General features: G+C 67.7%; 57 protein-coding genes, 6 pseudogenes and 2 riboswitches (1 of these 65 only partly in view). Of the genes and pseudogenes, 22 read left to right on the plus strand and 41 right to left on the minus strand.

The features are described 5' to 3' along the window. Window positions 1-207: 207 nt before the first annotated feature. Entirely contained in the window at window positions 208-423 is a 216-nt protein-coding gene (locus tag ACZ6R6_RS41420) for a hypothetical protein (RefSeq protein ID WP_470102410.1), read from the minus strand. Window positions 424-529: 106 nt separating this feature from the next. Then, window positions 530-2,857: a 5-methyltetrahydropteroyltriglutamate--homocysteine S-methyltransferase gene (gene metE, locus ACZ6R6_RS41425; RefSeq protein WP_470102411.1), complete on the minus strand. Its 2,328-nt coding sequence runs from the start codon at window positions 2,855-2,857 to the stop codon at window positions 530-532. Between the two features lie 145 nt (window positions 2,858-3,002). Beyond that, window positions 3,003-3,225: riboswitch (cobalamin riboswitch) on the minus strand. Window positions 3,226-3,357: 132 nt separating this feature from the next. Continuing rightward, window positions 3,358-3,530: riboswitch (cobalamin riboswitch) on the plus strand. A 389-nt stretch (window positions 3,531-3,919) separates the two neighbouring features. Between metE and ACZ6R6_RS41430 the strand changes: the two genes are divergently transcribed. Both ACZ6R6_RS41430 and ACZ6R6_RS41435 read left to right on the plus strand, forming a co-directional pair. Further along, a complete protein-coding gene (locus tag ACZ6R6_RS41430) occupies window positions 3,920-4,411 on the plus strand; it encodes a DUF2975 domain-containing protein (protein WP_470102412.1) in 492 nt (163 codons plus the stop codon). Then, window positions 4,411-4,632, plus strand: coding sequence for a helix-turn-helix domain-containing protein (locus ACZ6R6_RS41435; RefSeq protein ID WP_046086987.1), 222 nt, complete (start codon window positions 4,411-4,413; stop codon window positions 4,630-4,632). Before ACZ6R6_RS41430 ends, ACZ6R6_RS41435 begins: the two co-directional genes overlap by 1 nt. 135 nt (window positions 4,633-4,767) lie before the next feature. On the opposite strand, the gene ACZ6R6_RS41440 is transcribed toward ACZ6R6_RS41435, so the two are convergent. Further along, the gene (locus tag ACZ6R6_RS41440) at window positions 4,768-5,025 is read right to left on the minus strand and encodes a Tn3 family transposase (protein ID WP_470102413.1); all 258 of its coding nucleotides are present in this window, start codon (window positions 5,023-5,025) and stop codon (window positions 4,768-4,770) included. Between the two features lie 158 nt (window positions 5,026-5,183). Here ACZ6R6_RS41440 and ACZ6R6_RS41445 point away from each other — a divergent pair, with 158 nt between their 5' ends. Then, entirely contained in the window at window positions 5,184-5,582 is a 399-nt protein-coding gene (locus ACZ6R6_RS41445) for a hypothetical protein (protein WP_470102414.1), read from the plus strand. Window positions 5,583-5,628: 46 nt separating this feature from the next. Here the strand turns inward: ACZ6R6_RS41445 and ACZ6R6_RS41450 are convergent. After that, window positions 5,629-5,987, minus strand: a pseudogene (locus ACZ6R6_RS41450) (Tn3 family transposase); the annotation flags it as partial. 415 nt (window positions 5,988-6,402) lie between these two features. Between ACZ6R6_RS41450 and ACZ6R6_RS41455 the strand changes: the two are divergent. Both ACZ6R6_RS41455 and ACZ6R6_RS41460 read left to right on the plus strand, forming a co-directional pair. After that, a complete protein-coding gene (locus ACZ6R6_RS41455; RefSeq protein WP_470102415.1) occupies window positions 6,403-6,663 on the plus strand; it encodes a hypothetical protein in 261 nt (86 codons plus the stop codon). Beyond that, window positions 6,660-6,971 carry a hypothetical protein gene (locus ACZ6R6_RS41460; RefSeq protein ID WP_470102416.1) on the plus strand — a complete coding sequence of 104 codons (312 nt, stop codon included), beginning with the start codon at window positions 6,660-6,662 and terminating at the stop codon, window positions 6,969-6,971. Before ACZ6R6_RS41455 ends, ACZ6R6_RS41460 begins: the two co-directional genes overlap by 4 nt. A 196-nt stretch (window positions 6,972-7,167) precedes the next feature. On the opposite strand, the gene ACZ6R6_RS41465 is transcribed toward ACZ6R6_RS41460, so the two are convergent. Both ACZ6R6_RS41465 and ACZ6R6_RS41470 read right to left on the minus strand, forming a co-directional pair. Next, entirely contained in the window at window positions 7,168-7,521 is a 354-nt protein-coding gene (locus tag ACZ6R6_RS41465; protein ID WP_470102417.1) for a hypothetical protein, read from the minus strand. A gap of 11 nt (window positions 7,522-7,532) precedes the next feature. Beyond that, a complete protein-coding gene (locus tag ACZ6R6_RS41470; protein WP_306870888.1) occupies window positions 7,533-8,003 on the minus strand; it encodes a TetR/AcrR family transcriptional regulator in 471 nt (156 codons plus the stop codon). 62 nt (window positions 8,004-8,065) lie between these two features. On the opposite strand from ACZ6R6_RS41470, the gene ACZ6R6_RS41475 reads away from it, so the two are divergent. Further along, window positions 8,066-8,740 carry a DegT/DnrJ/EryC1/StrS family aminotransferase gene (locus ACZ6R6_RS41475; RefSeq protein ID WP_470102472.1) on the plus strand — a complete coding sequence of 225 codons (675 nt, stop codon included), beginning with the start codon at window positions 8,066-8,068 and terminating at the stop codon, window positions 8,738-8,740. A gap of 259 nt (window positions 8,741-8,999) precedes the next feature. Here ACZ6R6_RS41475 and ACZ6R6_RS41480 read toward each other — a convergent pair whose 3' ends face one another. Beyond that, a complete protein-coding gene (locus ACZ6R6_RS41480; RefSeq protein WP_470102418.1) occupies window positions 9,000-9,227 on the minus strand; it encodes a hypothetical protein in 228 nt (75 codons plus the stop codon). A gap of 55 nt (window positions 9,228-9,282) precedes the next feature. Between ACZ6R6_RS41480 and ACZ6R6_RS41485 the strand changes: the two genes are divergently transcribed. After that, on the plus strand, window positions 9,283-9,540 hold the full coding sequence (locus ACZ6R6_RS41485) for a hypothetical protein (RefSeq protein WP_470102419.1): 258 nt from the start codon (window positions 9,283-9,285) through the stop codon (window positions 9,538-9,540). Between the two features lie 90 nt (window positions 9,541-9,630). Here ACZ6R6_RS41485 and ACZ6R6_RS41490 read toward each other — a convergent pair whose 3' ends face one another. Further along, complete coding sequence (locus ACZ6R6_RS41490) at window positions 9,631-10,296, minus strand: maleylpyruvate isomerase family mycothiol-dependent enzyme (protein WP_470102420.1); 666 nt, start codon at window positions 10,294-10,296, stop codon at window positions 9,631-9,633. A 488-nt stretch (window positions 10,297-10,784) separates the two neighbouring features. On the opposite strand from ACZ6R6_RS41490, the gene ACZ6R6_RS41495 reads away from it, so the two are divergent. Further along, window positions 10,785-10,967, plus strand: a complete 183-nt coding sequence (locus ACZ6R6_RS41495) for a lamin tail domain-containing protein (RefSeq protein WP_470102473.1) — start codon at window positions 10,785-10,787, stop codon at window positions 10,965-10,967. 237 nt (window positions 10,968-11,204) lie between these two features. On the opposite strand, the gene ACZ6R6_RS41500 is transcribed toward ACZ6R6_RS41495, so the two are convergent. The 10 genes from ACZ6R6_RS41500 to ACZ6R6_RS41545 form a co-directional block, all read right to left on the minus strand. Further along, on the minus strand, window positions 11,205-12,011 hold the full coding sequence (locus tag ACZ6R6_RS41500) for a hypothetical protein (RefSeq protein ID WP_470102421.1): 807 nt from the start codon (window positions 12,009-12,011) through the stop codon (window positions 11,205-11,207). Between the two features lie 487 nt (window positions 12,012-12,498). Then, the gene (locus tag ACZ6R6_RS41505) at window positions 12,499-12,705 is read right to left on the minus strand and encodes a cold-shock protein (RefSeq protein WP_470102422.1); all 207 of its coding nucleotides are present in this window, start codon (window positions 12,703-12,705) and stop codon (window positions 12,499-12,501) included. Window positions 12,706-13,263: 558 nt separating this feature from the next. Then, window positions 13,264-14,466 carry a serine hydrolase domain-containing protein gene (locus ACZ6R6_RS41510; protein WP_470102423.1) on the minus strand — a complete coding sequence of 401 codons (1,203 nt, stop codon included), beginning with the start codon at window positions 14,464-14,466 and terminating at the stop codon, window positions 13,264-13,266. Window positions 14,467-15,376: 910 nt separating this feature from the next. Then, a complete protein-coding gene (locus ACZ6R6_RS41515) occupies window positions 15,377-15,694 on the minus strand; it encodes a hypothetical protein (RefSeq protein ID WP_470102424.1) in 318 nt (105 codons plus the stop codon). 206 nt (window positions 15,695-15,900) lie between these two features. Beyond that, on the minus strand, window positions 15,901-16,563 hold the full coding sequence (locus ACZ6R6_RS41520; protein WP_470102425.1) for a hypothetical protein: 663 nt from the start codon (window positions 16,561-16,563) through the stop codon (window positions 15,901-15,903). 343 nt (window positions 16,564-16,906) lie between these two features. Continuing rightward, entirely contained in the window at window positions 16,907-17,530 is a 624-nt protein-coding gene (locus tag ACZ6R6_RS41525; protein ID WP_470102426.1) for a hypothetical protein, read from the minus strand. 265 nt (window positions 17,531-17,795) lie between these two features. Further along, the gene (locus ACZ6R6_RS41530) at window positions 17,796-18,053 is read right to left on the minus strand and encodes a hypothetical protein (protein WP_470102427.1); all 258 of its coding nucleotides are present in this window, start codon (window positions 18,051-18,053) and stop codon (window positions 17,796-17,798) included. Between the two features lie 40 nt (window positions 18,054-18,093). After that, complete coding sequence (locus ACZ6R6_RS41535; RefSeq protein WP_470102428.1) at window positions 18,094-19,191, minus strand: hypothetical protein; 1,098 nt, start codon at window positions 19,189-19,191, stop codon at window positions 18,094-18,096. Window positions 19,192-19,776: 585 nt separating this feature from the next. Beyond that, window positions 19,777-20,670: an IS5 family transposase gene (locus ACZ6R6_RS41540; RefSeq protein WP_470102429.1), complete on the minus strand. Its 894-nt coding sequence runs from the start codon at window positions 20,668-20,670 to the stop codon at window positions 19,777-19,779. Window positions 20,671-20,869: 199 nt separating this feature from the next. After that, window positions 20,870-21,301 carry a GNAT family N-acetyltransferase gene (locus ACZ6R6_RS41545; RefSeq protein WP_470102430.1) on the minus strand — a complete coding sequence of 144 codons (432 nt, stop codon included), beginning with the start codon at window positions 21,299-21,301 and terminating at the stop codon, window positions 20,870-20,872. Window positions 21,302-21,669: 368 nt separating this feature from the next. Between ACZ6R6_RS41545 and ACZ6R6_RS41550 the strand changes: the two genes are divergently transcribed. Then, window positions 21,670-23,160 (plus strand): alpha/beta fold hydrolase, encoded by a 1,491-nt coding sequence (locus ACZ6R6_RS41550; RefSeq protein WP_470102431.1) that lies wholly within the window; start codon window positions 21,670-21,672, stop codon window positions 23,158-23,160. Between the two features lie 33 nt (window positions 23,161-23,193). On the opposite strand, the gene ACZ6R6_RS41555 is transcribed toward ACZ6R6_RS41550, so the two are convergent. From ACZ6R6_RS41555 to ACZ6R6_RS41610, 12 genes and pseudogenes are all read right to left on the minus strand, one after another. Then, a complete protein-coding gene (locus tag ACZ6R6_RS41555) occupies window positions 23,194-23,853 on the minus strand; it encodes an IS5 family transposase (RefSeq protein ID WP_470102432.1) in 660 nt (219 codons plus the stop codon). Next, window positions 23,763-23,966 (minus strand): annotated as a pseudogene (locus ACZ6R6_RS41560) (transposase); the annotation flags it as partial. The pseudogene ACZ6R6_RS41560 and the gene ACZ6R6_RS41555, both read right to left, overlap by 91 nt. Beyond that, on the minus strand, window positions 23,963-24,220 hold the full coding sequence (locus tag ACZ6R6_RS41565) for an integrase core domain-containing protein (RefSeq protein ID WP_470102433.1): 258 nt from the start codon (window positions 24,218-24,220) through the stop codon (window positions 23,963-23,965). The pseudogene ACZ6R6_RS41560 and the gene ACZ6R6_RS41565, both read right to left, overlap by 4 nt. A 37-nt stretch (window positions 24,221-24,257) precedes the next feature. Continuing rightward, window positions 24,258-24,407, minus strand: a pseudogene (locus ACZ6R6_RS41570) (IS30 family transposase); the annotation flags it as partial. After that, a complete protein-coding gene (locus tag ACZ6R6_RS41575; RefSeq protein WP_470102434.1) occupies window positions 24,356-24,616 on the minus strand; it encodes a DDE-type integrase/transposase/recombinase in 261 nt (86 codons plus the stop codon). The gene ACZ6R6_RS41575 and the pseudogene ACZ6R6_RS41570, both read right to left, overlap by 52 nt. A 151-nt stretch (window positions 24,617-24,767) precedes the next feature. Continuing rightward, window positions 24,768-25,028 (minus strand): hypothetical protein, encoded by a 261-nt coding sequence (locus ACZ6R6_RS41580; protein ID WP_470102475.1) that lies wholly within the window; start codon window positions 25,026-25,028, stop codon window positions 24,768-24,770. 14 nt (window positions 25,029-25,042) lie between these two features. Further along, a pseudogene (locus ACZ6R6_RS41585) lies at window positions 25,043-25,712 on the minus strand (transposase family protein); the annotation flags it as partial. Between the two features lie 39 nt (window positions 25,713-25,751). Next, window positions 25,752-29,603 carry a S8 family peptidase gene (locus tag ACZ6R6_RS41590; protein WP_470102435.1) on the minus strand — a complete coding sequence of 1,284 codons (3,852 nt, stop codon included), beginning with the start codon at window positions 29,601-29,603 and terminating at the stop codon, window positions 25,752-25,754. A 20-nt stretch (window positions 29,604-29,623) separates the two neighbouring features. Continuing rightward, window positions 29,624-30,538, minus strand: a complete 915-nt coding sequence (locus ACZ6R6_RS41595) for a hypothetical protein (RefSeq protein ID WP_470102436.1) — start codon at window positions 30,536-30,538, stop codon at window positions 29,624-29,626. Further along, complete coding sequence (locus ACZ6R6_RS41600; protein WP_470102437.1) at window positions 30,516-31,028, minus strand: hypothetical protein; 513 nt, start codon at window positions 31,026-31,028, stop codon at window positions 30,516-30,518. Before ACZ6R6_RS41600 ends, ACZ6R6_RS41595 begins: the two co-directional genes overlap by 23 nt. Beyond that, a complete protein-coding gene (locus ACZ6R6_RS41605) occupies window positions 31,025-31,816 on the minus strand; it encodes a hypothetical protein (RefSeq protein WP_470102438.1) in 792 nt (263 codons plus the stop codon). Before ACZ6R6_RS41605 ends, ACZ6R6_RS41600 begins: the two co-directional genes overlap by 4 nt. A gap of 303 nt (window positions 31,817-32,119) precedes the next feature. Further along, window positions 32,120-32,894, minus strand: a pseudogene (locus ACZ6R6_RS41610) (IS701 family transposase). Between the two features lie 116 nt (window positions 32,895-33,010). Between ACZ6R6_RS41610 and ACZ6R6_RS41615 the strand changes: the two are divergent. Further along, a complete protein-coding gene (locus tag ACZ6R6_RS41615; RefSeq protein WP_470102439.1) occupies window positions 33,011-33,550 on the plus strand; it encodes a class I SAM-dependent methyltransferase in 540 nt (179 codons plus the stop codon). Between the two features lie 135 nt (window positions 33,551-33,685). Here the strand turns inward: ACZ6R6_RS41615 and ACZ6R6_RS41620 are convergent, their stop codons facing one another. Next, on the minus strand, window positions 33,686-34,627 hold the full coding sequence (locus ACZ6R6_RS41620; RefSeq protein WP_470102440.1) for a tyrosine-type recombinase/integrase: 942 nt from the start codon (window positions 34,625-34,627) through the stop codon (window positions 33,686-33,688). A gap of 400 nt (window positions 34,628-35,027) precedes the next feature. Beyond that, window positions 35,028-35,750 (minus strand): SDR family NAD(P)-dependent oxidoreductase, encoded by a 723-nt coding sequence (locus tag ACZ6R6_RS41625; protein WP_470102441.1) that lies wholly within the window; start codon window positions 35,748-35,750, stop codon window positions 35,028-35,030. 112 nt (window positions 35,751-35,862) lie between these two features. Between ACZ6R6_RS41625 and ACZ6R6_RS41630 the strand changes: the two genes are divergently transcribed. Beyond that, the gene (locus ACZ6R6_RS41630; RefSeq protein WP_470102442.1) at window positions 35,863-36,531 is read left to right on the plus strand and encodes a TetR/AcrR family transcriptional regulator; all 669 of its coding nucleotides are present in this window, start codon (window positions 35,863-35,865) and stop codon (window positions 36,529-36,531) included. 749 nt (window positions 36,532-37,280) lie between these two features. Here ACZ6R6_RS41630 and ACZ6R6_RS41635 read toward each other — a convergent pair. Next, window positions 37,281-37,544, minus strand: a complete 264-nt coding sequence (locus ACZ6R6_RS41635) for a DUF1883 domain-containing protein (RefSeq protein WP_470102443.1) — start codon at window positions 37,542-37,544, stop codon at window positions 37,281-37,283. Window positions 37,545-37,745: 201 nt separating this feature from the next. Between ACZ6R6_RS41635 and ACZ6R6_RS41640 the strand changes: the two genes are divergently transcribed. The 5 genes from ACZ6R6_RS41640 (at window position 37,746) to ACZ6R6_RS41660 (ending at window position 41,620) form a co-directional block, all read left to right on the plus strand. After that, on the plus strand, window positions 37,746-38,294 hold the full coding sequence (locus tag ACZ6R6_RS41640) for a hypothetical protein (RefSeq protein ID WP_470102444.1): 549 nt from the start codon (window positions 37,746-37,748) through the stop codon (window positions 38,292-38,294). A 287-nt stretch (window positions 38,295-38,581) separates the two neighbouring features. Continuing rightward, the gene (sigJ, locus tag ACZ6R6_RS41645; protein WP_470102445.1) at window positions 38,582-39,454 is read left to right on the plus strand and encodes an RNA polymerase sigma factor SigJ; all 873 of its coding nucleotides are present in this window, start codon (window positions 38,582-38,584) and stop codon (window positions 39,452-39,454) included. A 65-nt stretch (window positions 39,455-39,519) separates the two neighbouring features. After that, window positions 39,520-40,686 carry an NAD(P)/FAD-dependent oxidoreductase gene (locus ACZ6R6_RS41650; protein WP_470102446.1) on the plus strand — a complete coding sequence of 389 codons (1,167 nt, stop codon included), beginning with the start codon at window positions 39,520-39,522 and terminating at the stop codon, window positions 40,684-40,686. Window positions 40,687-41,027: 341 nt separating this feature from the next. Next, window positions 41,028-41,354 carry a DUF6247 family protein gene (locus ACZ6R6_RS41655; protein ID WP_470102447.1) on the plus strand — a complete coding sequence of 109 codons (327 nt, stop codon included), beginning with the start codon at window positions 41,028-41,030 and terminating at the stop codon, window positions 41,352-41,354. An 8-nt stretch (window positions 41,355-41,362) separates the two neighbouring features. After that, window positions 41,363-41,620: a hypothetical protein gene (locus ACZ6R6_RS41660; protein WP_470102448.1), complete on the plus strand. Its 258-nt coding sequence runs from the start codon at window positions 41,363-41,365 to the stop codon at window positions 41,618-41,620. 316 nt (window positions 41,621-41,936) lie between these two features. Here ACZ6R6_RS41660 and ACZ6R6_RS41665 read toward each other — a convergent pair. Continuing rightward, window positions 41,937-42,794, minus strand: a pseudogene (locus ACZ6R6_RS41665) (ParA family protein); the annotation flags it as partial. A 599-nt stretch (window positions 42,795-43,393) separates the two neighbouring features. On the opposite strand from ACZ6R6_RS41665, the gene ACZ6R6_RS41670 reads away from it, so the two are divergent. Beyond that, a complete protein-coding gene (locus tag ACZ6R6_RS41670) occupies window positions 43,394-43,843 on the plus strand; it encodes a BP74-related protein (RefSeq protein ID WP_470102449.1) in 450 nt (149 codons plus the stop codon). A gap of 433 nt (window positions 43,844-44,276) precedes the next feature. Here ACZ6R6_RS41670 and ACZ6R6_RS41675 read toward each other — a convergent pair whose 3' ends face one another. The 4 genes from ACZ6R6_RS41675 to ACZ6R6_RS41690 all read right to left on the minus strand — a co-directional run bounded on the left by ACZ6R6_RS41675 (window position 44,277) and on the right by ACZ6R6_RS41690 (window position 46,934). Next, window positions 44,277-45,257, minus strand: coding sequence for a hypothetical protein (locus ACZ6R6_RS41675; protein ID WP_470102450.1), 981 nt, complete (start codon window positions 45,255-45,257; stop codon window positions 44,277-44,279). Window positions 45,258-45,457: 200 nt separating this feature from the next. Continuing rightward, on the minus strand, window positions 45,458-45,775 hold the full coding sequence (locus ACZ6R6_RS41680; RefSeq protein WP_470102451.1) for a hypothetical protein: 318 nt from the start codon (window positions 45,773-45,775) through the stop codon (window positions 45,458-45,460). Window positions 45,776-45,894: 119 nt separating this feature from the next. Further along, window positions 45,895-46,209 carry a hypothetical protein gene (locus ACZ6R6_RS41685; RefSeq protein WP_470102452.1) on the minus strand — a complete coding sequence of 105 codons (315 nt, stop codon included), beginning with the start codon at window positions 46,207-46,209 and terminating at the stop codon, window positions 45,895-45,897. Beyond that, the gene (locus tag ACZ6R6_RS41690; RefSeq protein WP_470102453.1) at window positions 46,206-46,934 is read right to left on the minus strand and encodes a hypothetical protein; all 729 of its coding nucleotides are present in this window, start codon (window positions 46,932-46,934) and stop codon (window positions 46,206-46,208) included. The genes ACZ6R6_RS41685 and ACZ6R6_RS41690 overlap by 4 nt, the downstream gene beginning before the upstream one ends. 432 nt (window positions 46,935-47,366) lie before the next feature. On the opposite strand from ACZ6R6_RS41690, the gene ACZ6R6_RS41695 reads away from it, so the two are divergent. Then, window positions 47,367-51,146, plus strand: coding sequence for a protein kinase domain-containing protein (locus ACZ6R6_RS41695; protein WP_470102454.1), 3,780 nt, complete (start codon window positions 47,367-47,369; stop codon window positions 51,144-51,146). A 26-nt stretch (window positions 51,147-51,172) separates the two neighbouring features. Here ACZ6R6_RS41695 and ACZ6R6_RS41700 read toward each other — a convergent pair whose 3' ends face one another. Beyond that, the gene (locus tag ACZ6R6_RS41700; RefSeq protein WP_470102455.1) at window positions 51,173-51,403 is read right to left on the minus strand and encodes a peptidase inhibitor family I36 protein; all 231 of its coding nucleotides are present in this window, start codon (window positions 51,401-51,403) and stop codon (window positions 51,173-51,175) included. Continuing rightward, window positions 51,400-51,669 carry a hypothetical protein gene (locus ACZ6R6_RS41705; RefSeq protein WP_470102456.1) on the minus strand — a complete coding sequence of 90 codons (270 nt, stop codon included), beginning with the start codon at window positions 51,667-51,669 and terminating at the stop codon, window positions 51,400-51,402. Before ACZ6R6_RS41705 ends, ACZ6R6_RS41700 begins: the two co-directional genes overlap by 4 nt. 111 nt (window positions 51,670-51,780) lie before the next feature. Between ACZ6R6_RS41705 and ACZ6R6_RS41710 the strand changes: the two genes are divergently transcribed. From ACZ6R6_RS41710 to ACZ6R6_RS41720, 3 genes are read left to right on the plus strand one after another with little or no spacing between them, the layout of a single operon-like run. Then, window positions 51,781-53,010, plus strand: a complete 1,230-nt coding sequence (locus ACZ6R6_RS41710) for a sensor histidine kinase (protein ID WP_470102457.1) — start codon at window positions 51,781-51,783, stop codon at window positions 53,008-53,010. Then, the gene (locus ACZ6R6_RS41715) at window positions 52,998-53,636 is read left to right on the plus strand and encodes a response regulator (protein ID WP_470102458.1); all 639 of its coding nucleotides are present in this window, start codon (window positions 52,998-53,000) and stop codon (window positions 53,634-53,636) included. The genes ACZ6R6_RS41710 and ACZ6R6_RS41715 overlap by 13 nt, the downstream gene beginning before the upstream one ends. Window positions 53,637-53,679: 43 nt before the next feature. Beyond that, window positions 53,680-53,982, plus strand: a complete 303-nt coding sequence (locus ACZ6R6_RS41720) for a hypothetical protein (RefSeq protein WP_470102459.1) — start codon at window positions 53,680-53,682, stop codon at window positions 53,980-53,982. A gap of 162 nt (window positions 53,983-54,144) precedes the next feature. On the opposite strand, the gene ACZ6R6_RS41725 is transcribed toward ACZ6R6_RS41720, so the two are convergent. Continuing rightward, window positions 54,145-54,309: a hypothetical protein gene (locus tag ACZ6R6_RS41725; protein WP_470102460.1), complete on the minus strand. Its 165-nt coding sequence runs from the start codon at window positions 54,307-54,309 to the stop codon at window positions 54,145-54,147. Between ACZ6R6_RS41725 and ACZ6R6_RS41730 the strand changes: the two genes are divergently transcribed. Beyond that, on the plus strand, window positions 54,308-54,435 hold the 5' portion of the coding sequence (locus ACZ6R6_RS41730) for an MFS transporter (RefSeq protein ID WP_470102461.1). It continues 394 nt past the right edge of the window; the window shows 128 of its 522 coding nt (coding positions 1-128); its start codon is at window positions 54,308-54,310; its stop codon lies beyond the right edge, outside the window. The two genes, ACZ6R6_RS41725 and ACZ6R6_RS41730, sit on opposite strands and share 2 nt — an antisense overlap.

A 54,435-nucleotide genomic window follows, 5' to 3' on the forward strand; every position in this document is an offset into this window, starting at 1 on the left:
ACCCGGTGTCCCCGCGCCACCAGTTCCCTGATCACCTCGATGCCGGGGTTCACATGGCCCGGGGCGGGGATGCTGACCATGGCGATGTGCGCGCGCCGAGGCATGTGGCCTTCCTTTGGTCGCGTCCTTTCGTGACGATACGTCTCGTCTCGGAACGCTTCCATCGTGCCCTCCCATCCCATGTCAAAGGCATTAGTGCTTCGTTCCTCAAAGCAGGCAGGTAAAACGGCGGCGGCGTTGACGAGGCTCCGGGGCCGGACGACCCCAGACCCAGTTCAACTCGGACTTCAGGACCCGCATGCGCGCGGACTGCGCACCCATCTGACGACGAACCGCGTGCAACCGGTCGTAATCGTCAGGGCTCAATGCCACCATGTCGTGCTCGCCGATTCGAACGTGCTGCGCTTTGGGAATCTTGCCCATATGGCTGTCCTTTCGCCGCACACGATGATCAGGCTAGCCATCGGCCGGCCAACGCGCGAAAGACGACCGGGCCTGGCGTGGACTGTCACACCAGGCCCGGTACTCGTCAGCGGGCCTCTTGGCCGGCCACCTCGGTTCTGATCTCGCGGGCCGCGGCGACCAGGTTGTCCAGGGAGTCTCGGACCTCGGGCCAGCCGCGGGTCTTCAGCCCGCAGTCGGGGTTGACCCACAACCGCTCAGCCGGGATGCCGTCGAGCCCCTTACGCAGCAGGGACGCGACCTCCCCGGCATCGGGGACGCGCGGGGAGTGGATGTCGTAGACACCCGGGCCGACCTCCCTGGGATATCCCGCCCCGGCCAGTTCGTGGGCGACCTGCATGTGGGAGCGGGCGGCCTCCAGGCTGATCACGTCGGCGTCCAGGTCGTCGATGGCGGCCAGGATCTCGCCGAACTCGGCGTAGCACATGTGGGTGTGGATCTGGGTGTCGGCCCGCACCCCGCCGGTGGTGAGCCGGAAGGCCTCCCCCGCCCAGGCCAGGTAGCCGACCCTGTCTGCGGCACGCAGCGGCAGGGTCTCGCGCAGGGCGGGCTCGTCGACCTGGATGACGGCGGTGCCCGCGGCCTCCAGGTCGGCGACCTCGTCACGCAGGGCCAGCGCCACCTGGCGGGCAGTCTCGGCCAGGGGCTGGTCGTCGCGGACGAAGGACCAGGCCAGCATGGTGACCGGCCCGGTGAGCATGCCCTTGACCGGGCGCGTCGTCTGGGACTGGGCATAGCGGGTCCAGCGCAGGGTCATGGGCGCGGGGCGGGAGACGTCCCCGGCCAGGATCGGCGGCCGCACGTAGCGAGTGCCGTAGGACTGGACCCAGCCGTGCTGGGTGGCCAGGTATCCGTTGAGCTGCTCGGCGAAGTACTGGACCATGTCGTTGCGTTCGGGCTCGCCGTGCACCAGGACGTCGATGCCCGCCTCCTCCTGGAAGAGGAGGACCGAGCGGATCTCGGCAGCGATCCGCTCGTCGTAGGCGGCGGCGTCGATGCGTCCCGCGCGCAGGTCGGCGCGGGCCACCCGCAGCTCGGCGGTCTGCGGGAAGGAGCCGATGGTGGTCGTCGGCAGCAGCGGCAGGCCGAGGCGGGCGCGCTGCGCGACGGCCCGCTCGGGATAGGGCTGGGAGCGGCGTGCGTCGGCCGGGGTGACCGCCGCGCTCCGGGCCCGTACGGCGGCGTCGCGGGTGAGCGCCGAGGCCGCCCGTGAGGCGAGATCGGCCCGGTTGGCAGCCAGTTGCCCAGCGATGGCGCCGGTGCCCTCGCTCAGCGCCCTGGCCAGAGTGACGATCTCGGCCGTCTTCTGCCGGGCGAAGGCGAGCCAGCGGCCGACCTGCGGATCCACCCCGCGCTCAAGGGCGGTGTCCAGCGGGACGTGCAGCAGCGAGCAGGAGGCCGCTACATCCACCCGGTCGGTCAGGCCGAGCAGGGTGGCCAGGGTGGTCAGCGACTTTTCCAGGTCGTTGATCCACACATTGCGGCCGTCCACGACGCCCGCGATCAGACGCTTGCCGACCGCCCAGCCCACATTGGCCAGGTCGTTCAGGTTCGCCGCGGCCGGGCCGGTGAAGTCCAGGCCCAGCCCCTCGATCGGCGCCTCGGCCAGGATCGGCAGCGCCTCTCCCAGCCGGTCGAAGTAACTGGCGACCAGGATCTTCGGCCGGTGGGCCAGGGAGCCGAGCTCCCGGTAGGCGCGGGCCGCGGCGTTCAGCACGGCCCGGTCGCGGTCCTGCACCAGGGCGGGCTCGTCCAGCTGTACCCACTCGGCGCCCGCCGCGCGCAGGGCGGCGAGCAGCTGCACGTAGACCGGCAGCAGCCGGTCCAGCAGGGTGATCGGGTCGAAGCCGGGGTCCACGCCGGGCGCGGGCTTGGCCAGCAGCAGGTACGTCACCGGGCCGACCAGCACGGAACGCGGGTTGTGCCCCTGTGCGAGAGCCTCGCGCAGCTCGCCGACCTGCTTGGCCGGATCGGCGGTGAAGACGGTGTCCGGCCCCAGTTCCGGCACCAGGTAGTGGTAGTTGGTGTCGAACCACTTGGTCATCTCCAGCGGAGCGACGTCCTGTGTGCCGCGTGCCATGGCGAAGTAGCCGTCCAGGGCGTCGGCCTCCACGGCGGCCCGGTGACGCTCGGGGATGGCGCCGACCATGACGGTGGTGTCCAGGACGTGGTCATACAGTGAGAAGTCGCCGGTGGGGACCTCGTGCACGCCGGAGGCGGTCAGGTGGCGCCAGTTGTCGCGGCGCAGCTGGGCCGCGGTGTCGTGCAGCTCGTCGGCGGTGACGCGGCCCGCCCAGTAGCCCTCGACCGCCTTCTTCAGCTCGCGGTCCGGTCCCTGGCGTGGATAGCCGTGGACGGTGGCCAGTGATGCGGGGGTGGCGGAAGTCTCAGCCACGAAACTCTCCTTCGCGAGTCATGGAGGACCCCGGTGCTCTCACGGGCGCGAAGGAACAGCTGACCGGCGGGCATCTTGATCCAGTGCCCGCTCGTGCCGCCGACCCGCCCTCGAGGTCACCGAAGTCACCGCGCGCGCGGGCAGTGGCAGGTCTTCGGACTCGCGGGCACGCCCGGGTTCTCACCCGGGCATCTACTGGCCGTCGCTTCCCCGGTCCGGCTGTTCGGACCCAGTGCGTTTGACGGCGGTCGTTCCCACTCACCGCTGCGGGGCAGTCCCGGAATTGGCGGGCTCGCGAGCCAAGCAGGCGAGCATTGCCGCACCGGGTTCCCTCTTACGACGCGCCTGCCTGGAGGACAGGGCGAACCGACTGCGGCTCCAGCCTAAGCGCTGTTCGGTCCCTCTCGGGCGACAGGGACTCCGCGCCGTACGGGCCGGGTGATCGTTCTGGGCCCGATGGCGGGTGCCGCTCTGGACTTACTAGGACGTCCAACTATATGTTCGTGGGCAAGGCCCGCGGTGCAGGGAAGCTGGTGTGAATCCAGCGCGGTCCCGCCACTGTGACCGGGAAGTGCGTCATCGCGACATCGACAGCCACTGGCGAAAGCCGGGAAGGCCGGATGGCGCGCGCTGATCCGGGAGTCAGGATACCGGCCGCGGGTTGATCCGTGTTGTCCACGAGGATGGAGCGAACGCGCATGGCATCGGTACGCGCTCGCGAGCCCGGAAACGTCCCCGCGTCGGAAGATCCTCCGCGCTGACGGCCCTGCTGCGTCTTGGGGTGCTGGTAAGAACCGAGTCACGCGCCCCAAACGCGCGGCATCGTCGCCGGTCAGGGGTCTGAGGAACATCGGTAGCAACGGTGCAGGAAACAACGGATATCCAGGTCGGCGGCCCGTCTTCCAGGCTCTCAATGCTCTCAATTGGGGCTCTGAGCTGGATACCCGTTGGAAATTCCCCATTGCTACCGGGGCCCCGGAGGGCTAGGCGGTCTGGCTCAGCCCTTGTTTCACCTATCGAGATTCGATAGATTTTCATCGTAACTCGATGGAAGGATGGGTCATGGGAAAGCTGGCAGTGCGTGCGCTTCGCGCCGTGCTCGTGGTGGTGCTCGCCGGCACCGTGTCCGTACAGGCATTGATGGTGTGGGTGTTGGCCAGCGGGAGCGACCCGGAGGACGGGTCGCTCCCGCTGACCCCGCTGCGCGTGATCACGATCCTGGGCATGGTGTCGGTCCAGGTCGCCCTGGTCAGCGTATGGCGGCTGGTGACGATGGTGCGGCGCGGAACCGTGTTCTCCCACGCCGCCTTCCGGTACGTGGACGCCGTGATCGGCGCGATCGTGGCGGCTGCCCTCCTGTGGTTCGCAGTCACGGCCCTCAACGCGCCGGACCAGCGGGCCGACCCGGGCGTCACCGTCATCATGGGCGGGGTCGGCCTGGCCATCCTGGGGGTCGCGCTCATCGTGCTCGTGCTGCGGATGCTGCTCGCCCAGGCCGTCGCGCGCGACATCGAAGCGGCGCAGATGCAGGCCGAGTTGGACGAGGTGATCTGATGCCGATCGTCGTCGACATCGACGTGATGCTGGCCAGACGGAAGATGTCCGTGGGCGACCTCGCGGACCGCGTAGGGATCACGCCCGCCAACCTGGCGGTACTCAAGAATGGCCGGGCTAAGGCGGTGCGCTTCGCGACGCTCGCCGCGCTCTGCGAGGTACTCAAGTGCCAGCCGGGCGACCTGCTGCGCTGGGAGGCGGAGGACGCCGCGGGCGGATGACGTGCCCCAGAGCGGGCGTGAAAACGCCTGGCACCACCGGCCTGTGGATCTCGGTCGGGATCCCGGTCACGTGCAGTCACCTGCGACGATGCCGCGCGTTTGGGGCGCGCGACTCGGTTCTTACCAGCACCCCTGTTAGCGGGCATAGCGGGACTCCGTTGCCGGTTGGCCGGCAGCGCTGGCCGGTGTCCGGGGATGGGGCACGGTGGGCAGGGCGAAGTCGAGCCGCTTGTCCATCTCCAGCCGGAACGTGCCGTACGAGTTGATGTTCGACCAGAAGAGCGCGGTCAGCCCGCGCCGGTCCTCGTCCGAGAGCTTCTTCGCCAGAACGCGCTGAAGCAGCAGGGTGTTGATGTGGACCAGGCTGGACTGGAGAAGGTGGAGCGCGAGCATCGAGGTCCTCTGCGTGCTCCTTGTCCGGGCTGGTCAGCGTGCCGTCCTTGCCGTAGTGCAGCACGGTGTTCGCCGAGTTCCAGTTCTCCACGACCTGAAGGCCACCGTATGGGCGGCGGTCGAGGTTCGAAGCCCACGCTATCCCGGCCGGGTTCACAGTGATCCCCCGGGGCAGGACCGGCTACTACGGACCCGTCGGCCCCGGCCTGACCGAGGGCGTGGACGAGGAGAAGCTGACCGCGGACACGCTGTGGGAAGCGGTGACCGGCAAGCCTGACGCCCAGACCTGGTACGAGTCCGTGCACATCACCTGCCGCAGCCCGGAGTCGGAAGCGGCCCGCAAGGAGCACTACAAGCAGATCTCCGCCCCTGCGCATGAGCGGCGGAAACAGCCGAAGACCGACCCGGCCACGGACACGCAGGTGAAGTACCTGACCACGCTCGCGGAGAAGGTCGGCACGGAGCGGTTCGACGCGGAGTTCGCCAAGGTGATCAAGGGCAGCGACATCGCCCCTCGGGCCCCCGGCAGCGGTGGGCGACGGCCGCGAAGCGGCTGACCAAGGCGAGGGCCCGCAAACTCACCACCGCCCTGGTCGGCCACGACTAGTCCGGGCCGTCCCCGTCGTCGTCCTCGTCCAGCTCTGGCGCGTCCGGGTCGCGCAGCGGGCGCAGGCGCCGACCGCCGGGGTGGAGGCGGTGAAGTTGTAGCGGCCGAGCAGGTTCAGGTTCTTGTGCTTGAGCGGGGAGAGCCGGGCGATGTCCTCCTCTCGGATCTCGTGGCCCTCCGCCTGGAGCTGGGCGACAGCGGCGTCGATGTACTTCGTGGTCCAGAGCACGATGGCGTTGAGGACCAGGCCGAGCGCGCCGAGCTGGTCCTCCATCCCGTCGCGGTACGCCTGGTGGATGGTGCCGCGCTTGCCGTGGCACACATCCCTAGCGAGCTTGTGGCGGGATTCCTGCACGGCGTCCTCCTCCCGAAGGTGGCCTCAGCCGCCAACTAGCGACGCGGCCCTGTTCGCGGAGGCGCCGAGCTGGGGTTTGCTTCTCAGCCGTGCGTTTTCTCAGAAGTCGTGACTGTCTCCGCTTCCGAGAACATGATCTTCTCGGAAGTCGGCTGACCTGCGCGGATCGGCTTACTTTGGGGCTAGGGACACGTTCGGGAGCAGGAGGCCGAATTGAAGATGGCCGCCCTAGCGCGGCTGCGCACCATGTGCTCCTCAGGGTGCTCCTCGAGGGTGAGGCCGCTCATCGGGCCTCACTGTCCTTTCGTTGGATTTACGGCCAGTACTACCGGGACCCCTGAAAATGGAATGGAGTATGAGCCCACGTATTACAAGTGGTAGCACTATTAACACACCGGCGCGGAGCATACGAACCATGGCTAAGGGAAGAACGTCCGTCAGCATCGCCCCGTGGATCCTGGAGGCGGTACGCAAGCACGCCGAGGAGCACGGGCTCAGCGTCTCCACCGTCCTGGAGCGCGGCGCCCTCCGCGAGATCGCCGCCACCCATAGCACCGCCGCCCGCGCCGCGGTGTACGGCGCCGGCGCGGTCGCCGGGCAAGAAGCCGACGATCGCATTCTCGCCGAGGACACCATGCGGGCCGTCGACGAACGCCGCACGGGCGAGGCCACGTGAGTCACCGATTCGGGGAGTTGTGGTCGGTCCAGCTCGGCGACCGCGAAGAGGTTCGGCTGATCGTCTCGGGCGACTTCTACCACACGCTGTACGGGGACAACGTGCTCACCGCACATGTCGAGCTCGCCGACATGGCGCACGCGCTGACCGCGTTCGTGATCGACGTCGGCGACGGCCAGGCCGCGATGATCGATCGGATATCCACCGTGGCGGCCGTACGGCTAAAGGGCAAGGTGGGCGATCTGCCGGAGGCTCAGCTCGCCGCGGTGCGCGGGATGATCTCCACCATCTTCGGCTGCGCGGGTTGACCGCGGCTCCCGCGGCGCCGATTACCGGTGGCGTTACGACGCCCGCGCCGAGCACGTGCACTACCTGATCCGACGCGAGGCGGAACACACTCGGGGCAAGACCGTCTGAAGGGAGCCTGCGGATCGGGACGATCCGCAGGCTCCCTTCAGGGATCTGTGACGTTCAACCGTGCTGTCGCGGCGACTTCGACTACGGCTACGCGGCCAGTGACGACTCGATCAGCGCTACGGTGGCGCGCGGGTTCTCCACGCCGATGACCAGGCGCGCGTACTGCTCGTCGGCCAGTTCGATCACCACCGCCCGGCTCGCGTCACGGATGTCCCAAAACACTCTTTCGCCATCCATGTGGAAGGTGCCCGCCGTGATAACACCGGGGATGTGCGCCCCCGGCGCGCGTATGCCCTTCGGCTCGGTGACCACACCCGGATCCGCCGTGGCGCCGCGGACGTTGGCCAGCGGAATGACCAGGCGGCTCTTCAGTGCCCAGAGCTTGTCCAGTCCTTCGATCTCCACAATGAGGGAACCTTCTTCGATGTGCACCTGTGCCATGCCTGAACTCCTTAGGAGAGGTTGCTCGCCCTGGCCCGTAGCCGAAGGCCCAACAGTTGCGCGGTGAACCGGACGGCCGCGGGCGCGTCGAGGCCAAGGGATGATGCGGCGGCGTGGTCGAGGGCAGTGATCGCGCCACCGACCTCCTTGGCCACCTCGGCATCTTCTGGCGCTCGTTCGGCCGTGGCCATCAACAGCAGATCCAGGCCCGGCGCCTCCAGCGCGCTCCGCACCGCCCTCTCCGGCTCGCCGGCCCGGGTGATCTGCTCGATCATCGGCGCGAGGTGATGCTCCAGCGACCAGCGCAGCGCGGCCAGGTAGAGGCCGCGCTTGCTACCGAACGTTTTGTAGAGACTGTTGCGGTGCACTCCCAGATGAGCGACAAGCTCGTCGATGGAGATGCCGTCGTAGGAGCGGCTGGCGAACAGCTCCGCGGCCATCTGGACCACCATGGCCTCGTCAAATCCTCGCGGTCGACCCATGGCAGGACCATATCGAGTTTAGGAACAATCAGTCAAGAACAATCATTCCTGAACTCTGTGAGCTGGCTGCGCTGGCCCGGCAGTTGAACCTGAGCCTGATCGAGGACGCCTGCCAGGCTCAGGGCAGTCGTCACCGCGGGCGGCTGGCCGGGACCTTCGGGGAGGTGGGCTGCTTCAGCCTCAAGGACGGCAAGATCTACGCCGCCGGTGAGGGCGGCTACCTTCTCACCGACAACCCGGTCATCGCCGCCCGCGCGGCGGCTTATCGCACCCACTGGGCCATCGACGCGCCCGGGATGCCCGCGGGCAGCCGTCTGGGCCGCAACTACCGGCTGCGGCCTGACGCCGACACCCCGCCCAGCATGACGATCGAACTGGTCAGCCAAGACCTGCCGGTCTTCGCCTCCGACGATCTCCAAGGCCGGATGGACGCCGCAGCCGCGCTCGACCCGCTGGAGGGCCGCTGGCCGCGCAGACGGCACATCCGAACGTGCAGCCCGGCTGGACCGCTCACCTCCTGGAGCCCCAACCGAATCGGGCCCACCGGCCAACCCGCACCCGAGATCAGCAGTCTCACAGGCATCTCATTGCTCACCCGCTGGAGGACACCGGTGCGTCTCCCCCTGGTCCAGGCTGCTGTTCTCGCCGCTGCCGTCGTGCTCGCCCCCGCCGTACCTGCCCAGGCGGCGGCCCTTATCTTTGGTGACTCTCAGTCGTGCGACAAGTACTTCAAGTAGTGTGGGCGGCTACTTGACGCACAGTATCTGAGGGTCCGTACGGCATGTTGGGCAGGTCAGGTGCGGCCGAGCGGCACTACCGGGCTGAACGAGCGGTGGCCGCCGATGAGTCGGTGTCGTGGGTGGTGGTCGACGAGGACCTCGAGTTGCATGTCGAGGCGTGCGCGTACCTGGCGGGGCTGCGCGGGGCGGGCCGGGTGTTCAACACCGAGAAGACATACGCGGGCCGGATCGCCTTGTACTTGTCGTACTGCCGAGGTCATGGGCTGGACTGGGCCGGCCCGAGCCTGGCGCAGCCGATGGCGATGATGCGGTGGCTGGTGGACGAGCCGATGCCGGTGCGGTCGCGCAGGCCGGGTGCGGCGGCGCGGTCGGCCCGCAGGCGGCCCGGCGCGAGCACACCAGCCTGCTCCCCCGGACGATCGCCGACCTGGAGGCCCGGCTCACCGAGCCGGCAGCAGGCTGACCAGGACTGCCTCCGCGCCATGCAGCCATCCTGCGGACGCACCACAGCCCCAACGACCGGCCAGGAGTCCCCGGTCATGACCACGCTCGAACGCACCCTCGCCAAAGCGCTCACGGGAATCGTCGTCAGGCCGGTCCCCGGCGACGACGACGCCATCACGCCTAGGGTCACGACAGAGGTCCTGGAGCCGGTGATCGCCCTCCTGCAGGACCTCCCCGCACAGGACCGGCAAGTCCTTGCCGACCTGATCAACCAGTGCGCGCAGGAGGAAACCGACCCTGACCGGCATCTGGCGGCTTGGGAAGCGCCCGAAAACTTGGGACTCCTGGTCTGATCGATGACCTGCGGTGCGCCCGTTGTGTCCGCAACGGGCACCGGTCTTGAGGCAACGGGACAACCGGCTGCGCTGGCTTCGAGCCTCCGGTCATGTCATGTTGCGCCGATCGCGCAGGATTTCGACGCCGTCGCCGTCAAGTTCATCGCAGTACACCGAGCGTCCGGTCGTGGCCATCACTAGTGCCAGGGTGGTGCCGGACACCAGCGGGCCGAATCCCGTGCTGAAAGGGCCGTCGGTGGCGACGAGTCGCAGGCCGACGATCCGTCTCTTGGCGGCGACGACCAGGTCCGAGCCCCGGTAGTACTCGGCTACCCGGGTGAGGGTCTCGATCGGGTAGTCAAAGCGAATGCCCAGCGGTCGCCGGATGTCCTCGGCATGCACGATCGTCTCACCCAGCATCGCGATGACCGGGAGAGGCGGCTTGGTGGTGCTCGTGATGACGCGGCGGAACCTGTCATGCGTCTCGGCCGCGGTCGCGCCCAGCTGCTCGGCCAGCCGCATGGCGACCTGCTTGTCGAAGTCGAACCGGCAACGGATCACACCCGCCAGCCACCGCACACCGTTCAGGCTCGCCCCTGCGGTGAGGTGCGCCAGCACCTCGCGCACCGTCAACCCGGCACACAGCGACGGCATCGCCCACTGCTCGTCGGTCAGATCCACCAGGTCGCCCACCAGGGCCGCTCGCTCGGCATGCACCAGCGGCCAGAGGTCAGCCACGCGACCGCCCCGCGCTTTCGGCGCCGGATCGGTCATGTCAGACAACCTTTTCTCGTCAGTCACAGGAGTCCTTGCATCAGGTCGGTAAGTACGGTCGAAGGTGAAGACTTCCGCCAGGGGGCGAAATCATCGCTCATGAGCGACGCTTCTAGCCAATCCGCCGACATCGGCGACGCCGACTCCCCCCGAGCGCGCAGCGGCACCGGACCGCTGGCCACACCAACGAGGGGACCCACACATCATCCCCGGACGTTCCGCCTCGACCTGCATCAGCCGTCTGATCACCCTTCTCGATGAGCAGCCGGCGGCGCGCAGGCAGGGGTCTACTTGCCTGACACGCCTTAACGACCTTCGTGTCGCTGACCAGCAAATTCGTTTGACAACCCTAGATAACCATCGGCCTGGTTCTTCTTGGGTCCGGGCTGAGTTCGGCCAACTTGGCCTATGCGAAAGAAGAGATCATCATCCTCTGACCTGCTGGAATGGTCCTACAACCCTAGATAACCCCCGTTCCGGCGGTCCAAATCGTGAAGGTCTACTACGACTCGCCCGGCTCGGACCTGCGCAGCAACGCCAGCCTCAACGGCGAGTACGTCGTGATCAAGAACACCACCCGCGCCGCGATCGACCTGGCCGGATGGACGCTGCGTGACAAGACCGGCTATCAGTACAGCTTCGGCGACGACCAGATCCTCGGCGCCGGCTAGAAGCTCACCATCCGCACCGGCCAGGGCCAGTCAGGCACGAGCACCGCCTACTGGGGCCGGCGAGCCTACGTCTGGAACAACGACAAGGACACCGCCTCCATCCGCAACGCCTCCGCGCGGCTCGTCGACTCCTGCTCCTACAGCTCGACCCGGGTCGACTGGATCAACTGCGAGTAGACCCAACCCTGACATGCAGAAACGCCCCGCCGGTCCGAAGATCAGCGGGGCGCCGGCCCATTACCGCAACGCGTTGACGAGCTCCTTCGGCTCAGGCTTGAACAGATCGAAGGGATCCTCCAGGTCCTCGTAGTCGATCACCTCATCGGCCGGCGGAGGAACGACCACGATCGGCATCCCCCAATCGGTGTAACGGGTATCAATCCTCTCGATCGTCGCGGTCTTGTACTTGCCGGTCACATGCTCGTTGGTCAACAGCCGCTTGGGCAGGCCCGCGGCGTCGGTCCACAGCCGCCAGGAGATCGTCGGCCTAATGAGCGTGCCCTGGTAGAAGAACCCGCCGGACACCGGCTTGACCGTCGCCCCCTTCAGCAGGACCCTCAACGCAGCCGGGTCGAACACGTTGACCGCCGTCTGCTGGGTGGCGGCCTCGGTGGCGTACTGGGCGTCGGGCCTCGGCGCCCGCGACCTCGCCCAGGTCTTGCCCTGAGGTAGCGAGTAGAGGCCGGAGGCGTACAGGTACCCGCCGACGACGGTCATCTGGGCCGGGCTTGCCAGGTCGGCCAGCAGTTCGTTGGTTTCCGCCATTTCCCTGTTCTTCGGGTCAAGCACCCACTGCATAGTGCTGTCGGCGGCAACGGGACCGGCGGGGCCGAGCTGCAGTCTGCTGTTGAACCGGAACCGAGCCGAGGTCCCTTCCTTGAAGATCGTGCGGGAGATCTCGGCGGTCTGCACGCCGCGTTCGGCCCGCAACTGCCGTTTGACCGCCTGCGCCGGGTCGGGCGGGCCGGTCTGCGCGGCGGCGGGGACCGCAGCGGCGGCGGATGCGATCAGTGTGGCGGCCGCGAGGGCGAGCCATCGTCTCATGGGGGATGTCCTTCATGGAGGGGTGGTGCGGGAAGATCATCCTGCCAGAGGGCAACGCGAAAACGGACCCCGTCTGACGGGCCGCCGGTGGCCGACATCGCCCGGGTGCACACCGCCGACGGACGGACACGGCAGCGGCGCCCCCGAGGCGGTCAGTGCTTCCTCGGGGGCTTGGACGGTGCGCAGCGGATCGCGTTTTCGGTACCCCTGGCGCATCTGCTCGCCGCTGAACGGTGAGCGCTGAGGCCGGGGCCGGTCGACGGCGGCCGCGGGGTCGTCGTTGTTGATCAGGTAGGCGCATCAGGCCGAGACGGTCGGCAGCTTGCGCGCCACGGTGGACGCGGCGAACCGCGCGGCCAGGTCGGCGGCGTACAGGTCGATGTCGGCCCGCCGTTTCACGATCGTGTTCCCAAGGAGACTCCGCGGGTCAAACGAGTCAGGGCCCGCACCCGTGAAGGTGCGAGCCCTGATCCGTGGCGCTATTTTGTCAGGCGGAAACGATGTTTTCAGCCTGAGGGCCCTTCTGGCCCTGGGTGACATCGAAGGCCACCTTCTGGCCCTCGCGCAGCTCGCGGTAGCCGCCCTGAGAGACGATGTTGGAGTAGTGCGCGAAGACGTCGGCGCCGCCGCCGTCCTGCTCGATGAAGCCGAAGCCCTTTTCCGCGTTGAACCACTTCACGGTGCCAGAAGCCATGTTGATCTCCTCTTGATAGGTGCAAAGCCGAAATTCGCATTGCACGAATTCCGCGTCGCCGCGATAGGCCCACACCCGGGGAAGACCGGCAAACAAAAATGCGCCTGACGCTACATACCGTCAGGCGCACACAAGTTCATTATGGGTACCACAACTGCAACTACGTCTAACCTAGCACACGTAACGGGCCCTCCGCTCAGGTCGGTGTCCGGCTACACCGCTGGACCATTGTTCCGCGCCTCCATCAACGGCCGCGGCGGACCGCTGTCCCACCACGCGCCTCTCCGAACCCTCAGAGCAGGTTGTAAACGCCACTGACCAGCGACAACACCACACATAACGACTGGTGGCAGGTTCCTACCAGTGGGTGCTCAGGTGGCGAGGCCGAGGTCGAGGCGGCGGCCCATGTCAATGTCGATCGTGCCGTAGAGGTTGGCGTTGGACAGAACAGAGGCGAAAGACCGCGTTTGTCGGCGTCGGTCAGCTTCTGCCGCCAGGCTGGGTCGGTGAGGACGGACTGGACGAGCAGGGTTCCGAAGGGGAGCGTTCGCCTGAACCCTACTTCCGGGCGCAGAGGGCGGTGTCGAGGGCAGCGTCGACCTGCTTGCCACCGGCTTCCGTGGTGGGCAGCGCGGTCACGGTGATCGTGGCCGTCCGGCCGTCCTCGGTGACACCGTTACGGGTCTCATAGCCCGGGATGTCACCGCCGTGGCCCCACGCGTGGCCGCCGCAGCTCAGCTTGATCTTCACCAGACCGAGCCCGTACCCCCAGCCGGCCGGCAATCCAGGCGCCTCGACCGTCTGCTTCATCTGCTCGAGCTGGGCCGGCTTGAGCAACCTGCCGCCCAGCAGCGCGTCCAGGAAGCGGTCGACGTCGCGCGGGGCGCTGACCAACTGCCCGGCCGCCCATCCCCAGGAGGGGTCCATCTCGGTGACATCCCCCAGCTCGCCGCCCGGCTCTCCGGTCTTGGTGTGGTACCCGTGGGGATGGTCGCCGCGGATCGTCTGCTCGCCGACGCCGGGCCAGTAGGTGTCGCGCAGGCCGAGCGGCTTGATGATCCGGTTGGTGACCTCCTCGCCGACCGGCCGGCCCGTGACCTTCTGCACCAGCATGCCGAGCAGGGCATAACCGGTGTTGCTGTAGCTCCAGCCCTTGCCGGGGGCGAACACCGGCTTCTGCGCCAGCCCCATGTCGAGCAGTTCCCGGGGCTCGAAGTACGTGTGCTGGATCTTGAAGACCATCGATGGGAAGTCCTTCGAGTACTCCGGCAGGCCGGCGGTGTGCTGCAGCATCTGGCGGGTGGTGATCTTTCGGCCGTCGTTGCCGTTGCCGCGCACCAGGCCGGGCAGGTACTTCTCGACGGGTACGTCCAGGTCGATCTTGCCCTCGCCGGCCAGTTGCAGCACGACCGTGGCGATGAACGTCTTGGTGGCGCTGCCGATGCGCACCTGCCCGTTGGCGGGGACCTTCGCCCGCGTCTCCAGGTTCGCCACGCCGGCGGTGTAGTCCCGGGTGCGCCCGTCACGGCCCCGTACCGCGGCCAGGACGCCGGGGAACTCGCCGGTGCGGACCAGGCCGTTCAGGCTCGTCTGCAGTGCGTCGGCGGAGCCGCTCCGTGGGGCGGCGTCGGCGCCGGCCGGGGCGGGGTTCAGGCCGAGGGCACCCAGCGCGAGGGCGGCCGCCGTGGCCAGGGCCAGCAGGCCACGGCGCCTGGCGGAGCCGGGCCTGGTCGACCGGGACGTGACGGTGAAGTGGGACATCAGGGGCTCCCTGCTTGATGGCGTGGTTGTGCTGCCAGCAAGCATGTCGGCGCGAGCAGGTCACGAACGATCCCGTCCACCCGAGTTGTGACGATCCCGCCCACCCGAGTTGTGAGGTACGGCCAGCACTACCGCCGTGCCGGGACCGGTTCCGCCACCTGCGTGTCCGTCGGGAAACCCGCGCTGACATCCACGAAGCCTTCCACTCTGCCGTGTTGTCGGTTTTGTTGGGCGTCACCCGCGCACCGACCCAGAGGCCGATCCGGAGGGGTGCCGTCTCCCACGCCGTCTCGTCGCGGCGGCGCAGGCGCTCGCACGCACAGATCAGCGCGGTGGCGCGCTGGAACTGCTGGATCGTGAGCAGTCGCAGCATGTAGCGCATCAGCACCGCCACGCCCGCGGACGGATCGTAGCCGCCGAGCGCCGGGCTGAGCCCTGCGGATCGCCAGCGTGAACGCGGTCAGACCGAGATACGCCTCGGTCTTGCCGCCACCGGTGGGGAACCAGAGCAGGTCCGTCATGGCGTCGCCGTCACTCTCGTCGGCACCGCGCTCGGCATGGCCGGGATTGCCAGCTCCGGCAGGTCCGGCTCGATCATCGCACCGTATCCGACCTCAACCGTTACGGGGTTGAGGAACAGCGGAGCAGCCGTTAGCGCTGGGGCATCCCGTCGCAGGTCAGGGGAAGGTCGGGCAGGATGCCGCAGCGGCTTTTCGTGGTCGTGACCCTCGTTTCAGATGGTCCAAGCTCCTTGGCGCTTCACGTTTGGCCGGTTCACGGCGGCTACGAGAAGCAAGATCGTTCTCACAGCTAATGACTGTTCCGCTGTTCCTCAACCCCGGTCACGTAGCGGGGCATTCGGGTGTCCTGTCGTGTCGGGCCTGCGGCATGGGCGTTCCGTGATCTGCGGTCACAGCGTGTCCAGCAGCGCGTTCAGGCGTGCTTCGCGCTGCCGGTCGGCCTCGGTGGGCGGGTGCCGGTGACAGCCCAGGCGGACCCGGGCGTGGTCGGTCGGGTGGGCGTGCAGCCGCCAGTTGGCCACATGCCCGCTGTCGACGATGATCTCCAGCCGCGAGCCGGGCGTCAGGACGTGCTCGGTAATCACGGTGGCCACCAAGTCGGCGGCGGCCGGCGCGCGCAGGTCGGGAAACTCTGCGGCCAGGGCCGCGACGACCGCCGCGGCGTAGCCGGCGGCCCGCTTGGCGCGGCCGATCAGGGGGCGGGGCATTGCGGGCTCCAGGTGCGGGCGAGGTGGGCGTTGAGGTCGGCGATCATTGGCCGTTGGGGTGCCGAGATTCTGCGGTGTGCCAGTTCCGGGGGTGCCGCACCGGCGACCTCGCGTAATCGACTGTCGTGTAGGCGATGCCCTGGGGCCCTCCGATGGCACCGAACGTGGCCGTCGACGGGGCGTAGCGGCTGCGGTCTGGCTGTGGGTCATCCCGTGCCGGGGCGGCGTTTCTTTCCCTCCGGGGTGAAGGCAAAAGTGTCCCTGAACGGTCCCGTCCCGCAGCGGACCGCGAGGAGGACGGGCTCGCTGTAGATCGGTGGCCAGGCTGGTTCGGTGTTGGGGCCGGTTCCGTTCCAGAGATGGAAGAAAAGCATCGGTTCCTTCACCTGCTCGGTCAGGTAGCCGAGCGTCTTGCCGTAGAGGGGGTTGGTGCCGCCGAACAGGATCGAAGGCGGGCCGAAGGTCTCCAGCACCTCGCTGAGCACGCGATCCTGAGCAACCCAGGCGCTTAGCTCCTGATGCATGGACTCCTGCTCGTCGGCAGTCAGCACTCTGTCTGCTTGTAGCCATCCGCGCCGGCGGACGAACTCCGCATAGACCGAGGCGACGCCGTATTCGTAATCACCCGGCACCAGGGTGCTGAACGCTCCGATCACACCGCTCGAGGTGAAGGCCCCCCGCGACTCCATCGCCTGCTGCTCCTTGGCCCACGCCTCTTCTTGGCGCTCCACATAGACCAGGTGATCAAGCAGTAGTCGCAGCGCCGTCTCCCCACCGAACATCCCCGGACGGCGAAGTGCCATGTTGAGCTGGTCAACGAGATAGTCACGAATGCCAGCGGAGGAACGTGGCACGGAAGGTCCTGTCATGACCCCATCTTCGTCTCAAGAGGTGCGGTGTCGGCGAGCTTGCGTCATCGACTGTCGCGGGTTCGGTGTGGTGAAGCTGTGAGGGGTCATCGAGTGTGCTCGTCGCCTGATGCGTAGCGGCTCCGGGGGCTGCGGACGCTGCGGTTTCGGCTGGGAATGGCGGTGCCCGGCATGGGGCCGGAGTGGCTCCCGCGGCCGCCCGCTGGCGCCGTGGGCGGGCCGTCGTCCTGGGCGGCGGCGAGCCGGGTGGCCAGGGTGTCGGCGCGGCTGTGCTGCTCGGTGAGCTGGTCGCCTAGCGCTGCCGCGCGGGCCCGTTCGGCGGGCAGGTCTCGCTCGTGGTCGGTCAGGTCGCTCTACAGCGCCACGGCGGCGGCCTGGGCCTCCTTCGCCTCGATGCGCAGCGCGCAGCTGGTTGGCGTGGCCGGCGGTCACCGCCGTGGCGTGCTCGGCGGCCTCCTTGGCCGCGCCGAGCTTTCCCCAGGTCGAGTACTTCGGCGCGCGTCTGCTCCGTCACGCGCTCCAGATCGGCGCGGGCGGCGTCCTCGCGCTCCTCGGCCTGCTGCTGGGCCTGGAGCGCCTCGCGCATGCGCCGTTCGGCGGTGATCCGGACCCGGTCGGCGGCCTCGGCCCGCCCCCGGGCGGCCGCGGCGTCGGCGCGGTCGTCGGTGGCCTCGGCCTCGAGGGCGGCGATGCGGGCCAGGGCGCCGCACTCGATCAGGTCGACCTTGTCGGCGAAGCGGTCGGTGAGGTCTTGCAGGGCCTCGGCCAGGGGGCACGCCTCGGTCAGGACGACGCCGGCCGCGGTGACTGCGACGGTCACCGCGGCCTGTTCGGCCTTGGCCTTGGCGCGGTAGTGCGCGGTCTTGCGGGCGTTGCTGCAGAACGTGCGGGGCTTGTTGCCCTTGGCGGGCGGGAGCGGGTTGTCGCAGTGCAGGCAGCGGCTCGGACGCGTCCGGCGAGCCGGCATCGGGCGGCGCGGTCATGCCGGGCAGCGACCGGCGGCTGGAAGCCGGTGGAGGACTTCACCCATATGTGGTGGATGATCGCCTGCGACAGCATGCAGAATCCCGGCGGCCGCCAGCAGCTGTGGGACACCGCCGACGACCTCCAAGCCAGGATCGATCGCGGCGAGCCGATCTCCGAGGGACGCCTTTTCGACGAGGTCGTCGCCGAGATCGCCGCCAAACGCGGGATCAAGCTGCCCCCTGCAGGAGATCCGCGACCAGCGACGATCACAGCCAGAGGGCTAGCTCGGCAGGTGGTCGGCGATGAACCCTGCCGAGGCGACGCATGTCCGCCAGGTGGTGGCGGATCTCGTGGGTGAAATTGCGCAGGTCGTCGGTGACCGGGCCGGCGAGACGATCCACGGCCGCGTGGAGCTCCTCCATCGGCAGGTCGGCGAGCAGCGCATGGACGTGATTCTGCAGAGCCTGCCGTTCAACGTCCGGGACGAGTTGCGGGAGGTCTTCTTCAGGGTCGGTCGTGCTCATGACGGCCCAGCTTAGGTGTGAGGTGACCGGAGCGTCCTGATCAGGTTTCGTCGATGACCTTGGCGAGACCGGGTGCCAGGAGCAGCCCGTTGGCCAGCGGGAGGAGCAGGCCGTCGCGATGCAGGGCGCCGAACGCCTGGCGAAGGTCATCGGTCTGGGCGAAGGCCAAAATGAGCTGCTCGTCACCGACGACATCGAAGTTACCGGTAACGATGTAGGGCAAGGCCGCTGCCGCGAGGTCCAAGATCGCCTGGTCGGCAGGGATCTCATCACCATAGCGGTCCAGGATGCGCTCGTATTCGTCGACCATCAGCGGGTCGGGCTCGCCTTCCCCTGCGTCCAGCCAGGGATGACCGCTGAGCTGCTCCGGGGTCCAGGTCGTGCCAGTGACCGGGTGGAGGCCTTGACGCATCCACTGAAACTGGCAGGCATAAAGCAGCTCGTCCAGGGCGGGAACCGCGTCCGCTGACAGCGGTTCGAGCCGGAACCGGGCATGGAGATGGCTGGCGGTGGGCCAGCGACGGACATGCGGCGGTGCGGGCGGCACCTGCTGAAGGAGGAGGTTGGGGGCGTCGAGGAAACCGTCGGCCATGGGGGTGATCCAGCCGTCGCGGTGCAGGATGGCGAGTGCTTCGCGCAGGTCGGAAGTCTGCGCGAGAGCGGTGACGTGCTCAGCCCGGGTTTCGATGCCGTACTCGTTCCAGGTTGTCACGCCGAGGAAATTGCGGGCGCTGAAGTCCAGCAGCGCGAGGTCGGCGGGGATCTTCTCGCCATAGCGGGCCAGGATATCGTCGCGGGCCTGATCAGCCTCGTCATCGCAGAGCTCTCCGATCCACTCCAGAGCGAGGAATTCCTCAGGAGTCCACCACTGGCCGTTGACGGAGACGTGGTCGCTGTCGGTGAGCCCGTGGCGGCGTGCCAGCTGCTCCAGCGTTCGTGGTGTTTCGAGCGGAACCAGCCGGTTCACCGGGCGCTGCCAGCCGAGATCGGCCAAGGTCGGACCGGGCGGGGGCAGCGGCGGAAGAGCGTACTTCTGCTCCTTGCTCGACCGCTCCGCGTTCGCCGGGCGACCGGCGAGCCGCTGCTTGCGCCGTGCTGCCTTCTTCGCGCGACGCTGCTGCTGGTTGGGCTTGCCCATGGGTTGTGCCTCCTCTCACGGATGACCAGCGGAAATCCTAGGGACGGCATTCGGTGTCGTCGCGGATGCCACGCCGTGCGAAGCTCTCCGCTGTCTGTTCAAGCCCAGGCCGGGCCTGGATTCTCCCGGTAGGGTCGGCTGTCCTGAGCTGACCAGAGACCCAGACCGCCACAGTTCCACCCGGCGGTGGTGGAGGCCCTCTACTCGAGTCGATGCCACCCGAGGAAAAGTAGCGAGGAAGGCCAGGTCAAAGCTGCCCGGCAGGATCCTTGATCAGGGTGCGAAGCCATGGGCTGCTGGTCATATCCGGCCGAAATTTCTCGTTTGCTGCCCGGCCACTGTTCTCGGAAGTGCTGAGCTGGTCGTATGCCACGCTTTGGGCCTCGTTCTCGGAAGTCCTCGCTGCGAGCGCTTCCGAGAAGACGGTCCTCTCGAAAGCCGCTGGCCTGCGTCGATGGCTGGTAGCGGGAATTCCCGGCCGGATATGACCGCGACCCGAGTACAGCGACGCCACTGAATGCCCCGTCATGCCCGTGATCCAAGGCTGGACCGTCGACGACTACCTGCTCCGGACTAGAGCCTGTTTCAAAGGCAGGTGAGCCAGTCGTTGATGGCGGCGATATGGATGGTGGCCTGGTAACGGACGGCGAGCTTGTCGTATCTGGTGGCGAGGGCGCGGTGGCGCTTGAGCCGGTTAATGCCGCGCTCCACGGCGTTGCGATCGCGGTAGTCGATCCGGTCGAAGGCCGGAGGCCGACCACCGCGTCGTAGCCGCCCTTGAACGCGGTCGGCCGGTTCGGGAATCATGGCACGGATGCCACGCCGGCGCAGATGAGAACGGATCGCCTGGGAGGAGTAGGCCTTGTCCGCCCGCACCCGGTCCGGACGGGTCCGTGGCCGTCCCGGCCCTGACCGCAACACCCTGATGGCGGCCATGACCGTGTCGAACTGCGGCGCATCTCCGCGCTGGCCGGCGGTCAGGACCAGCGACAACAGTTTCTGGCCCTGCTCGCACGCCAGATGCAGCTTGGTCGACAGGCCACCACGAGAGCGGCCCAGCGCGTGATCGCCGGGTTCGGCATCCATTCCGCCGGGCGGTTCGACCTGTCGTTCTGCTTTCGTCGATGCCCCGGCCGCGTGCTGGTGGGCTCGACAGATCGTGGAATCGACTCCCACGGCCCAGTTGATCAGCCCGTGGGCGTCCCCGGCGGCCTGCAGGCCGCACAAGATCTGCCGCCAGATCCCTGAGCGCTGCCACCTGCGAAACAAGGAGTACACCGCCTGCCAGGAGCCATAGCATTCGGGCACGTCCCGCCACGGTGCTCCGACCCGTACCCGCCACCGGATCCCGTCGATCAGCTGGCGTTTGGTCCACTGCGACGGTCGTCCTGGCTTCTTAGCCGCGGGCAGCAACGGTTGCAGGGCCGCCCACTGCTCATCGGTCAGGTCGAACCGTCTCGTCACCGCTGGGGTGGTCACGAGATCTCCGGTATGCAGGTTCTTCTTGGTCGTTGAACCCTCTACCGGAGATCTCTTGTTAGCGACCGCGACACATCACTACATACCGGACTTCGAAACAGGCCCTAGATGCCCGTTCGCTGATCGACTCGAGCGGTCGACGGGATCGTTCCGCTGGTTGTCGTCGGTCCCGTCGAGATCGCCCTACCCTGGTCGCCCCTCAGCGCTGGGTGGAGATCTGGTTCGCGTCCCGCTGGTAGGCGTAGTGGATGAGCCCCTTGTGGAACTTGCCCACCTTTTCGTACAGCGCGCGAGCCGGGGCGTCTTCCAACGTGTTCCAGTAGAGGCCTGGGAAGCCGTGCTCCTTGGCGTCCCGCGCCACCCACTCGATCACTGCCGTCGCGATACCCCGCCGCCGGACTTCCGCGTCCACGAACAAGTCCGCCAGATAGCATTTCCCGGCATACCAGACACTGGCGTGGAACAGGTAGTGCGCGATGCCGACCATTTTGCCGTCCAGCCGGGCGGCGATCCCGCGTATCTGCTCGTCGTCGAGCAGGCGTCGCCAGGTCCGTTCGTAGTCGCCGTCGCTGCGTTCGACCTGGAAGTATGTTGCCTTGTCGCAAGCTTGGCAGCGCAGGAATAGAACCAATGATCCTACGAATCAATCGGGGATGACCGCATGCACCGGAAGCGCCCAGACGACGCATGAGGAGCCCTCCAGTGACGTGAGTTGCGGAAACGCACCAGAAGACGACCAGGCGGGCTGATGGGTTGTCGCCGAAGCCCGATTCGGTTGGAGTCCCCGCCGCCCGAGCCGATCTCGCCGCCCGGTTCTGGGCGGCGCTTCAAAGCCTCGCCCGAGCGCCCACCTGACGCTTTTCGGATGCCCTCTGGGTTCGGGCACCGCCCCTGGAAACAGCGACACACCTATAGACCATGCGGAATCCGACTTTCGTAGGGGTGCCTGAAACCGAATGGCCGTAGTTCGCGAGGACACGGATCCGCACAATTCTGATCATGAAGCTGACAACAACGGCACTGGCCCTTGCCGCCGGGCTGACAATCGTGAACCCGGCCGCCGCCACCGCCGAGACTTCCTGGTGCCCCAAGGTCACCGGGCATCAGATCAAGTGCGGAACGGTGAACCGCCCGCTTGTCCAGGGCAAGCCTCACCTCGGCACGATCGAGGTGGGATACGCCCTGGTCACGCGTCGTAACCGCGACCAGCCCGCGAAAAGCACGATCCTGGTCAATCCCGGCGGTCCCGGGGGTGCGCCCATCGACGCGGCAGGCATATTCACCCAGGGACTCGCCGGCGCTCTGTCCGATCACGACCTCCTGCTCGTCGATCCACGCGGCACCGGTCACTCCACCCCACTGAAGTGCGGCGCCTCCATCGGCGCGCTCAAGGTCGAGTCCAAGGCCGAGCTCGTGCGCCTGGTGGGCAAGTGCGGCGAGAAGTTCGGCCCGCGAGCCGAGGGCTACACCTCCGCGGCGACCGCCGACGATTTCGACGCCGTCCGCGCCAGGCTGGGTATCGACGAGGTCGTGCTGTTCGGCCAGTCCTACGGCACCTACCTCATGCCGATCTACGCCCAACGCCACCCGGACACGGTTCAGTCCATCGTGCTGTCGGGGGCCTACCCGATCGACTTCGACTCCCTAGGCCGTCCCAGCGCGCAGGCCGTCTCGCTGAACCTGCACAAGGTCTGCCGGCGCAGCGGCGCGTGCGACGGCGGCAAGGCCGTCCAGGATCTGGCCAAAGTCGCCATCCGGCTGCGCACCGCGCCCGTCGACATCCCCGTCACCGTCGACGGCCGGCGCCGGACCTACCGGCTCACCGAGGACAGGCTGGCCATGACGATCTACGGAGAGTTCAGCGGTGTGGAGGCTGCGCCGGGCGAGGTGCCCGCGCTCGGCAGGCTGCCCCGGATGCTGCACCGGTCGGCCAGGGGGGACGATCGCGAGCTGGTCGCCCTGGTCAAGGAGGCGATCGAGCTGGCGGGTTCCGCAGAAGGGCCCGATGCCGGGCTGACGGCCGCGGTGGTCTGCAACGACTACCCGCGTACGTGGCCGGTGGACGCCTCGCTCGCCGAGCGCGCCCGCGCCTTCAACCGGGCCCTCAAGCGGACCCGGCCCGGGGAGTTCGGCGCGTTCAGCGCCCGGGGATTCGCCAGGGCCCAGTTCGACGGCGGCGACACCTGCATGGACTGGCCGGCCAAGGGCACCGCCTGGCCGTATGTCTCCACCGGCCGCTTCCCCGACGTGCCGGTGCTGGTGCTCTCCGGCGACCTGGACGCCAACACCCCTGACGCCAACGGTCGCAAGGCCGCTGCCCAGTTCAGGCGGAGCGCCTTCCTGTCCGTGCCCAATACCGGGCACGTGCCCGAGCTTGAGCCCAGCGGGTGCGTCTTCGGCATCATCACCGGCTTCATCAGCGAGGGGAAGGTCGGTGACACCTCCTGCATGGCCGACATCCCGCCCGTCAAGGTTCTGCCCGTGAAATAAGGTCACTCCTGACCGGCGTGTTAAGACCGTGTCCTATGTGGTGAGCCGGATGAACCGCTTGTAGCAGCACAGTGCGGCAGCGAGGCCGAGAAAGGCCAGGTAGTTGCCGGAGTAGCGTTCGTAGCGGATGGTGAGCCGTCGGTAGCCGGTCAGCCAGGACATGGTCCGTTCGATCACCCAGCGATGCCGGCCTAATCGCTGGCTGGACTCGACGCCCTTGCGGGCGATACGGACGGCGATGCGCCTGCCGCGCAGCCATCGGCGCAGGTCATCGCGGTCGTACGCCTTGTCCGCATGAAGCTTGCCGGACTTGATATGCCGGCCGTGGCGAGGGTCGCGTCTCGTTTGGAGCTCGGTCACCATGGGTTTGAGGGCTTCGCTGTCGTGGGTGTTGCCAGATGAGACACCGACCACGACGGGCAGTCCAGACCGGTCGGACAGGACGTGCATCTTGGAACCCGGCTTGCCCCGGTCCACGGGGCTCGGACCTGTAAGTTCGCCCCCCTTTCGGCCCGCACGTGGGCGGAGTCGAGCACGACGCGGGAGAGGTCCAGCAGGTCGGCGGCAGCGAGTTTGTCGAGCACCGCCTGGTGCAGCTTGGCCCACACGCCGGCCCGTGACCAGATCACAAAGCGGCGGTGCGCGGTGGACTTCGATATCCCGAAACACGGTGGCAGGGCCCGCCACGCACACCCACTCACCAGCACGTAGACGATCGCCGCGAACACCGCTTCATCAGGCGTGTTCCGCGTCCCACCTGAGGGGCCACGGTGATTCCGGCCAGCCGTCTTATGGTCGTAGCCTATGCGGCTGGTCGGGACGAAAGGAACTCGTTCAGCACTTCGAGGAGCGGCCGGTAGCCGAGCGCCGAGTGCAGTCGCCGGCGGTTGTAGAACCCTTCGATGTAGCGGATGACCTGCCGTTTCGCCTTGGCGCGGGAGGTGAAGACGAAACGGTGCAGCCACTCGTTCTTGATCGCACTGAAGAACGACTCGGCCATCGCGTTGTCGTAGCAGATCCCGGTGCGGCCGACCGAACGGCGGATACCCAGGCCGGTCAAGAAGCGGCCGAACTCCTCTGAGGTGTAGTTATCGGGTTCAAGGGGTCGTTGCAACACCGCCTGTCAGCGAGCATAGATGCTCGTTGAACGCCTCGGCGGGAGTACGCCAGCCGAGTGTCTTGCGGGGGCGGCTGTTCAGCGTGGCGGCGACTGCGTCCAGATCGCGTCCTTGATCAGTTCGGTGCGGTAGTGGTCGGCCATGGCCCAGCCGATGACCGCCTTGCTGTGGCAGTCGATGACGGTGGCCAAGTAGAGGAAGCCTTCCCAGGTGGGGATGTAGGTGATGTCGCCGACCAGCTTGAGCCCGGGCTGTTCGGCGGTGAAGTCATGGCCCACCAGGTCGGGGATGCCGCGAAAGTCGCCCTGCACGGTGATGACCGGCCGAAACGTCCGCACCTGGGCTGGGATGAGGCCTGCTCGCGCATTAACGCGCGGACCAGCTCGGCCGAGCAGTGCTCGCCGCGGCGACCGGGCTGCAGGTGTACTTCGCCGATCCGCGCAGTCCCTGGCAGCGAGGCACGAACGAAAACACCAACCGGCCGCCCGTTCAGTCGCTGGTCGGCGGTTTCTGCTCGCTGAAGCGCTCGGCGAGCAGCCGGTCGACGGCCTCCTGAACCGCGTGCTCGATGCTCTGGGCAGTGTCCTGCTGTGCCTGCGGGAGTTCGCGCAGCCGGGCCTCAGCGACCGCGGCCGCGGTGCGCGCCGCATCGCGCACGCTGCGCCTCACGCAGGGCTCGGCGTTCACCGGCAAGCTCGGCGATCTGCCCATGAGCTCCGCACAGACGTGGCCGGTTCCGGTGCGGGTCATCTCGGCGGCCGTCAGCGCCTGCTCCTGGCGCGGATGCGGGCGTGAGGGCGATGGGCCGCCCCCCGGTAGCGAGACAGCCGGTGCCGGTGGCGCTTGAACGGCGTTCGATTCATGCCGACCACGCCCTGGTATCCCTTGTCTGCGAAGGTCTTCGCTTCCGCCGTCGTCAGGGCTTCGATCAAGCCGACGGTGCGGGCCGCGGCCAGGTCGTGAGCGGCTCCCGGGAAGGCGGGCGAGACCGATACCAGCCAGCCGATCGGGTCGGCCGGGACCTGGACGTTCAGGCCAGGGCGTTTGTGTTTAGCGGAGTAGTACGGTCGCTCATCGAACAGGCGGTCGATGGGGATGCGGGCGCCATCGAGGATGGCGTGGGTCAGTCGGCCAGCGCGTAAGACGGCGGCCGTGACGTCGTTGGAGAGTGCGGCGAGCAGGTCGACACTTTCGCGGATGTAGCGCCAGGCGGTGGTGGTGCTGATGGCGAAGCCGGCGATCAGGCGCGCGTAGGTGTCGCGGTTACAGGTGGGCCCGGACCGGCAGAGCTTGCTATGCCACATCCGGACGCCACCAGCGGGGTCATCGTTCGGCCCGGTGAGCGCGGATCAGGTCGGCCAGGCGGATCAGGGTGTGATTGGACAGCGGTATCGCGGCAGGTAGGACAGCAACGAGGCTCTCCGGTTGGGGCATCTGATCTTGGTCGACTGATGTCTTACCGGGAGCCTCTTTTCATGCCGACTCGCCCTCATGTGGATCCTGACCACCTGCACGATCAGGTTGGGTTGGTGGCGGTGAAGGGTCGAAATATTTTTTGAACACTTCCTCAAGGATTCTGTCGCGTTCCTTTTTCGGTAGCTCGAAGTGCATGAAATCATGGACATTCTTCCATCCCAGCCAATTTAGATTGCCCGCATCTGTGCCGGCCAGGGCACCGATGAGCGGAAGGGCGTGATTGAGGAAACCGTGTGTTGCGATCGAGCCGGCTGTTGCCTGGGCGGCCGCCTTGGGGGGGCGTCCTTTGGCCGGGTGAGCACTCCGCCATGTGCTACCCAGACTTTCCAAGCCCTTCACCATGGCCTTGCGCTTCTTCGTGATCCTATTGTCTGAGAAGACCAGTGTGATGAGGCGGCTATCGTCGCGCTTCCCAGGGCCGGTCAGGTGTGCGAATAGCTTATCAAACTCAGCATCGTCGAGCTTCTTCATACCCTCGTTGGAGCGGGCCCGGTTTGCGAGGATCCGGACGGCCTGAGTGAACAGCCACTGGTTTTGCATGATGGAAACGAAGGCATGGCTTACCAGGACTAGAGGCGCCACCCGTCTTTCCACCTCCGCTGCAGGTTTATTTTCTTGGGTTAGGAACAATTCGAGACCGAACAAGGCCACCACGGGTTTCAGCGCATCGCGTCCAGTGTTAGGGTTATACGGCGCATCCAGGTCGATCGCGAACCCGAAGCTGTGCTCGCTGATCCGCAGCGGGTTATTTTTGTTCGGTCTGATCACAAAGCCGCTGGGCTGCCCCGTGACCTTACGTACCTCATCGAGGTTAGAGCGTCCCTTGAGATGTTCGGTGGCTTTGTCGAGATGGGATTGCATGGCGGGGTGGACCAACTGGCCTTTGACACCCAAGAAATTAGAAGGAACAAGCGTCCCATAGAACGCGTTCGCCCTGCGAATCGCTGCCCATCGCCCATCCCGAAAGGCTTTAAAAAAGGCAAGGATCTGACGCCGTTGCCGCCCCCACCGCTCCTCAGGTTCTTCTGGTTTTCCTTTGGATTTTTTATCGACACAATTGCTCCAAACCCGCTTGCATACAAGTGTCATCTCTTCCTGAGCGGCGGTGTCGTTGTCGAGGGGCTGGTTCGCAGCAGTGAGTTTTCCCTGTGCGTCCGGTGAGGGCACGAGACTGTCGAACAGCCGAACCAGCAGCTCATTTTTCGCCTCGGTTTGGGTGAGGCTGGCCAGGTCGGCCTGCGTCTGAGGAGAATCCAACTCGGTGATCAAAGGGACGAGCGGGTGATTAGGTGGTTTTGCGCTCCTCTTTTTCGGCGGTTTTGGACTCCCCCCCTTCTGTGGTTTTGCGGTGATTCGCTTCTCGATCTCCCCCCAGGCATCGTCTCCGTCGGCAGTGCCGACCAACGGTGCGGCGATCGGGACAATCCGCTGGACGAGCCGATCCACGGTCGTCGGTTGCAGTGGGACTGGAAACGACTCCCCGGCCGTAAAGTCTCTGACGTTCTCCCCATGACTGTGCTGGAACTGCTCGGGGGTCTCCGCTACGTCCCAGTGGTCCTCCACCCCAGCGGCAGCAAGGGAGGCTTTCGGTCGAAGGAGCACTTGCCCAGGTGGAATCCGGCCAGCCCGGTCGAGTAAGCGCCGGGCGAATTGGCCCGAGCGCGCATGCGGAAGAGTGCCGTCTTCAACCACGATGGCGTACAGGCCGGGCCCTTCCTGTTCGAAGTCGAGGCGGCTCGCGTCAAGCGCCTCCCACGGCGTCAGCAGGGGGCTGGAAAGCGTGGCCGCGTAGCCGAGACCCGGCTGGCCCAAGGCGACCCGCACCAAGATATCCCCGGCCTCGGGCCGTGTCTGCGGCGGTTCAGCGGGACGCGCGACGATGTCGAACGACGCATCGATCCAGGCTCGCAGTGGCCCTCCTCGGCGGTGGACGATCTCCCGGTAGAGCTTGTCGGGTTCTGCGGGGAGCCAAAACGCCCGTTGGGTGCCGTATCGCATTCTCGTCTCCCGCTTGTGGGTAGGCCGCTTTTCACCAGTGGGTCGGTGCGCCGGGGGCGGTGTTCGTCTCCCTCGGCCGAGCGTGGAGACTGCCTCGGCCAGGCGGTCGATGTCGAGGTAACCGTGTCCGTATCGGGATGGCGACTGTGTGTTCACCGGTTCAGCGCTTCCCAATAGCAGGGCGCGGATCTGTGCGCTCGCCAGTTCGGGGTGATCTTGTAAAACCAGCGCTACCGCCCCGGTCACGTGCGGAGCAGCCATGGACGTCCCCGATCTTCGGGTCAGGATTCCGGGGCTTTCGCGGCTCCCTGCGGGGGCTGATCGAGCGGCCAGGACCCGCACGCCCGGGGCCACCAGGTCCGGTTTGAGCCGACCGTCCCGCGTCGGTCCGGCGCTGCTGAACGGCGCGATGTTCCGGCCGGGCGAGTGGGCGTCATAGGCTCCGACCACGAGCGGCATGCGGCCGTTCGCGATCGTTCCCGTCGTGACCAGACCGTCGGCGTCGGCTTCGGCGAAGCGGGTCTGGCAGTCCGCGCAGGCCTCGTCTCTTTCCAGCCAGGCGTGGAAAGTCCCATCCCGGACTCGTATCGCTTTGAGGATCACCTTCCAGGGGCCCGCCGGCGCTTCGGGATACAGGAAGAGATTAATGTGGCCGGCGAGGTTGTTGGGATCTCGACGGTGGTAGATCCGCCCGAGGGTCCGACCGGCCTCGCAGATGTCCGCCTGCCCGCCCAGGGGCACCCAGGCGGATCGCTCTCCGGTGGGAGAGTCGATCCTGATCGTCAGCTCGTCCTGGCCGCCGTACCACACCTCGAGTTCGTTCGGCGTGACGTCGGCCTCATGGGTGATCAGTGTGAGAGAGCGCATCTGCCCTAGTCGCAGGCGTCCGCTCGCGTGGATGGATTTGTCGAAGTAGTTGCCTGCACTCTGGACGATGAAACGTCCGGGAGCCGCACTCAGCATGTGATCAAGTGCTTGCTCGACGAGCGTCGAGCCGTCATGGGGACCGATATGCCGCCCGAGACTGAGGTTGATCACCCAGGGCTGCCCGCGAGCGGCCGCGATCCGTGCGATGAAGCTTGTCGCCTCAAGAATGCGCACTGAGGAACCTAAGTCGGCCATGCCGTCCGTTCCGCGATCGGCCAGATGGACGAAGACGAGATCGGCTTGTGGGGCGAGTCCCGCCGGGCCGCCCGCCGAACCGTTACCCGCGGCGATATCCATGACATGGGTGCCATGAGCGCCTGAACCGTCCCGATCCGCTTCCGCCGGATGGTATCCCAGCATGTCGTACGGGTTGTCGGTGCGCAGCGCTTCGTCCAGCTGCCGCTGGCTGTACAGCGTTCCGTATCCGTAGGGGTGCGGAGCACTGCCGGTGTCCGCTCCCCGTTGGTCCCACAACGCACGGACGCGCGTGGATCCGGACCTGTCCATACGATTGAAGTTTGGATGATCGAAGTCGCAGCCCCAGTCGATCACGCCGACGATCACTCCTGCCCCGGTCAGCCGCAGATGCGGCGGTCGGCGCTCATCGCTCTCCCTGCCAATCGGATGGACATCGCCCGTCGTATATTCCAGCGGGACATCACCTGTCAGGTGTGTCTCGCGCGGCTCGTCTTCGGGGCCGAGCACGCGGGCAGCCTTGAGGCTCAGCACGCGCTCATCTCGCCGGACTCGTGGAACCGAGGCCGCGCGGAGACGACAGGTGGCGATGGCACCGAAGCGCGAAACGATGCGCACCCCGGGCACGTCGATCCCAGGGCGGACGAGGCGGATGATCGCTTCCACCTCGTGGTCGCCCTTGCCGGTGAGGCTCCTCAGAAGTTCCCGAAACGCCGGATCCAGATCCATGGTGTGGGATTTGCTTCCGCCTAGGGCTCCGTCACCGTCACAGTGACGAAGTCGACGAACGTTTTCCCATCCGCGGTCACCTGCGCGGTGATCTCCGTCTCTCCCTTACCCTTGGCGGTGACTATGCCGGCCGCCTGATCGACTTCCACGATTTTCGTGTTGCCCGACGTCAGGGTGATGCCCTCCACGGGAACGGGCTGGCCTTTTTTGTCGACGGCGTCGACACGGATCTTGCTTCGACTGTCCTTGCGCAGTTCGCTCCGCTGGAGGGTGATCTTCAGGTCGTTGATATCGTCGGCCTTGGGGGGTTCGAACAACTTCCCCGCGATGGCGACCCCCGCTACGGCCAGAGGGCCCCATACGCGCGGATCGCGAGCCAGAGATTCGATGCCGGTTCCCCGGCTTGCGGGCTTCATCAACAGCAGCGGCAACAGCGGCAGGCCAGCGCTGACCACCGGGTTCTTCAACGCGGAGATGTGATCGAAGGAGCTCCGCAGCTGGCCCACGATCGCGCTCGTGACCAGCGCCATCTGCACGCCGTCGATGCTCTTGCGCTGGGCCGCCAGCGCGCTGCCGGTGGCATCCGCGCGCACCTCGTTCTTCACGGCCAGGTCACGAACGGCGGCCTGCGTCCGGCGCGTAACGGCGCCGGCAGGCTGAACACGCGTCTGGGGCACAGGCATGCGACGCCTTTGTGCCCTCGCGGCCCGGGCCTGGGCCTGGGCCCGGAGGCGTTGTATCGCACGCCTTCTCGCCGCCCGCCTGGCCCGTTCCCTACGCGTTCGGCTGCTTTCGGAGTCGTCGCCCTCCTCGCCGTAGTCGTCTGCTGCGAAGTCTTCGATGTCGCCGTCGATGTAATCCGTATAGTCTTCGGTGTCCTCGTCGAGTAGGGCATCGCTTTCGGCGTCCATGTCATCGAGCCAGGTGTTGGCCATCTCCGGTCTCCTCTTGGTGGTTGTCGAGCTGGTGCGTGGTGCCGGTCGGCGGGGCGGACCTCATCAGGGCTCGTAGCGCGGGTTTGACGTAGCAGGCGAACAGGCGCCTGTCGGGAAGCACCCATCCGGGCCCCCCGCTCCCGCCACAGTGCAGGCATTCGGCGTGCTGTCCCCAGCACTCGCACGCGCCCAGGGCCGCCGCCAACGCGGTGTCCCTGGCGGAGAGCTCCTTGTGGTGGTCCGGCTCGTCACCCTGGTCGTTGATCATCCGTGCCAGCTGATTGCCGAGCGCTGCGGCGATCAGCTCGTCGGGCGGCAGGTTCATGTCGCTGGGGGGCGCATCCCCGGTCACCAACTGGCTCATGGTCTGTTGGAGCACACGTTCGACGAGTCCCATCGGATCGGTGACCACGCGTTCGACGAGCCCCATCGGATCGGTGACCACGCGTTCGAGAAGCAATCCGAGATCCATCGTGTTCCCTGTCGTCACAGCCACTCCTCCACCTGGGTCAGGAAGTGATTCTCGGAGTCGAGGAGCGTGGTGTAGAGCGCCTGCGCGCGCTCGGCGGGTGCCGCTGGATCCGCTCGGAAGTCGCCTTCTTCGTCGAGCAGATAGTCAGGGATCTCGGTGCGCGCGTAATGGAATTCGTCGGCGTCCGCAGTGGCTTGGCCAGCAAGAGTGCTGAGCATGTTCATGACCGCACCCACGGGCACCCCGTCGACGGATTTGCTTCCCTGCTTGCCGAGCGCGAGGGCGAGCAGGGACTTGAGCACCGTCGGATGCTGGGTCAGCAAGAGCATCCGCTTCGCCGAATCCGAACCCCTCTCGGCAGGGGTCTTTCCCTGTGCGGAAGTGGGCGCCGGGGGGCCGGCCTTCCCGCTCGGGGACAGAGCCTTGGCGACCGCGCCACCGAGTCCGCTGCCGATCGCCGTACCGGCGGGCCCTCCCAGCAGCGTGCCGGCGGCTCCTCCCGCGTGGGGAAGTGCGGTCAAGGCGATGCGACCGAGGGAAGGATCCGTCAACGCTGTGGCAGCGCCCTTCCGTATCTGGGTGAGCGCCTTGCCGAAGTTGAACGACTCCGCCGGTGCGAGCGACTCGACGACGTTGAACAGAGCGTCCTCCAACTCCTCTGAGTCCGCCTGCGCGTAGTCCTCGTGCAGCGCGCCGCGGAGCGCTTCCCCCAGCTCGGTTGTGTCCCCGTAGGTATCCGCGTCGTCACCGAGCAACTCGGCCAGGTAATACGCCTCCAAGGCGTCCAGTTCGTCAAAGTCGAACATCAATGTCACTCACAGTCAACATCGGCTACTAACAGTAAATGACTGTATTGGGGCGTCTCACACGTGGTCACCACATGTACACAGAAGTTCGCAAAATTCGTCTGGCGCGGGTCGCCCCGATAGAGATCCCGCTCGTGCTGGAGCCAGATGTGCGGAGGTCCACGCCGACGAGGCGCGTCGGCCACAATTTTCCCCGGTAGACCTGCGGTTCCTAGGGCCCAGGTACTACCGGTGGTCTGTTAAATCTGGACGTAGAGGTTGAGTGCGTGTCCGGCTCCGACGGCGGCAAGTAGGCGCTGGAGTTCAGGGGGCGGGGGCGCGTTGGACCAGGCACGCCAGTAGCGCTGGAGCCGTATCCAGGGGGTGAGCCAGCCGCGCACGTGGCGCAGCGCTGACGGCCAAGACGGCCGGAGCCGGCTGCCGGAGCTGGTTTTTCCCCCGGCTCTCGACGGTCTGCCCGCCGCTGGCATGATTCTCGCCCGGTGAAGGTGGCGGTTCATCGCCCGGATCTGCGGTGCCATCGGGTGGGCTACCGGCCAGCCAGGTGTGCCAGCAAAACCGGATCATTCGTGCCGCGCGGCAGGCGGCAGGCGGCCGTGTAGGACTGGGCGTGCAGCGGCACATACAGCCGTTCATCGGCCCACAGCGTGGTCACGGTGACGATCCCGTTGTCAGTCTTGCCGAGTCGGCCCAGCCACTGACGGGACACGTGATCGGTGGCATGCCCGTCTTTTCGGTCGCCGCTGTCGTCGATCACCAAAACCCCGCCCCGGTGCGGCGCGGTCGCCGGATCGGCCAGAAGCAGCGCCACCCGCCGGTCGTTGACCGCCTCGGGGTCCCACACCGATTCCGACAGGAAGTACTGCAGCCGCTGCACCGCCGGATCGTTGATCCCGACCATCGGTTCGGCCTCGGCCAGGCAGGTCAGCGTCTTGTTGCGCTCGCGTGGCAGCAGCAGCCCGGCCAGGTACTCGCGAAACCCGCGCCGCTGCCCGAGCGCGGAGAACACGTCATCGAAACGCGCCGCGTAGTCCTCCAGCGGGCCAGGCGCCACCGGAACTGGCAGACGAGCGGTCATCACGCACCCCCGAATCACCTGAACGGTCATCAATCAGGTGATACTCGGCGTCGTCCTTGATTCAACGAACTACCGGTACTGACCTTTAAGCCGTGATGTTCACCGATCATGTGACCATGGCTGGAAAATTGATACCAGAGCGGTTCTCCTGGGCGGTGGAGACACTGGATCTCGCGCCGTCCGATCGGGTCCTGGAGATCGGATGTGGCCGCGGTGTCGCGGCCACGCTCGTCCTCGACCGCCTCAAGGCGGGATCGCTCACCGCGATTGACCGGTCGGACACAGCCATCGAGGCGGCCAGGCAGCGCAACAGCGGGCACGTGGCAGCTGGCAAGGCGAACTTTCTGATGGCGGCGCTGGAGGAAGTCAAGTTCGCCGGCGGCTCCTTCGACAAGATCTTTTCGATCAACGTCAACCTGTTCTGGACGCGAGCCCCGGCGCGGGAGCTGGGTGCCCTGCGCCGCTGGCTCGCTCCCGGCGGGGGCCTCCACCTGTGCTGGGAGCCGCCGGGAGTGGGACGGGTGAGGGAAATCATCGCCACGGTGGCGCCGGCCATGGAGGAGTGCGGCTTCGAGGTCACCACGCTGACCGGCCAGACCTCCAGCTCGGCCAGCCTGGTGTGCGTCGTGGGCAGATCCCGTCGAGAACCTTCGTGACTTCGCGGATTGGGGTGTCGGTAAGACTGCTGCCACCAGGTACACGTGATTGCGTTAGCGCAGGTCAGTCCTCTTGCCTTGCGGCCGAAACGGCCCGGAGCTCCTATGACGGCGGCGAGCCACCACTGAGGTTGATTAGTGGGTACGGCGGCGGGGCGCCAGAACCTCGGTGACCTTGGCGATGGCTTCAGCACCGGGTTTGACGTAGCGCATGGCGGTGCGGGGGTTTTTGTGCCGGGTCTTGCCCATAATGAGCTGCAGCGGAACTTCGGCCTCGCCGAGGTGGGTGGCGGCGCTGTGGCGCAGCTGGTGGAGGTCGAGTCCGGCGTAGGTGTCGAGCAGGACGCGGACGCGGTCGTAGCCGAGGCGGGCGCGGCCGGTGTGCGGGCAGATGTCGGCGGCCGCGGGCTGGCGGGCCGGGACCGGGCGCCGTTCGGACAGGAACAGCGGGCCACGGTTGCGTGAGGTGCCGTCGGGGAGCTGGAGCAGGCGAGGCAGCAGGTGGGCGGTGCCGCTGTCCCAGTACACCCACTCGACGGCGCCGCCCTTGGACCGGACGGGGGCGCGGCGGTGCTCCAGGTCGAGGTCTTCGACGTTCAGCGCGAGGATCTCGGCGGCGCGGGCGGCGGTCTCGTACAGCATCCGCCACAGGGTCTTCTCGCGCAGCGGGATGTCGCGGCGTGACAGCAGCCGGTGGATGGTGGTCTTGGCCACGGCGCGGGTCTCGTCGGCGCTCTCCTTGCGGCGTTCGGCCTCGGCCGGGACCGACGGGGCGGCCCAGTGCTTCTTGGTCTGGCACCAGATCAGCCAGGAGGCGATGGCGGCGCGGTTGCGGTTCCAGGTCGCCGGCGCGCATCGTCCCCACAGTTCGGCGAGCGCGGCGCCGATCTCGGCGTCGGCGATGTCGGCGAGCGGCCGGTCGCGGCCGAGCCGTTCGATGGTGCGGTCGATGGCTGAGGCGTAGGCGCGGTGGGTGTTGGGGTTTGCGGTGCGCGGGGTGGCCAGGAAGGCGTCGGCGGCCGCGGCGAGCGTGACGTGTCCACCGCGCAGGGCAGTGATCTTCGGGGCGGCGCTCATGCCGACCGCCGGGCGACGCCTTCGGCGATGTACCGGATAACGTGCCGGTGTCGCACACCGTCCCGGTGAGGGGTTCTCCTGGTCGCCGCGCCGTCATGATCGCTCATGTACGTGATAATAGGCGATTATCGCGTACATGAGTCAACGCAGGCCCCGCCACACGGCGGGGCCGTACTTTTGCCATCAAAGGATCATGTCCGGCCACGTAGCGCCGGAGATACCCGGCCATTTATCGCCGGAACTTACAGCCTGGCCGCCCACCACGCCCACGTCTTCGGCCGCTGCTCGACCAAGACCGGCATCGTCCCGTTCACGGACCTGGTCGAACAGGTCATGAGCCAAGGGCCGTATGCCTGCAGATGCCAGGACCGCTTCACGCGCGGACGGGAGACGTCAGTGATCAGGAAGTGAGCGAGTCGGGGTAGAACCGCTCGACGTGGTCGCGCTCGGTGTACATGCGCCAGTACTGATCGGCCAGGTCGTCCGGATCGACGATGCCGACCTTCGGGCCGTCGGCCGCGGTGAAGGCGGCCTGCGCCGCGGCGGCCACCTCGCTCCGGGCGATCAGGGAGGCGACGCTCAGGGTGCCGGCGTAGACGCCCGTGCCGGCCAGCTCGGCGTTGAGGGAGTACAGGTAGTTGCGGGTGGCGGACATCACCGGGCCCAGGCCGCTGAGGTACGGCATCGGCCGCGCCGCCGAGTAGCCCTGGGTCAGCAGAAAGGCACCGTCACCGCGCTCGGTCCACTCCGGCAGCACTGCCCGGACCACCTCGACCGGGGTGAACAGGAGCAGCGGCGACAGCTCCATCAGGGTTGCCGCGTCCAGCTCGGTGGCGGCGGTGAAGCCCGTGTCACCGCTGATCGGCCCGTACTCGACCACGTCGATCCGGCCCAGGCGGTCCCGGATCATCTGCACCAGGGCAGGCACCTCGGAGGGCTTGGCAAGATCGGCGGAGAAGGCGACCGCCTCGATGCCTTCGCCGCCCAGCTCCCCGGCGAGGGCGTCCAGCCGGTCCTTGCGGCGGGCCACCAGTGCGACCCGGAAACCTTCGCGTCCGAAGCGGCGGGCCACGGACACCCCAAGGCCGGCACCGGCACCGAAGACGGCGATCACTTTGGACATGGGAGTGCTCCTTGACATGAACGGCTTTCTTGACCCTGGGGTCAACTTGTTGGACGACGGTAGCATCCAACTTGACCCCCGGGTCAAATTGGATGCGTCTCAGGATGCGACCATGGAGTCCCACGCCACAGCCAGGAGGAACGACCGGATGCGGGCCGACGCGCAACGCAACGCGGAAAAACTACGGGCGGCCGCCGCCGAGCTCTTCCAGGAGCGCGGCCTCAAGGTGCCGCTGAAAGAGATCGCCCGCCGGGCCGGGGTGAGCCACGGCACCCTGTACAACCTCTACGGCACCCGCGAGGCGCTCATCGACGAGGTGGTGACCGACCTGGCCGCAGGCCGCCTCGACGAGGTCGCCGAGCACGCCCTGTCCTTTGGCGACGCCTGGGACGGATTCGCCTACTACATCGAGAAGGTCTGCGAGCTGCAGGCCACCGACCCCGCCGTCGCCGACGTGGTCAGCGGCCGGTATCCGCGTGCCGAGCTGCTGATGGCCGTCTGCGGCCGGGCGCAGGCCGCCTCCACCCGGATCATCGAGCGCGCCCAGCGGGCCGGCTCCCTGCGCCCGGACTTCACCAGCGAGGACCTTCTGCTCGTCTTCGGCAGCAGCGCTCTGCTCGCTCGCGCAGCCGCCGGCGCCGCGCCCGGCGCGTGGCGCCGGGGCGTCGCCTTCCTGCTCGACGGGCTGCGTACGGAGGCCGTCCGAGGACCGCTTCCCGTCGAGCCTTTGACCACGCAGCAGATGTACGACGTGCTGGGCGGGCTCACGGTGAATCCGTGAACCCCTTGGCCCCTCGGCGTGAGGTACGCCGGGTGCGTGGGCGGCTTTCGCATCGCCTTCCTCTACGCGCTGGCCGGCATGCCGGTGGCAGCCACGGGCCGGTTGGCCGCCGCGCCCGGCAAGGCCGCGAGCGAGCAGACGACGCAGACTATGGCAGCCGCAGGGTCCGTGGCCGACACCCCGGTATTCCGCGGCCACGGATGTCCGTTCTCGGTGGCCGGGGCACACACCGGCGCAAGCCCGCTGCGGCCACCGCGGCCCGACCTGGCGCTCGCGTCCTGTGGGCCGCAGGCTGTGGCGTCAGAAATGCTCAGTCAGAGGGGTACCTGCACACCAACTGCTACAACTGCGCCTACCGGCTCTGGCCGTCGTATGGCCCGGTCGGATATGTCCGCCCAGTCAACAGTGATGACTTCCCTATTCGCCGTGCCTGACCAGCGAAAATGTAGGGTTGTGCATCGTTTCCTGTAATCTCCATGGGCGCACGCATGAAGAGTTGCGGAAAACCCGGCACAACCCTACACGCCCCCTCTGATCTGGCCCTCCGCTCCCGAACGTGTCCTCAGCCGACAGGTAGCTGATCTACAGGTTTTCGGGGTGCCTCACCCGAAGTGGGCTGTGAAAGGGGTACCACCGGAATACGGCGGAAACGGGCCGCGCCTGCCGGAGACCACAGGTCAGGCAGTGGGTCCGGCATCACCGGTCATTCCACCGGCTGATGACCTCGTGGACGGCTGCTGCAGACACGCTCAGTCGAAGACCTCAGCGAGTTTGACCTTGAGCCGTCGGGCATTGCTGTCGACGACGAGATACCAATAGTCGTCGTAGGGCACCTCCAGGACGACGGGGCTGACGTCAAAGAAGCCGCCGTAATACTCGTACGCGTCACCGTCGAGGTACGCCTGGTAGTGATCGCTGTCCATGAGACACACTCTGGCGGTCGAGCCGCGCAGCTTCACCTCGAAGCAGGCGCCGCCTGCGCGAGATCCGAGATCCCAGTAGAGATGCTCCACACGTCATTAGTAACCCGTTGCCCCACGGGCGGGAAGCCTGGCGGGGCCAAGGCCCTCCGCTCGGTGCGGCGTTTCAGTGGTTCGGTGAGGTCCGCACCCGGCTGGAGCTTTATCGTCGGCCGGGTGGCAGCGGCCGTGGGTGGTCGCCCCGATCACGGAAACCCCTGCCAGCCGGGCAAGTCGGCCGATACCGTCGCGGTCATGCTGAACGAGGTCCTCATCCTGAACAACAGCGACCTGCGCGCGGTGCTGAAGAAGTTCGGCATCACCGGTGACCAGCTGGACAAGGACGCCAAGCCGCTGGTGCGGCTGCGGATGTGCCAAGCCCTGCTGGGCGCCGCGGAGGCCCAAGCGCTCCAGGCCGAGGGCGACGCGCTCGCGGAGGGGATCGCCCCGTATAAGGTCCAGGCCGCTCACGCGGTCGCGTTCGTGGGAGCCAGCGCCACCGACGGGGCCGCGCCGCTGATGTTCCTTCAGGCCCGCGCCATGAGCCTGTTCGCCGCGATCAACCAGTTGGAGCCCGATCCGCGGGCGATCGTCTCCGACCCGGTGCTCGCGGCCGCGGCCGAAGCTGCCGCCGGCCTGGCCGGGCTTCTGCACTTCCGCTACGAGGCCGCGACCGGGGGCAACGAGGCTGAGGCGGAGAAGCGGCTGGCGGAGGCGGGCCGACTGCTGCAGCAGGCCGCTGACCAGATCAGCGACGTCTTCGAGATGGCTGCCCGCCTGCGTCGGCCCGGCAGCCCCAACTGACCATCGGGCGCGAGCGGTTAGGGGCTTGAGCAGCAACCGACCGGCCAGTGGCGTTAACGAGCCGTCGGAGCGCGTACTGTCGCCACTTGCCGTTCTGATGCGGGCGGCGTGGCCAGGCCTCGTCTTCGTTCACAAGGACTCGCCCTCGTCGGAGGTCTCGGTGGGGTCGGCGAGGCCGACCAGGGGCAGCGCTTGGTGGGCATACGCCTGGTCGCGGCGGCCCAGGTGACGTCGGGACCCCTAGAATCGGCGGCCGAGCACTGATCGAGAAGGGCAGGAGGCCGAGGGTGGAGCCGACCGGTGCGTTGGCGGAGGCCGACTGGCAATCGCATCGCCCCGCCGTATTCGGAGCGGCCTACCGGATCCTCGGCAGTGTGGCCGAGGCCGAGGACGTGACGCAGGAGGTCTGGTTGCGCGCCGCCGCTGCCGACTTGTCCGAGGTGCGCGATTTGCGGGCCTGGCTGGTGACCCTGGCCGCCCGGGCGTCCTACAACGTGCTCAAGTCGGCGCGTGTCCGGCGGGAGTCCTACGTCGGGCCCTGGCTCCCCGAACCGCTGCTGACCGGGCCCGACGCCGCCGCTCAGGTGCTCGTGGACGAGTCGGTGAGCACCGCGATGCTAGTGGTCATGGAGACGCTGACCCCGGCCGAGCGCGTCGCGTTGGTGCTGCACGACGTCTTCGACTTCCCGTTCGGCCGGATCGCCGAGGTGCTCGGCAGCACGCCCGCCGCCGGCCGCAAGCTCGCCTCCCGCGCGCGGGCGCGGGTCGCCGCGGTCAGGGAGCGGCCCCGGGCGTCCAGGGCCGAGACCGAACGCCTGCTCAAGGCGTTCAAGGCGGCCGCCGACGCGGGAAACATGGCTGAGCTCGTCGAGCTGCTGCACCCCGAGGCCGTCTATGTCGCCGACGGCGGCGGCAAGGTGACCGCCGCGCGCAGACCGGTCCAGGGCGCCGAGCCGATCGCCCTGCTGGCGGTCAGGCAGATCGAGATCAGGCGTCCCGACGCGTTCCAGATCATCGAGGTGAACGGGCAGCCGGCCCTGGCGACCTACCGCGGTGGCGAACTGGTCTGGCTCGACACCGTGGAGATCGCCGACGGGCGGATCACGACGTTGCGGAGACTGGCCAATCCCGAGAAGTTCGCCCGCATCGGTCACATCTGAACCCGCTGTCTTGTCTCCCTGCCGCCCCCGGATCCCCAGGGGTGAGGCTGAGAGAGGACGAGACGATGGCACACGTTGTGATCATCGGAGGCGGTTTCGCGGGCGTGTGGAGCGCGGCGGGCGCGGCGCTGGCACGCGAGCGCGCGGACGGAGATGCGGACCTGCGCATCACGCTCATCGCGCCGAACGAGCACCTGGTGCTGCGGCCGCGCCTGTACGAGCCGGAGCCGGACCTGGCCAAGGTGGAGCTGCGCAGGATCCTCGGGCCGATCGGCGCCGGGCACCTGCGTGCCTCGGTGAGCACGATCGACACCGACCGCCGCACGGTGGTGGCCGATGGTGAGGAGATCGGCTACGACCGCCTGGTGCTGGCGGCCGGCAGCCGGCTCGTCCGGCCCCACGACCTGCCCGGCGCTGAACGGCTCTTCGACATCGACACCCTCGACGGGGCCCGGCGGCTCACCAGCTATCTGCGTGACCGGGAGGACTACACGGCCGTGGTCGTCGGTGCCGGGTTCACTGGTCTGGAGGCCGCGACCGCGCTGGCCGCCCGGGGCCGGGTGCTGCTGGTGGACCGGTCGCAGATGGTCGCAGACCAGCTCGGCCCGGGCCCGCGTGAGGAGATCGAGGCGGCACTGGACGAGCTGGGCGTCGAACGCCGTCTTGGAACGACGGTGACCGAGGTCGGCGAAGGGCATGCCGTCCTGTCCGACGGCACCAAGGTCGAAGCGGACGCGGTGGTCTGGTCGGTGGGGATGCGGGCTAGCGAGCTCACCCGGCAGATCTGCGACGAGCTCGACCACCTCGGCCGGATACCGGTGGATCGGCGGCTGCGCGCCCTTCCCGAGGTGTTCGTCGCCGGGGACACCGCTGCGGCGGCGTTCGACGCCGAGCACACGGTCATGCAGGCGTGCCAGCACGCCACCCCGCTCGGCAAGGTCGCCGGGTACAACGCAGCGGCCGACCTGCTCGGTGTGCCGCTGCGCGACTTCACCCCCGGCCCGTACGTCACCTGCCTGGACCTGGGCGGTGCCGGTGGGATCTTCACCCGGGGCTGGGACCGAAGGGTGATGGCCTCGGGCACCGACGGCAAGGAGATCAAGACGCGGATCAACCAGGCGATCCACCCGCCGGTCGACGACGCGGAGAAGATCCTCGCCGCCGCCGACCGCGTCCACATCGAGCTCCCCTTCTTCCCCCGCAACGAGGAGAAGACCACTCCCGCCGCCTGAACCCCGCCCTCCTCCGGAACGCGGCGGACCACTGCCGCCGCGTTCCCCGCACTCCCGCCACGGCCGGCCGAACTCGCCGCCCAGCTGTTCGCCCGCCCCACCCGGGGCACCGAACCGCGAGTCTGACCCGCTGACGCCACTGCCCGTTCGGTTGCTGCTCAAGCCCCGGTTACGGCTGGGCGTGCGCCGCTCTCATGGGCTGGTCTTTGCGCCTCCTGTAATGCCTTCCTTCTGGAAGGCGTTTTCGCTAGCGGAATTGCTGGCCTATCTGCCTTCTTGCCGGACGTGCGGTTCTACCTGGACTAACTGCGCCAGCTCGGCGAAAAGCCTAAGCTCAGAGCATGACCGCACAGCCGCACGATCACGAGACGGCGCCTGTTCCCGAGCGCACGCCCAAGGCTGTGCGCGCCGCGCTCGCTCCCGCTGACCGAGAGACGTTCGAAGAAGAGTTCCGCGCCGCGATGGCGACGGCCGCCGACGATCTCGACCTGGCCCCGGTCTACACGTGCCTGGACTACTGGCGGCAGTTGGCGGTGCTCAAGGCAAGCGGCGCCTACGATCGGATCGCCCGCGACGCCGAACAGGTCGGCGAGCAGGCAGCTCACGGAGAGCTGCCACCGTCCCGGCCTTGGCGCGAGGTGCTGGCCAAGCTCGGCGCGGACGTGTAGACGTGTAGGTGTACACAGTCCGCCTGAGTGATCATGCGGCCGATCAGGTCGCCGCGCTGCCCAAAGAGGTCCTGCCCGCCCTGGCCGAGATGTTCGCGCTGCTGGAGATCCAGCCCTGGGCCGGCCGGTCGCTCAATCCCTCCCGCAATCCCGACGCCGCGGTGCGCACCCATCCGTTCGGCGGGTCCGGGCTGGGCGGCGTCGTCTACCTGATCCTCGACGACCAGCGGCTCGTGGAGGTCCTGGAGATCGTCTGGCTCGGCTGAACCGAGATCTTTGCTCAGCTCTGCGGCGGGAGCTGTCCGTTGTCTAGCAGTGTCACCAGCTAAAACGCAAGCGGCGGGAATGACAGCGATAAAGCCACCGTTCCCGCCGTCGTTTTCGCCAGCGGGATTGCCAGCTTTGATGCTGTCTTGATTCCTGGCCTTATCGCTGGCTTCTACACCGTCGTTTTCGCCTGCGCTTACTGTCTCCGCAGGTGACGCTGCGCGGCCGGCCGCCTGCTGCGGCTCTTCCGGCGGAGCGGCAGGACCGGCTTCCCGGACCTTGGTGAGCCCCGTCCGCCCCTTGGCGATCAACCCGCTAGCCACGGCTCTTCCTCCGCTCGATCAGTAGGTCAAGGACGTCGCTGTAGGCCGTGACCAGAGTGCGGGCCTCCCGGCCGGGGGCGGCGGTGATGGGCACGCGGGCATAGCGGCACTCCTCCCGGATGGAGTAGCGGCGGATGACGTACGACGACGGGACAGCGGCGACCTGGTCGACGTCGGAACCGGCGGCAGGAAGCCGGTCGCCGATGACCAACTCGGGCCAGCGCTCATACAGCTGCGCCTCGATCTCGCGGTTGATGGCGCGCATGTCCGGCCCGCGGGGAACGTTGCTGCGCAGAATGCCCGCAACGCCAAGGTCGGAGTTGTAGCCCATCCGCATCTGCTTGATGGTGCGCAGGGCGTGCACGGCCCCATCGAGGCCGTCGGTGGTCAGCGTGACCGGGATAAGGACGTCGCCGTCCTCCACGGCGGCCAGGGCGGCCGTGACGAGCTTGCCGCCGGCCCGGGGCGGCAAGTCGAACAGGATGAGGTCGAAGTCGTCGGCAACGGCGGACAGTCCCAGCTTCAGGCGCATCTCCACGGGGCCGGTGTCGGTCTCGCGGTTGGCGAGCTTGCGTTCCGCGGGGAGCACGCGCACGGTCGACGGCCAGTCGCTCCCGGCGGGGTGGATGGTTTCGTGGATGGCCTCGCGTGGGTCGATCGGGTCGTCGTCGCTGGGGTCGACGTGCAACAGGTCGTTGACGGTGAACAGCTCGGTCTCGCCCGACTCGGGGATGGGCAGCCCCAACTCCCTGCTAGCGGTGGCGCGGGGGTCCAGGTCAGCGACCAGGACGCGCATGCCGCGGTCGCCGGCGACGGCGGCAAGGCCATTGGTGATCGACGTTTTTCCGACTCCTCCCTTCTCTTAGTACTCGGCGCTTCGTACGGGTGCCACGTTGATCTCCTCTACTGGTGCTTACGTGAGTGCCTAGTCATCTCATGTGGCCAGCGTCTATGCAAGCGTCAATATCGGCGTTTCCGCTGGCCGAAATGACGGCGAGTTTGACGGCAGGAACGCCCAGTTCAAAGCGTTAGAACCGACTATCCGATGCCGATCGTGATCGATTCGGTTGGCGTGTCCTGGATCTGACGCGCCGCAGGGTGGTGCGGGCCGGGACCGGCCGCCAGGGCCGCATGCCTGGCCTGCGGCCGCCCGGCGGCGCGTCAGCGGCCCGCCGGCGGGCCGCGCTTGATCCCCTGTAAGAACAATTCGGCAATGCTCCGCGGACGCCTCGCCGGTCTGCCTCTGCTCCTGGTCCTCGTCGACGAACGGCTCGAATCTTTCGGCAACGCGGAGGTTGAGGAACCTCTTTCGGCTGGACCCGATCTCAGGCTGCAGGACCGAGGAGCGAGTCCAAGTGGGGACAACATCAAGCACTTTGTGTGACTGAGCAGTTACACTTCGTAGCGAATGGCCGTGGACACGGCCCACCAGGCACCGGAGAGATGCCCATGCGACGTATCACCCCCAAGATCGCCACACTCGCAGCGGTCACGATGCTCGCCCTGGCCACACCCGCCCAGGCTCAGTCGGCCGACACCGACCACGCCGCCGACACGGCGGCCTACTTCGAGTACACCGACATCACCCAGGAAAAGGCCGTCCTCAAGCTCACCGACCCCGCCAAGATCCAGCACGCGAGAGACCTGATCAGCGGCGCCACCACCGACGAGCCCCACGTCCTCGGCAGGATCATCAAGCGCACCGCCCCCTACAACCCGCGCTGGAGCTACCACTACAACCCCGACACGGTCGACTTCTTCGACCAGGCCATCGAGGTGTGCGACGCCACGATCCCCTACGTCGAAGAGCACCTGGACGAAGCGGGCGGCCCGTTCCTGCCCGGCTTGATCTGGTGCCCCTGGACCTCACGCCTGGTGCGCGAGGTTCCCGCACCGTAAGCTCCCGCGCTTGCGACCTGCCGGCGACGTACATCGCAGCGGCCGCAGCGCCGTGATGAACGACGAAACCCGGGTTGCTGATGTGCAGCCCGGGTTCCTTCACGCCATTGGCGCCGCACCGCCTGACGCGTCAGCTACCACTGCTCCTCACCCCCAACGCGTGTCGACCAGCTCGGCGCCGATGCCTTTCGGCAACGACGTCGGGTCGCCTCTCGGCCTGCTCCTGGTCCTCGTCGACGAACGGCTCGATTCTTTCGGCAACCGATCGTCGGGTCCGTGGCATCGCGGGGGTTGAGTAGCAACCGAACGGCCAGTGGCGTTAGCGACCTGCCGACGGTCGGCTTACCGCCGCTGGCGGACACCTTCGCCCTGCCCGAGCTGGCCCCCGGCCCATCCGCGACCTACGCGCCCCGGACACCGCGGGCGGTCAGCTTCAAGGCGGCTGATCCGGCCGGCGACCGGGGTCCAAAGGCTGCGATCGGTGTTCGCGCGCGTAAGCGTAGAGCGTCACGGCGGTGATGAACGCCACCTCGATCCCCAGCACCTTGTCCAGAATGGTGAAGCCTGAAATGTCTGACGGAACCAGGACCTGACGCAGGGAAATGACCGCCAGCAGAGCGGCCGCCAGCTCCAAGGGACTGGTGTTCTTGCTCTGTCGGCGCAGCGCGAGGGCGAGGACGAGCAGGACAGGGGTCGCCAGGATGGCGTACACGAAGGCGAGCGCGTTCGGGCGGCGGGCGAGGTCGACCTGGATAGCCGTGTCCAGGCGTAGCCGGTGGACCACGTTGCTGCCGGGCCGGGTGCCTTCGACCTTGCCTCCGGTGTCCACGTAGTAGCTGTGCGCGTTGCCGCCCAGGCGCGGGAGCGTCCAGTCGCTCAGGTTGTCGTCAAGTTTGATGGTGGAGATGAAGAGCATGAGCGTCCGCTGCGACATCCGCTTCGTCCCGTCGGGCAGCGGTGGCAGTTCGACGCCGTCGGAGACGGTGATCTCAATCTGGAACCGGGCGGAGTAGCGGTCGTGCGGGTAGGCGGTCATGGAGCCCGTGAGCGGCACCTTGAAATCCGGCAGCGGCGCGAACACGGCGTACATGTCGCGCAAGCGGATCTGCGTGGAAACCGTCTGCGTGGTGATGCCCGACCTGGCGACGCCAGTGGCGCCCGACCAGACTCTCATCGTCCCGAGAGCCTCTTCGTCCACGTCGGGTAGCCGCAGCTGCAGGTCCGCACTGACGGTCGCCTGACGTGCGCGCAGGTCGATGTCGCGAACGCTCAAGAAAACTATGCCGTCAGAGGACAACTGCGCGTCGATCTGGCTGTTAGGCCCGCCCAGCTCGTCGCCGCCTCTCATCGGGAAAGCGGCCCAGATGGCTAAGAGAAATACGGCTAAGGCCACTGATGCGAGCGTCACGCGCACTGATCACTCCGCTGGGGTCTGCGGCTCATTCGAATTGGGGTGGTCGGCGATCAGGTACGCCTTGTCGACCAGTGTGAGCCAGGCCGGGTTGCGCCGCCATGCATCGGAACGGGGGATGGCGGTAATTCCGCCTACGCCGTCTCGCTAACGCCACTGGCCGTTCCGTTGTAGGTCACGCCCCATCTCCTCCTGGTAATCGGTCAGTCGATGAGATTCACGGTGCGACGGAAGGTGGCGGCGGCGGCTTCCAGGTCCGCAAGGACCTTGCGCCAGTCCGCGGTCTCGTCCTCGTCCATGTCGACCCAGTTCTGTTCGCCGAACTCGCGGGCGAACTCGCCGACGTGCTTGGCGGTCTCGGCCAGCTTGTTCAGCACGGTCCCGACGCTCATCCCGCCGGTGGGGGCGGTGCGGAACCGGTAGAGCAGCAGCGGGAGGTCGGCGGCCGCGGTGGCCTGCCGCTCGATCTCGTCGTTGATGTCGGTCAGGCTCGCGCGCCATCCGCTGTCGATCAGTTCCACGGCCGGGACGAGTCCGGCGTTGATCGCCAAAGAGTCAGGGGCTGGTCAGCGGAGGTTGTCCTCAGCGGCCGCGATGGCGCGCCGGCGCATCGAGATGCATTGGTACATCGGGCCGCCGGTCAGCTCTTGGCACTGGCCTGTGGAGGCCAGGCGCGCATTCGGCAGCCGCCTGCCTGACACAGCCTGCCCGGGTCGGCCTGATCGACGGGGATCGCCTGGGCCTGGTCGAGTCGTCCGCTGTGGTGGGTGCTGGTCAGGCAGCAGGCCGCCTCCGGGCTCGCCGGGTCGCCGCGGGTGACGGCACGGTGCAGCCGGTCCGGTCGGGTCCTCGGGCTGGCATCGGAGACCAGTGGGGGAGCGACCACCGGGTGCGGGGTCTCGGGGGCGCCGGGTAGCCGGTAGGGCTCCATCGGGCCGCGGCGCAGGTCGCTCATGACTGAATCGACGGCGGCCAGGTGCTGGCGGTCAGCTCGGCCAGACGGGCGCGGGCGCCGGCCAGGACCTCCAGCGTCTGGAGGTCGCCGGGCAGTTCGGTGAGCATCTGCTCATACAGCTCGACCTTGCGGCGGGCCAGGCCGATCTCCAGCTGCCGCTGCTGCCACGGGTCGCTCGGCCGGTCGTCTCCGGTGAGCAGGCCGGCGGCCTCGATGGCCATCGCGGAGGCCTCGGTGGCGGTCATCGGCGTCAGGGCGGCGCGGATCGGATCATCCTTTTCCGGCTCGTTGGGCAGGCGGTGGGCTTCGAACCACTCGGTGAGCATCTCCATGGTCATCGTCAGGTTGCCGCCTATGGCGTGGCCCAGGTACGTGGTGGAGATTTCGGGCCGCAGCCAGGCCCGCAGCGCGCGGCGGCGGAAATCCTTCTCCGCGTCGCTGTAGCGCTGGGCGGCAGCCTGCTTGGAGATGTCGTCCAGGTTCCAGCCGATCGTCTCCCAGCTGGTGCCCTTCAGCCGTTCGTGGACGACGGTGTAGGTCAGGACGTCGCGGGCCAGGCCGACCAGGACGCGCGCCTGGTCGACCAGCTCGCCGGGCTGGGTCCAGGCGTCGGCGGTGGCGTCGGTCAGCGATCGGGCGGCGTCGGCCAGGTTGACGGCCTCGTGGATCGCGGCGAGCCGGGCGAGGGACGCCCGGGAGTAGGCGGTGCAGTGGTCATCGCTCACACGTCAACGAAATCTTGACGAATCACGCGTCAAGGAAATCTTGTCGAAAGGTGGGGTTCCATCCCGTCCCGGCCATGGCCACCGGCGGATACCGGACAGTGCACCGGCACTGTCTGATTCGCGGCGATAACGATTGGCTATGACGGCTCCAGTTGGCTCCATTTGACGGCTTGGGCTGGACCCATTTAACGATCTTCGATGGATTGGCGTGACAGTTTGATTTGAGGGGCCAGACCGAGTGCGTCGGAAAGGGGCAACGGAGGTGGGCACACCGGACAGATCTCGCGTTCTGCCGATTACTGCTAGGGAGCTGCGTCTTTGGCGCGTACCCGATCTGTTCCCGTGATGGCCAACCGGTGAACTCAGCCCAGGCCGGTGGCGTCACAACCGGTGAACCCCAGAGTGGGGGAATCACAGGCGAGGTGACCACAGATGCTCGACTCACTCCAACCAGATGACCCGCTTCGGCTGGATGAGTACTGGCTGGCCGGTCGGTTGGGAGCAGGAGGCCAGGGCGTGGTCTATGAGGCCTACGATGAGGCCGGTACCCGGGTTGCGGTCAAGGTCTTGCACGTCTCCGGCGATGCTTCCCCGCAGCTGGCCCGCATGGCCAAGGAAGTGCGGGCAGCACAGCAGGTCGCCTCGTTTTGCACCGCGAGAATTTTGCACGTACGGCTGGACGGCCCGCGGCCCTACATCGTCAGTGAGTTCGTCGAGGGCCGGAGCCTGGGCCGGAGTGTCAAGGATGGCCGCCGGTTCGGCGGTGATGACCTGCACCGGCTGGCGGTCGGTACGGTCACCGCACTGGTGGCCGTGCACGAGGCCGGCGTCATCCATCGCGATCTCAAACCCGACAACATTCTGCTCGGCCCGGATGGTCCTCGGCTGATCGATTTCGGGATCGCCCGCACCCTGGAGATGTCACTGACTCCCACCGGCCAGGCCGCTGGGACTCCGCCGTACATGGCGCCGGAAGTGCTGCGTGGGGAGCGTGCCGGAGCCGCCGCCGACATCTTCGCCTGGGGGGCGATCATTATGTTCGCCGCTACCGGCAAACACGCGTTCGGCGCTGATCATCCCGGGGCGGTGTATCAGCGCGTGCTGACCGCTGATCCTGACCTGAGCGTGCTGCCCGAGACACTGCGTGCGCTGGTCGGGGCGGCGCTGGCCAAGGATCCGCTGGAGCGTCCCGACGCGCGCACCATCTTGACCGCGCTCACCCGCGGGCTACCGGAGGCCGCTGACGATGTGATGGCCTCAGGCAGCGCCTACGCCGGGCTGCTCGGCCGGCGCGAGCCGATCGACCCGACCCTGGGCCGTGTCGCTGAGGATGCCTACGCCTCCTTGACTGCTGAAGAGCGCCTTGCCGTCCCTGGTGTTTTTTTGCGCCTGGTGACCGTCACCGACAACGGCGACATCGTCCCCCGCCCCGTGCCAGAGGAGGAGCTGTTCGATCGAGTGTCGCTTGAGCAGGAGCAGACGCTTGACGCCATTCTGGCGGCCTTCCACCCGGTGATCACCCGTGTCGGTACACACATCACCCTGGCCCGGCCGGCAGTGCTGCGGGCCTGGGTGCGGCTGCGCGGCTGGCTGGAGAGTGAACGCGAGGATCTGCCGGTCCATCACCGCATCCGGCAAGCCGCCCAGGCGTGGGCCATCCACGGCCGGCGGTCCGGTGATGTCCTGACGGGCAGAGGTCTGCAAGAGGCGCTGCTGTGGGTGGCCAAAGACTCGCGGCGGCTGAGCATGAACCGGCTAGAGCGTGAATTCCTCGATGCCAGTGCCAGAGCCCAAAGCCGCGCCACCCGCCGGCGGCAGGCCTTCACCACAGCCCTGGCCATCTTGCTCGCAGTGGCCTTGGTCGCGACGGCGGCGGCGGTGCGCGCGTGGCAAGATGCCGGCCACGAGCGCGATGTGGCGATCTCGCGTCACCTCGCCACGCAAAGTGAGCTGCGTACCGACGATCCCGTCCTGTCGGCCCAACTGGCGGCGGCGGCCTGGCAGATCCACCACACCGATGAGGCCCGGCGCAGCATGCTCAGCGTTTTGGCCCGCCCCGCCCGATTGTCCTTCACCGGTCACAAGGGTGATATCAACGACGTGGCCTTCAGCCCCGTCGGCACGCTGGTGGCCAGCGCGGGCAAGGACGGCACCGTCCGGCTGTGGGACCTGTCCACCGGCGGGCCGGCCGGGGCCCCTCTGAACGCCGGTGCCAAGGAATCCGTCACCGCGGTGGCCTTCAGCCGCGACGGCGCGATTCTGGCCGCTTCGAGCGGTTCCCGTTCGAAGGAGTTCACCGGCGGCGGGATCCGCCTGTGGGATGTGGCCACGAGGCGCCTACTGGCCGATCCGATCACCGTCGCCGAGGATCCGCCCCTGGAGCAGACCTTCGTCTTCACCGCCCTGGCACTCAGCCCCGATGACAAGATCATGGCGGCGGTGGCCGACAACGGCACGACCGTTCTGTGGGACCTGGCCACGCGAGGCCGAATCGGCACGATCTCCTCGGGCAACGCTGAGGATGTGGCCTTCAGCCCGGATGGCGGCACCGTGGCGACGGCCGGCACGGACGGAGCCGTGCGCCTATGGGATGTGGCCACGCGTAAGCAGGTGGGCCCCATGATGGCGGGAAGCACGGGAAACGTCACCGCCTGGCAGGTCGCCTTCAGCCCGGACGGCACGACGCTGGCCAGCGGGGACAGTGATGCGACGATACGGCTGTGGGATGCGGCCACCCATCGGCAGATCGGCGCATCCCTGCCCGGATACGGCACCGCCCTGGCCTTCAGCCCCAACGGAGTGATTCTTGCCGGCGCCGGAAGCGATGACGCCCTGCACCTGTGGGACCTCACCACGCACCAGCAGGTCGGGGTGCCGCTGGTCGGCCACACCGGAGTCGTCTTGAGTGCGGCCTTCTCCTCCGACGGCACGATGCTGGCCAGCGCCGGCTATGACGGGACCGTGCGGATCTGGGACCTCACCACACACCGGCAGACCGGCCGGCCGATCACCGAGCGCGGCACCGGCGCCATCTACGCGATGGCGCTCAGCCCGGACGGCGCAACCGTGGTCACCTCAAGCGGCACGGGTGCACGCCTATGGAACCTCGCCACCCGCCGAAGGGCCGGGCAGATCATCGCCGTGGAAAAGCTGGGAGACGGCGGTCCGGTGGTCTTCAGCCCCGACGGCGCGATAGTGGCCACCGGCGAGATCGACGGAACCATACGCCTGTGGCAAAGCTCCATCCAGCGGCAGCTCGGCTCACCGCTACGTGGCCACGGCGGGGATTCCAGCGGCACGAAATGGATACGCGATCTGGCCTTCAGCCCTGACGGCACGCTCCTGGCCAGTACGGGCCTGGACGGGACGATCCGACTGTGGAGTCCCGCCACCCATCAGCAGATCGGCCGGCCGTTCTCAGCCGCCAACAGCACCGCCCTGGCGTTCAGCCCGGACAGCAAGCTTCTGGCCAGCGCGACATCCGATGGCCAGATCCGGCTGTGGGACATCGCCGAGGGCCGCCAGATCACTGCCCCTCTTAGAGGACACACCGATGCTGTCAGCGACCTCGAGTTCAGCAGGGACGGCAAGCTTCTCGCCAGTGCCGGAGCTGACCGCACGATCCGTCTGTGGGACATGGCAACCCGCCAGCCGATCGACCAGCTTCTTGTGGGGCACACTGAGCAGATCTGGGCGATCTCCTTCAGCAAAGACGGCCGGACCCTGGCAAGCGCAAGCCGCGACAAAACAATTCGCTTGTGGGATGTCGCCACCCGTCGGCTGATCGGTTATCCCTTGACCGGCCACGACGAAGATGTCTCCGGAGTGGCGTTCACCCCAGACGACAAGACCCTCATCAGCACGGGATATGACCACAGCGTACGGCTGTGGAACGTGGCGCGCCCCTCTGATCTGTTCGCAGCGGTTTGCGCAGTGGCCAAACGCCCGATCACTCCAACAGCGTGGAACCTCTACATTCCCGGTAAACCGTACATGTCACTCTGCGGTAGCCAGGGCCGACAGCAGGATCGGCCTTCGAGGACGCTGAGTGCAGGAATTAGCGGTAGCGACCTGCGGCTTCAGGGGGTCCCAGTAGTAATCGCGGAAAATCCAACGAACCTGTCGGCGACCGGACAGAACCTTCATTCTGCCCGGTCTGCGGCCCGGCGTGGTCCGTTCCCGCCGCTGGCCCCTCGGGGGCGGGTTCGTTGAATTCTGCTCCATTGCTACCGGGACCCCTAGAACACCCATGGCCGGTTGGTGTTGTTGAAGATGGTCCGGACGGGTTGAGCCGGGGCGATGTCGCAGTAGTAGGAGACTGGCTTGTAGCCGAACATCTCGCCGTCGAAGTCGTCCTCGGTCCACAAGCAGACATAGCCCTGCGGGAACGCCCCTTCCCTTCGGTGACAGCTATCCGAACAGTGGGCTTCCTCCTTGATGACGCCGGTGAGGGGGACGATGTGGTTCATGTCTTGCGCCTGCTCACGTGGTGCACGATGAGGGCGGCGATGCACGCGACGGCGACGCCGCCCGTGACCAGGCCGAGCGGCCAGGCGCCGATGCCGTTCGCGATCACGTTGACGACCGCGCTGGCCATCAGGACGAGCCAGAGCAGGGCGCGCAGCGCGAGAGCGCCTTTGCTCAGCGCGGGCTTGCTCGCTGCGGGCCGGGAGGTGGTGGGCCGGGGGGTGACGGGGTCGGAGTCAAGGCTGGGGATGCGGTAGGGGTCGGTCATGGCCAGAATCCTAGAAACGGGCCCGATCTGCGGAAATCCCGCACGCTAGCTGGCCGTGGTACAGCGGGCTGGAGCAAGCCGTGTCCCCTTTCACCTACTATGACCCTAGTGATGCGGGGAATCCTTGAAGGTCTGGAACGGCTGGCCGGAGGGCTGGGCACCGCGTTCATGGTCGTCGTCGTCGCGCTGTGCTGGCTGGTGGTGGCCGCGTTGAGCCTGGTCGGGGTCGGGCTGGCGCTGGTGCCGGCGATGATCGCGATGACCAGGGGTGCGGCCGAGTGGGAACGCAGGCGCCTGGCCGGCGCGGGTGTCGAAATCGTCAGCCCGTACCGGCTGCCTGCCCAGCAGCTGCCCCGAGGCTGGGCGGCCAGGATGCGGGCGGCCCGTGCCGACCCGGCGACCTTGCGCGACCTGGGCTGGCTGGCCGTCTACGCCGTGGTGGGCCCGGCCTGCGGCCTGCTCGGGATGATCATGCCGGTGGCGGTGCTGCGGGAACTCACTTACCCGCTCTACTGGCAGTTGCTGCCGCGCGAGGATCAGCTCACCAACTTCGGCTTCCCGGTCACCACCTGGCCGGGCGCGATCGCCACCTCGGTGATCGGCCTGGCCGTCTTGGTCGCCCTGGTCCGTCTCTTCCCTGTGCTGGCGCGTCTGCAGGCGCTGCCCGCCAGGAAACTGCTGGTGCCGCACGCCTCGATCGACTTGTCGCAGCGCATCGCGCAGCTGACCATGACCCGCGCGGGGGCGCTGCGCGCGCATGCCGTCGAGCTGCGCCGGATCGAGCGGGCCCTGCACGACGGCGCGCAGAACCGGCTGAACGCGGTCGTGGTCACGGTGGCCGCGGCCGAGCGTGCTCTGCAGCGCGATCCCGCTCGGGCCGCGCACGCACTGGAACGTGCCAGGAGCGCGGCCGAGCAGGCGCTGGCGGAGCTGCGCGGCGTGGTGCGCGCGATCTTGCCGCCGATCCTGGAGGACAAGGGGCTGGCCGGCGCGCTGGACGCGCTGGCCGCCGGATGCTCGGTGCCCTGTCGGGTGCGGGTGGGTGAGCTCGCCGTGGTGCCGTTGTCGGTGGAGAGCGCCGCCTACTTCACCGTGGCCGAGGCGCTGACCAACGTGGGCAAGCACAGCGGCGCCCAGCACGTGGAGGTCGTCGTCGAACGTGTAGGCCCGTTACTGCGCGTCCAGGTGCGTGACGACGGCAAGGGCGGCGCCCGCGATGGCGCGGGCACCGGGCTGGTCGGGGTCCGCCGCCGCGTCGAGGCCCATGACGGAACGATGACCCTGACCAGCCCCGATGGGGGGCCGACTGTGATCGAGGTGGAACTGCCGTGCGAGTCGTGATCGCTGAGGATGACGCGCTGCTGCGCGAGGGCCTGGGGCTGCTGCTGAGCGGGGAGGGCATCGAGGTGGCCGCGGCCGCGAGCGACCCCGAGGGGTTTCTGGCCGCGGTCGAAGAGCACCGGCCCGATGTGGCGGTGGTGGATGTGCGCATGCCGCCCACCCACACCGACGAGGGCATCCGGGCGGCTGTGGCGGCCAAGCGCCTGCAGCCGGGCCTGGGGGTGCTGGTGCTGTCGGCGCATGTCGAGCAGGCGTTCGCGACCGACCTGCTGGCCGACGGCACGCACGGGGTCGGCTATCTGCTCAAGGAGCGGGTCGGCAAGGTCGAGCAGTTCCTTGAGGCGCTGAACCGGGTCGCCGGCGGCGGCACCGCCATCGACCCGGAGGTGGTGGCCCAGCTGTTCACCCGCCGCCGCGACCCTCTGGAGGAGTTCACCCCGCGCGAACGCGAGGTGCTCGCGCTGATGGCCGAAGGATTGGGCAACCTGGCCATCGCCGACAAGATGGTGATCACCGAGGGAGCGGTGCACAAGCACATCCGCAACATCTTCGCCAAGCTCGGCCTGGCTCCCAGTGACCGCGTGGACCGCAGGGTCGCCGCCGTGCTGCGCTACCTCGGCGCCTGAAGCCGGCGTTGCCACGGCGGCCGCCGCCGGCCAAGAGCGGGTGGTGGCGGACCTGGAGCGCCACGCCCAGGAACTGCGCAGCACCGTCCCGGGCGGCCCGTCCCGCGACCTGCGGGCGTTGTCGGCGATGACCAAGGGCGCCACCATCGTGGGGATCGGCGAGGTCACGCACGGCTCGAAGGAGCTGTTCACGCTGCGGCACCGGAGGTTCCGGCACCTGGTGCAAACCCAGGGCTTCACCACGCTGGCGCTGGAGGCGACCTGGTCGGCCGGCGGCGGTGGTCGTCCGGTCCTACCGTTTCGATTGGGCGCCCACGCTCGGCCTGTCCTACGCGACCATCGTTGATCGTTCGCTTCCACTGGCCGCGGAAAACCACCAGCCTGCGGCGTGGATCCCGCTGGATCACGACTGGGTGGGTGCCTTCCCGGAAGACCGGCCCCGCGTCCGCGCATACGCCGGGTTGAGCCGCACGTGGCCGGATACCGCCCGCTTGAACACGGGCCAAGATCATTGAGATCCTCCCAGCACGGGTGCGAGGTCAGTGGTCCGGCCGGTGATCAGGTGAGGTCCGAGCCAGCCGACATACAGCAGGCCGGTGTTGTGGGTGTCGTCGAGGAAGCGCAGCCGCTCCGCCGGCGGCTGAGCATCCTTCTGACGCGGTGGAGAGCGCATGCGCGAGCGCCTGACCGGAGCCGTGGAGCTGCTTGGCGGCAACTCCCGCTACCGGCGGTACTTTCTGGCCCGGTCCGCCTCCATCTCCGGGACGACCGTGGCCCCGCTGGGCCTGGCCTTCGCCGT

This window comes from Streptosporangium sp. NPDC048886 (assembly GCF_055586905.1).

Bases quoted from the DNA above. Each gene is read 5' to 3' on its own strand.
- ACZ6R6_RS41420 (WP_470102410.1), bottom strand. From the start codon at position 423: ATGGGCAAGATTCCCAAAGCGCAGCACGTTCGAATCGGCGAGCACGAC.
- ACZ6R6_RS41430 (WP_470102412.1), top strand. From the start codon at position 3,920: ATGGGAAAGCTGGCAGTGCGTGCGCTTCGCGCCGTGCTCGTGGTGGTG.
- ACZ6R6_RS41435 (WP_046086987.1), top strand. From the start codon at position 4,411: ATGCCGATCGTCGTCGACATCGACGTGATGCTGGCCAGACGGAAGATG.
- ACZ6R6_RS41440 (WP_470102413.1), bottom strand. From the start codon at position 5,025: ATGCTCGCGCTCCACCTTCTCCAGTCCAGCCTGGTCCACATCAACACC.
- ACZ6R6_RS41455 (WP_470102415.1), top strand. From the start codon at position 6,403: ATGGCTAAGGGAAGAACGTCCGTCAGCATCGCCCCGTGGATCCTGGAG.
- ACZ6R6_RS41465 (WP_470102417.1), bottom strand. From the start codon at position 7,521: ATGGCACAGGTGCACATCGAAGAAGGTTCCCTCATTGTGGAGATCGAA.
- ACZ6R6_RS41470 (WP_306870888.1), bottom strand. From the start codon at position 8,003: ATGGGTCGACCGCGAGGATTTGACGAGGCCATGGTGGTCCAGATGGCC.
- ACZ6R6_RS41480 (WP_470102418.1), bottom strand. From the start codon at position 9,227: ATGGCGCGGAGGCAGTCCTGGTCAGCCTGCTGCCGGCTCGGTGAGCCG.
- ACZ6R6_RS41485 (WP_470102419.1), top strand. From the start codon at position 9,283: ATGACCACGCTCGAACGCACCCTCGCCAAAGCGCTCACGGGAATCGTC.
- ACZ6R6_RS41490 (WP_470102420.1), bottom strand. From the start codon at position 10,296: ATGACCGATCCGGCGCCGAAAGCGCGGGGCGGTCGCGTGGCTGACCTC.
- ACZ6R6_RS41500 (WP_470102421.1), bottom strand. From the start codon at position 12,011: ATGAGACGATGGCTCGCCCTCGCGGCCGCCACACTGATCGCATCCGCC.
- ACZ6R6_RS41505 (WP_470102422.1), bottom strand. From the start codon at position 12,705: ATGGCTTCTGGCACCGTGAAGTGGTTCAACGCGGAAAAGGGCTTCGGC.
- ACZ6R6_RS41510 (WP_470102423.1), bottom strand. From the start codon at position 14,466: ATGTCCCACTTCACCGTCACGTCCCGGTCGACCAGGCCCGGCTCCGCC.
- ACZ6R6_RS41515 (WP_470102424.1), bottom strand. From the start codon at position 15,694: ATGCCCCGCCCCCTGATCGGCCGCGCCAAGCGGGCCGCCGGCTACGCC.
- ACZ6R6_RS41520 (WP_470102425.1), bottom strand. From the start codon at position 16,563: ATGACAGGACCTTCCGTGCCACGTTCCTCCGCTGGCATTCGTGACTAT.
- ACZ6R6_RS41525 (WP_470102426.1), bottom strand. From the start codon at position 17,530: ATGCCGGCTCGCCGGACGCGTCCGAGCCGCTGCCTGCACTGCGACAAC.
- ACZ6R6_RS41530 (WP_470102427.1), bottom strand. From the start codon at position 18,053: ATGAGCACGACCGACCCTGAAGAAGACCTCCCGCAACTCGTCCCGGAC.
- ACZ6R6_RS41535 (WP_470102428.1), bottom strand. From the start codon at position 19,191: ATGGGCAAGCCCAACCAGCAGCAGCGTCGCGCGAAGAAGGCAGCACGG.
- ACZ6R6_RS41550 (WP_470102431.1), top strand. From the start codon at position 21,670: ATGAAGCTGACAACAACGGCACTGGCCCTTGCCGCCGGGCTGACAATC.
- ACZ6R6_RS41580 (WP_470102475.1), bottom strand. From the start codon at position 25,028: ATGACCCGCACCGGAACCGGCCACGTCTGTGCGGAGCTCATGGGCAGA.
- ACZ6R6_RS41590 (WP_470102435.1), bottom strand. From the start codon at position 29,603: ATGGATCTGGATCCGGCGTTTCGGGAACTTCTGAGGAGCCTCACCGGC.
- ACZ6R6_RS41595 (WP_470102436.1), bottom strand. From the start codon at position 30,538: ATGGCCAACACCTGGCTCGATGACATGGACGCCGAAAGCGATGCCCTA.
- ACZ6R6_RS41605 (WP_470102438.1), bottom strand. From the start codon at position 31,816: ATGTTCGACTTTGACGAACTGGACGCCTTGGAGGCGTATTACCTGGCC.
- ACZ6R6_RS41615 (WP_470102439.1), top strand. From the start codon at position 33,011: ATGGCTGGAAAATTGATACCAGAGCGGTTCTCCTGGGCGGTGGAGACA.
- ACZ6R6_RS41620 (WP_470102440.1), bottom strand. From the start codon at position 34,627: ATGAGCGCCGCCCCGAAGATCACTGCCCTGCGCGGTGGACACGTCACG.
- ACZ6R6_RS41625 (WP_470102441.1), bottom strand. From the start codon at position 35,750: ATGTCCAAAGTGATCGCCGTCTTCGGTGCCGGTGCCGGCCTTGGGGTG.
- ACZ6R6_RS41630 (WP_470102442.1), top strand. From the start codon at position 35,863: ATGGAGTCCCACGCCACAGCCAGGAGGAACGACCGGATGCGGGCCGAC.
- ACZ6R6_RS41640 (WP_470102444.1), top strand. From the start codon at position 37,746: ATGCTGAACGAGGTCCTCATCCTGAACAACAGCGACCTGCGCGCGGTG.
- ACZ6R6_RS41650 (WP_470102446.1), top strand. From the start codon at position 39,520: ATGGCACACGTTGTGATCATCGGAGGCGGTTTCGCGGGCGTGTGGAGC.
- ACZ6R6_RS41655 (WP_470102447.1), top strand. From the start codon at position 41,028: ATGACCGCACAGCCGCACGATCACGAGACGGCGCCTGTTCCCGAGCGC.
- ACZ6R6_RS41670 (WP_470102449.1), top strand. From the start codon at position 43,394: ATGCGACGTATCACCCCCAAGATCGCCACACTCGCAGCGGTCACGATG.
- ACZ6R6_RS41685 (WP_470102452.1), bottom strand. From the start codon at position 46,209: ATGAGCGACCTGCGCCGCGGCCCGATGGAGCCCTACCGGCTACCCGGC.
- ACZ6R6_RS41695 (WP_470102454.1), top strand. From the start codon at position 47,367: ATGCTCGACTCACTCCAACCAGATGACCCGCTTCGGCTGGATGAGTAC.
- ACZ6R6_RS41700 (WP_470102455.1), bottom strand. From the start codon at position 51,403: ATGAACCACATCGTCCCCCTCACCGGCGTCATCAAGGAGGAAGCCCAC.
- ACZ6R6_RS41705 (WP_470102456.1), bottom strand. From the start codon at position 51,669: ATGACCGACCCCTACCGCATCCCCAGCCTTGACTCCGACCCCGTCACC.
- ACZ6R6_RS41710 (WP_470102457.1), top strand. From the start codon at position 51,781: ATGCGGGGAATCCTTGAAGGTCTGGAACGGCTGGCCGGAGGGCTGGGC.
- ACZ6R6_RS41725 (WP_470102460.1), bottom strand. From the start codon at position 54,309: ATGCGCTCTCCACCGCGTCAGAAGGATGCTCAGCCGCCGGCGGAGCGG.